A 44,830-nucleotide genomic window follows, 5' to 3' on the forward strand; every position below is an offset into this window, starting at 1 on the left:
GGTCGCGCCATCGGCCATCAAGGCCGAGACCAAGGTCTTCGTGAACAATGCCTTCGTCGACGTCTCCGAACCTCGCGCGCTCAAACTGGATGAGATCCAGACGATCATCGCCGATTTCCGCCGCGCGGCCGCCAACGCGATTGCCGCGGGCTTCGATGGCGTCGAAGTCCATGGCGCCAACGGTTATCTGCTGGAACAGTTTGCCAAGGACGGCTCCAACAGCCGCACCGACGCCTATGGCGGCTCGGTCGAACATCGCGCCCGGATGATATTGGAAGTCGCTGCCGCCGTGGCTGCCGAGGTCGGCGCGGAGCGCACGGGGGTGCGGATTTCGCCGGTCAACAGCATCACCTCGAGTGATCCGCAGGCGCAATTCAACTATATCGCCGAGAAGCTTGGCCAGATGGGGATTGCCTATCTCCATGTCGTCGAAGCTGGGCGCGGCGGGCCGAATGAGGCTGCTGCCTTTGACTACGCCGAGCTCAGGGCCAAGTTCGCAAACACCTACATCGCCAATAACGGCTACGACCTCGACCGCGCAACGTTGCGATTGACGGAGGGCGCGGCGGATCTCTTCTCGTTCGGCCGGCCATTCATCGCCAATCCTGATCTCGTCGAGAGACTGAAGACCGCTGCTCCGCTGGCAGAGGTGAACCCGGCGACCATCTATGGCGGCGGCGCCGAAGGTTATACCGACTATCCCTCCATCGCCGCATGACACTCGCCTGTTGCACCGGCGCCGTGCTGCTGCGCGGCGCCTTTTCACCATGCGCCGGATCATGTTCATTGGTGAGACAATCGCCCGCATGACGATCTACGGGCGACTGCACCGAATTTATGCAGGAGCGTCACAGCGGCGGCATTCCTTCGAATGTCTGCGCCGCCGGATCGACCCTGTCCCAGGCAAGGCCGCGCGCGGTGTAGGTCACCATCTGCGGCTGGTATCGGCCGGGCTCGTCGAGGCTTGCGGCGTGGATGGTGAAAAAGTCAGGCATGTAGGAGAAGGTCATGTAGACGGGTGCGCCGCAGGCGGGGCAGAAGCCGCGCGTCTTGACGTTGCCGTTGTCGGCGACCATTTGCCAATGCGTCGCCTGGCCTTCCAGCTTCACCGCCTGCCGGCTCGGGAAAGTCAGATAGGATCCGTGCCCGGTGCCGCTTGAAGCCTGACAGTCGCGGCATTGGCAGTCGTTCATCGCAATCGGCTCGGCTGAAATTTCATAGTGGATCGCACCGCAGGCGCATCCGCCGGTGTAAGGCTTGCTCATGTCTGTCTCCTGATGAAATGCTGTACTGGCGACCGCGTTCGGTCGTTTCAATTCTTTGCGTCGCTGATGGCGCCGATGTTCTTCACGACCTTCTTCCAGCCTTCGCCCATCTTCTGGAAGGCCGTTTCATTCCTGGGCAGGATGAAGCCGGAATGGATGAGGCGAAGCCGCGTGCCGGCTTCGACCTCGGACAGGATGAAGGTGACGACAGTGTCGAGCGGGGAGCCGTAGCCGGCGTTTCCCTCATGCCCGCCTTTCCAGGCATAGGAGAGACGCTTGTTCGGCTTCACCTCCAGCACCTGGCAGTGAATGGTGCCGTCCCAGGCGCCGGCGGGCGTCGTCTGGTAGGTGAAGCGTTTGCCTTCCACCGGCTCGAAGCCCGCCGGCATCATCAGCCAGCGGCCCATCAGATTGGCCGTGGTCAGCGTTTTCCAGAGCGTCTCCGGCCGATGCGGGAAAACCTCGTCGACCACGATCTCCTGCGTGTCGGGCTTCAATTCGGCGTCGTTCATGGATCGATTTCCTTCAGCAATGTTCTGAGATTGGCAAAACGTTCGCGCCAGAAGACGCCGTAATGGCTCATCCAGTCGACAAGCGGCTCCAGGCCTTCCGGCTCGGCGCGGTAATAGACCTTCCGCCCTTCGGGGCGCTCAGTGACGAGGCCCGCCTGTTTCAGGGCTTTGAGGTGCTGCGAAATGGCGCCCTGCGTGACGCTGCTTGCCCGCGTCAGTTCGACGACGGTGATTTCATCGGCGTTGACGATCTGCTCAAACACGGCCCGCCGTGTGGGATCGGCAAGCGCGCGCATGACGGCGGTGATGGAAACGGCTTCGGTCATGAAGAAACCAATAGCGTATGCTAATTGATGAGTCAACACTAATCTGTTTGATCGACGCCCGGTCGCAACGCCGCTCAGGTGGCGGCGCGTTCGGCTGTTCTTACGGAATGATCCAACGCCCTCGTGCCATGAGGAACAAAACGCGCATGCCGATGTTGCTACTCCAATGGTGATAGCACCGTGGGAGGAAGTTATGCATCAATCTCTTCAGTTTGTCCTGGTCGGCCTGGCCGCGATAAGCGGGCTGACAATCGCGCCGACGATCGCCGCGGCGCAGGACTTGGAGTTGCGTGTCGGCCCCGGCGGACTGGGCGTCTACGATCGTGATCGCGACCCTGACCGATATGACCGATATGACCGATATGATCGATATGACCGGCGCGGACGGCGAGGCTGCGATCCGGACGATGCTCTCGACATCGCACGCAGCGAAGGACTTCGCAGGGCGCAGATCATACGCATGTCTCCCCGCAGCATCGTTGTCCAGGGGATGACGCGCCGGGGACCGGAGCGAATGACCTTCGCCAACCAGCGAGGCTGCCCGGAAATCTGAGCCGCGGCGTGAGCAATAAGTCGGCCGGCCTTCGCGATCGTCGACCGAATGCAGCCGGCGCGGAACCTTTGAGCAATCCGAACATTGCTGCCCATGCAGCGCGCTGCTTTGGGCCGCCTGCATCGTTGAAGCACCATTGGAGGATTCATCATGATGAGCGGTCAATTGAAGGCGCTTCTCGCCGTCCTTGCCGTTGCCGGCTACCAGAACAGGGACAAGATCGGGGAGCTGCTGCGGGGCATCCAGAACCCTCAGCAGTCTGGCGCGGGAAACCAGCAGCCGGGTGGGCTTGGGGGCATCCTTGGCGGACTGGGTGGTTCGGGCGGTCTCGGCGGCCTGCTCGGCGGGCTGACCTCCGGCGGCATCGTCAGCGGCGGTCTGGGCGATCTGCTGAAGACGTTTCAGCAGAACGGACACGGTGACAAGATCGACTCATGGGTACAACCGGGCCAGAATGCCGACATCAATGACGGCCAACTCGCCGAAGCACTGGGCCCGGACGTTCTGAACGAGATTGCTTCGAATACCGGCCTTTCACATCAGCAGATTCTGGATCGGCTGAGCCGCGATCTTCCCAAGGCCGTCGACGACCTGACCCCACAGGGAAAACTGCCGACCGCCGAAGAGTTTATGTCTTCCGCCAGCCAATCCACCACCTCCGCGCGGCCGAGCACCATCTGATATCGGGACGAACGGGCGCACAACCAGCAGGCCGCCGCCGCGCGTGATGACATCTTCGCGGACGACACGGGCGGCGGGCCGGCATCAGACAGACGGCACGCATCGAGTTCGCGCGTTAGTTCGAGAGGTACTTCTGAAGGAATGCGTGAACGCTGCGGATGGACTTTTCGGCGGCGTCTGTATTGTATTTTTCGATATGGCCAAACACCCTCCGTCCCACCTTAAACTCCGGGGCATCAAAATCGTGGTAGGTCCCCTTGTAGATATTGAGCTCGATGGGCGGGCTATCGTCGCTCAGACCGGCAAGCCTCTTCCGGCATCGGTCAGCCGGGCTCCAATTGTCTCGTTCGCCGGTCAAGATCAGAATCGGCACCGTGGCATCGCCCTGAGTTGCCGCGCAGAGGGGATAATAGGCAACCGCTGCCCGGAATTTTTGGTCCATCAGCTGTTCGTTGCCTTCGATTTTTGTTCCCTCCAGCGTCGCAGTGCCGCCCGCTGAAAAGCCCATCAGGGCCACGCGCCTGATATCGACAAAGCTTTGTTTCGATAAAAAATTCAAAGCGCCATAGGCGTCGAAGACGCGATCGGGCAGAGTGCTTTGGCACGTGTCCTTGATATTGCGGGTGGTGAAGCTATCGACGACGAGCACGACGTAACCCCATGAGACCAGCCGCTTCGGCCAAAGGTCTTTGACGCTCAAACGCATACCCTCGCACCCATGCAGCATGACGACCGCCGGGAAGGGACCGTCACCTTGGGGGTGGGACAGATATCCCAGCAGGGGGGTGCCTTGCGGCTGAGGGAGGCTCTCTCCCTGTTCATTGGCCTTGCGGATTCGAAACGGGCTGAGCTTGACGGGCGCGCTTTCGAACCGCACCAATTCGTCGGCATCAGCTGGGTTTCCAGCGAGCGTGGCGCTGAGAAAAGCGACGAGGCAAAGAAAAAGTCTCGTGGTTCTCACTGAACTTCTCCACCGTTTGTTCAACAGCCTGCTCATTGTACGCCGGAGCTGTAGGCTCGAAAAGCGGTCAGGGGTCTGCCGATCGGGCGATTTCAAACCGACGAATAACCTCAATCAAAACCACTTGATCACCCCCTGGCGGATCATTTATGACTACCGTAAATCCAAGCTGCGAGATTTGAATTCAGAGGTGATGTCGACCCAAGTCGGGCCGCCCAATGCCATGAAGACCAAGCCAACAGTGTCACTGAGCCACCACCATGGATTTGCCACTGAGCTCACCCCTTGCTCCGTCATCCTCGGGCTTGTCCCGAGGATCCACCTTGGCCTCCAACAGCAGCGGGCATAGATCCTCGGCTCAAGGCCGAGGATGACGGAGGGTGGGGAGCGCTTTTTGCCAAACTTGCCGGAGAGCGGATGGTATTTCTGGCGCCCGCTTGGTCGGGCAGTTTTGATTCGAAACTGACGCGCGACCCACGATTAGCCGTTGATCACCCCCCGGCAAATCAGTTAAGACTACCGTAAATCCAAGCTGCGAAATTTGAATCCAGAAGGTGATGTCGACCAAGTCGGCGCCGCGCTCTGATCGGTGTGTCTGTCACCGTCCGGCCAGCTTCCAGATCATCATTGATCCCCCATCCCTTTCCGCCTGACCTCTCATCTTCGATCACATCGGGATCGAGCCGGGCAGCGCTCGCCTCTCACAAGGAGAACTGCAATGGACCCTTCGATTGCTCCGGCCTCCAGGGCCGCAGTGGTGACGCCGAACGATAGTGCCATTGTCGGTGCGCGCGCGCTTTATATCGGCACGACGGGCGATGTTGCCATTGCGCCGCGTCGGGACGTGGATCCGGTCATCTTCAGAAACGTGCCGGCCGGGACGATCCTGCCGGTTCACGCCGCCATCGTGGCGCTGACCGGGACCACGGCATCCAACATCGTCGCGCTGTTCTAGAAGCCTTCAGAAGCGGGCCTCATGGGCAGACCCATCAAGTTCACCCAGGCGGTTGCCGACAGGATTTGCGAGCGCATTGCCGACAGGGAAAGCCTGCGGTCGATCTGCCGGGATGAAGGGATGCCGGCGATGTCGAGTGTGCTCTCCTGGCTCGCTGATGAGAACAAGGCCGCGTTTCGAGCCAAATACGCCCTGGCGCGCGAGATCCAGGCGGATGGCTTCGTCGACGAGATGGTCGAGATTGCCGATGACCGCGCCGACGACTGGATCGAAAAGAAGAACGCCGCCGGCGAGACCACCGGCTGGCAGGAGAATGGCGAGGCCATAAGGCGTTCGCAGCTTCGCATCGCCACCCGTCAGTGGGTCGCCGAGAAGCTGAAGCCGAAGAAATACGGTTCCAAGGTCGAGCCTGACCGTGGCGTCGTCGCGAGCGAGGTTTCGCAGTTGCTGGAAGATATCAATGGCAAGACGCGCGGACTTCCAAACGGCGGTTGACCAGTTTTCCGACTGGTGCTGGCGTCTGAACAACCTCTATTGGATCACCGACAAATCGGGCAAACGCGTCAGGTTCGAGATGAACTGGACGCAGATGACCTTTTTCGAAGAGATGCATTATCTCAACGTGCTGCTGAAGGCCCGCCAGCTGGGTCTCACGACCTTCATTCAGATCTTCATGCTCGATGCCTGCGTCTTCAACCGGGATATCCGCGCCGGCACGATCGCCCATACGCTGGGCGACGTGCAGACGATCTTTAGGGACAAGATCAAATACCCCTATGACAATCTGCCCGATCGTATCCGCAACGCCGTGCCTGTTGTCAGGGCCAACCAGACCGAGCTGCTGCTCGGCAATAATTCGAGCATTCGTGTCGGCACCTCGCTGCGCTCGGGAACGCTGCAATATCTGCATATTTCCGAATATGGAAAGCTCTGCGCGAAATATCCCGACAAGGCGAGGGAGGTCCGCACCGGTGCTTTGAATACGGTGCAGGCCGGCCAGCTGGTCTTCGTCGAAAGCACGGCGGAGGGCCAGGAAGGGCATTTCTACACGCTTTGCGAAGATGGCCAGGTCAAGCAGCGCCAGGCACTGGAGCTGACCGAACTGGACTTCAAGTTCCATTTCTTCCCCTGGTGGAAGGAACCGCAATATGCGATCGCGCCTCAAGGCGTCATCATCACCGATGCTTTCGCAAAATATTTCGGCAACCTGGCCGACCAGGGCATCACGCTGACTGACGGGCAGAAGGCCTGGTACGTCAAGAAGGCCGAAACCCAGCTCGGCGACATGAAGCGCGAATATCCCTCGACGCCGGCCGAAGCGTTCGAGGCGAGCGTCGAGGGCGCCTATTACGCCGACCAGATGGCGGTGGCCGACGCCGAAGAGCGGATCGGGGTCTTCCCGCATGTCGACGGTTATCCCGTCCACACCATCTCCGACATCGGCATGGACGATACCAACAGCGTCTGGCTGTTTCAGGTGCTGCCCGGCCGTGTCCGGATGATCGGCTATTTCGAGCATACCGGCACCGGGATGGACGGCATGCTCGACGAGCTGGAGCGGCGCGGCGCCGAGCACGGCTATGTCTATGGCGTCCACAACATGCCGCATGACATCAAGGTCAGGGAATGGACGCGCGGCGGCATGACCCGCATCGAAGTCATGCTGCGAGAGGTCAAGGCCCGCGATCTCGGCACGGTCCGCAAGATCGAGCGCGCCTATGTCCATGACCGGATCAACGGCACCAGGCGCATTCTGGCGAAGATCGAGTTCGATCAGGCCGGCTGCATCCAGGGCATCAAATGCCTGCGGAACTACCGCAAGGACTGGGACGAGGATCTGAGCGTCTTCCGCGACGAGCCACTGCACAACTGGGCCTCGCACGGTGCCGACGCTTTCGGCGGTCTGGCGATCATCTTCACCGGTCTCGCTCCAGAGCCGCTGAAGCCGGAACCCAGGCGACTGCCGACGTTACAGACGACGACGTTCAACGACTTCGTCGCAGCAACCCCTGCATATAGCGAGCGTGTTTGATGGAAGACGAAACAACGGCTTTGGCGGGCGGGCAGCAATGGGACCTGGCAAAGGTCGGCGCCCGCTGGCAGCAGGAGCTCGAGCGCGCCCAGCGTTATTTCAGGTCCTGGCATGACCGCTGCGTCAAGATCGAGAAGATTTATCTCGACCAGCAGTCCGACCAACCGAATGCGGCCAAGCGAAGGTTTCCGCTGCTTTGGGCCAACACCTCGGTGCTGCAGCCGGCGGTCTACGCCCGGGTGCCGCAGCCCGTCGTCGAGCGTCGCTTCAAGGATGCTCAGCCGGTGGCGCGCATGGCCTCGGAGCTGGTCGAACGCAACCTCGCCTATATGGGCGACGAAGCCGATATCGATTCGATCATGCGGGCGGTGCGCGACGATTTCCTGCTCTGCGCCCGCGGCACGGTATGGCTGCGTTATGAAGCCGATTTCGAGCCGCTCGACATGGGCGTCCAGCCTTCCGACCCGCCGGCGATTGGTGGCTTTTCCGAGGGTCTGCCCAGCGGCTTTCCCGCCAGTTTGCTCGGCGGCGGCATGGGCGATGACGGCGCAGCCCCGCCCGAGGTGATCAGCGACGAGCGTGTCTGCATCGATTATGTGCACTGGTCCGATTTCCTGCATTCGCCGGCCCGCCGCTGGAAGGATGTGACATGGGTTGCGCGCCGCGTGCCGATGACCGACGAGGAGATGGAGAAGCGCTTCGGCCCTGACGCCATGACATCGCTCCAGGCGCAAGCTGCCGGCAGCAACAAGGGCAGCAACCAGACGGAGCGCGCCGAGAACGAGGGCAAGACCCATGTCTGGGAGATCTGGTGCAAGAGCGAAAACTATACCGTCTGGATCGCCGATGGCGCGCCGGTGGCGCTCGAAGTGTCGGAGCCGCCGCTTGATCTGACGCATTTCTGGCCTTGCCCGCGCCCAGCCTACGGCACGATGTCGACCAGCTCGCTGATCCCGGTTCCCGACTATGTCTATTATCAGCAGCAATGCGACGAGATCGATCTGCTGACGAAGCGTGTCAACAAGCTGACCGATCAGCTGCGGCTGAAAGTGTTCTATCCCTCCGGCGACGGCGCGATCTCGCCGGCGATCGAGAAGGCGATGCGGCCGGAAAACGATACCGTCATGGTGCCGATCCCGGAATGGGCTGCCTTCACCTACAAGGGCGGCTCGAAAGCCATCGTGACTTTGCCGATCGACGAGGTGCAGAAGGTCATCATCGCCTGCATCCAGGCCCGCAAGCAGCTGATCGAGGACGTCTACCAGATCACCGGCATCTCCGACATCGTCCGCGGTGACACCCAGGCGTCGGAGACGGCGACGGCGCAGCGGATCAAGAGCCAGTGGGGCTCGATCCGCATCCGCGACCGCCAGGCCGAGCTTGCCCGCTTCGCCCGCGACATCATCCGCCTTGCCGGCGAAATCATCTGCGACCAGTTCCAGCCGGAAACGCTGATGCTGGTCAGCGGCATCAAGCTGCCGAGCATGGCCGAGAAGCAGCAGGTCCAAATGCAGATGCAGCAGATGCAGATCGCCGCCCAGCAGGCAGCGGCGCGCGCCGAGCAGATGGGGCAACCCGCACCGCCGCCGCCGCAGATGCCGCCGCAGCTTGAGCAGATGATGCAGCAGCCGACGATCGACGAGGTCGTGCAGCTCCTGCGTAATGACAGCATTCGCGGCTTCCAGATCGATATCGAAACGGATTCGACCATCGAGCCCGACGAGGACGCCGAAAAGCAGCGCCGCATGGAATTCGTGCAGATGATCGGCGGTTTCCTGCAGCAGGCGGGCGCCATGGCGCAGCAGAACCCGATGCTGGTGCCTGTCATGGTCGAGACGCTGCTCTTTGCCGCCCGCGGCTTCAGGGCCGGGCGCCAGCTCGAAAGCGCGCTGGAGCAGGTCGGCGCCCAGCTCTCCGAGGCCGCAACCGCGCCGAAGCAACCGCCGGAGCCACCGGCCGAACAGATGATCAAGCTGAAAACGGCTGAAGTGAAGGCGGGTGCGGAACAGCGGAAAGCCGAGCTCGGGGTGGCGCAGGCCGAGATCGAGCATCGCGCCGTGGTGGAGCAGGCGCGCGGTGAGGCGGCGGCGCAGGCCCTGCAGCAGTTGCAGGCGCAGCAGCCCGCCTATCAGTGAACGGAGTGAAAGATGAGAGAACGCTATTGCCGCGTCTGCGGCGGCTGGCACCAACTCGACGAGTGGCCGCGCAACTGCATGCCGGTAAAGAGCGAGGCGCAGTCCGATCTGCCGGCGCCGCATTTCGTCAGCGACAGCATCGATATCCAGTCGATGCATGACGGCAGGCACTACACCTCGAAAGCAAAGCTGCGCTCCGCCTACCGGGCGGCCGGCGTGGTCGAGATCGGCAACGAAAAGCCGCAGCCGATCGAGACGCCGAAGACGGATCGAAAGGCGATCCGAAACGAATTGCGGCGAGTTCACGCCGAATATAACGCCTAGAACAAAACGCTCTAACCTTTTGTTTTACGGGCATCAATCCCCGACAAAGGAAGTTTCCGACATGGATATGGAAGACTTGAACGAGGCTGGCAACGGCAGCGAAGATTTTGGCGCGTTCGACGACAAGCCCCTGAATGACAGGCCGGTGAGCATCCGCGACAGCCTGAAGGCGGCGATCGACACCGCCGAGGGCAATGGACCGGGCGATATCGCCGGCCAGCCGCGCGACGGGGAAAACGGCCGCTTCCTGGCCAAGGGACAGGAGCAAGCCGCAGCGGCGAGGGCAGGGCAGGCGCCCGCGGCAAACGCCGCTCAGCAGACACCCCAGGCACAGGCCCAGATGCAGACCCGGGAACAGCCGGCAGGCATCGGCAGCCGGGTTCCGCCCGGCTGGTCGGCGGAAGCCAAGACGCAATTCGCGACCCTTCCCGGAGAAGTGCAGGCGGCCATTACCAAGCGGGAACAGGAGGTCGATAACGGCTTCCGCGTCCTCCAGGATTACAAGGGGCTCGAGGAGTTCACGCCGCTCATCCGCCAGGCCGGCATGACCCATGCCGATGTCATGCGCCGGGCGATCGACTGGGAAAAGGCGCTCATCCACGATCCCGTCAACACCGTCGTTCATGTCGCCAGGATGGCCGGGGTCAATCTTCACGCCCTGGTCAATGGCCAGATGGAACAGGTCCTGCAGCGCAACGCGCAGCAGGTCGGACCACAGCCCGGACTACAGCAAGGAGGACCGCAGCCGCGACACGTCAATGTCGAGGCGACGGTCGAACACGTTCTGCGGAAAAGGGACACCGAAACTCAAGTCGATGCCTTCCTTTCCGACCCGGCAAACGCGCACGCCGATGACGTGCTTGACGACATGATCGCCCTTATCAATGCAGGGCGGGCATCATCGCTTCAGGACGCCTACGACGCCGCATGCTGGATGCGCCCGGACATTCGCCGGCAGTTGATCAGTCAGACTGCGCAGGCACCCGTCCGAGAACAGCAAGCCCAGAGGGCAGCAGCGGCAGATCAAGCCCGCCGCGCCTCGCGATCCATCTCTGGTTCTTCCGCGCCGGGCCCGACCCGCGATGCGGCAAGAGGCCAGCCCACCTCAATCCGAGACTCGCTGCGCGACGCCATGCGTTTTTCGCGCGGTCAAGTCTGATCAAAGGAATGATCAATGCCCATCTCGCCCAATCTCTCTGAAATCGTGACCACGACGCTGCGCAACCGCAGCGGCACGGTCGCCGACGACGTGACGAAGAACAACGGTCTTCTCACCCGTCTGAACAGCCGCGGCCGCAAGAAGCCCATCTCCGGCGGCCGCACCATCGTTCAGGAACTGCAGTACCAGGAAAACAGCACCTTCAAGCGGTTAACTTTTGCAGCCGCCGCCTGAGGTTTGCTTGCGTGCCAAAAGCCTGTCCGTCGTGGCAGCTTTGATATTGTTGCAGCGGCCGCATAGTTCATCGAAAAGAACTCGACCAATGTCTGGTATCTCGCCACCGACGCCGTCAGCGGCACGGCGACGGTGCTGCCGGTCGGCGGCAACATGAAATATGGCGGCACGCTGATTGCGATCAATGTCTGGACCATCCCGGTTTCGACGGGCCTGCAGCAATGCCTGGTGCTGATCTCCTCGGAAGGCGAAGTGATCGTCTTTCAAGGGTCCGATCCTTCGAGTGCTGCCAATTGGGGCCTGATCGGCACCTTCAAGCTCGGCCGGCCGCTCGGCACCGATCGATGCCTGCTGTCGGTCGGCGCCGATCTCGCCATCATGACGACGGATGGGATCGTGCCGATCACCAAGGCCGTGCAGCTCGACCGGGGCGCCACCAGCCTCGGGGCGATCACCGCCAAGATCGGCCCGACCTGGCGCGAGACCGTTGCGGCGACCGGCACGACCTCTGAGGAGTGGCAGCTTTCAAGTTTTCCGGCACGGCAGATGGCGATCGTCAACCTGCCGTCCTCCTTCGGCCCCTATCAATATGTGATGAACACCGAAACCGGGGCCTGGTGCCGCTTCGTCGGCATGCCGGCCTCCTGCTGGGCGACATGGCAGGACCGGCTGTTCTTCGGGGCTGGCGACGGCACGGTTTATGAGGCCGAAGTCGGGGCCAATGACAACGGCGTGGCGATCGACGCGCTGATGGTCGGCGCCTGGAGCCGCTATGGCGACGGCCTCTCGACCAAGCTCTCGAAGCTGATCGGGGTGACGGCGCAGATCGGGGTGTCGACGCTGATGTATGCCGGGATCTCGGTGGACTATCAGACCAAGATTCCGACAGTCCTTCTCTCCTCGATCGAGAACAATGCGGCGGCGAAGTGGGGAACGGCGGTCTGGGGTGTCGCGAAATTCCCCGGCATTTCGCTCGTCCGCAAATTCGCCTCCGCCGGCGGCGCCGGGTCGGCCCTGGCGCCGACGATCCGGGCGCTGATCTCGGGCTCATCAGGCTCCGTCTCCGAAGCGGCCGTCGTCGGCGGCTCGGTGCTTTACGAAAAGGGCGCGCCGATTTGATCGTCTCCGAACCGCGCGAGGAGATCGCGACCTGGGTCGGCAACAGGATCGGCGTGAGCTTTCATCCGCCTTACACCACGCTTGCCCATATCGACCGCGGCCGGATCATCGCCGGCTTCGTCTTCAACGTCTGGACCGAGCACGATGTCGAGGTCTCGCTTGCCGCCGACCGGCTGACGCTGACGCTGATGCGATCGGTCTTTCGCTATGTCGTGCATCAGCTCGGCTGCGGCCGCGCAACCGCAAGGACCCGCGCCGACAATGCCGGAGCCCAGCACGTTCTGGCAAGGCTCGGCGCACGCCTGGAAGGCCGCCAGCAGGCCTATTTCGGCGACTGCGACGCGCTGCTTTACGCAATCATGAAAGAGGATTTTCCCTATGGTCTCCACGCCGAAGGCCCCAAAGGCGCCTGATCCGACACAGACCGCAGCGGCGCAGACGGCCACCAACGTCGACACCGCGATCGCCAATGCGGGGCTCAGCCACACCAACCAGTACACGCCGGATGGCGCGCTGGAATACAAGGTCAGCGGCTACCAGACGATGACCGACCAGAACGGCAAGACCTACCGGCTGCCGACCTATTCGGCCTATCAGACCTATTCGCCTGAGAACCAGGCGATCTACGACCAGACGCAGCAGACGCAGCTCGGCCTTGCCAGGCTCGCCAACGACCAGACCGGCAAGATTTCGGGTGTGCTCGGCACCAATGTCGATCTCAGCGCCGGCAATGTCGACAAATATGTCAACGATCACTGGCAGTCCGGCTTCAACAACCAGTGGGACCGCGATCAGGCGAGCCTCGACCAGAGCCTCGCCGACAAGGGCATCTCGATGGGTTCGGCCGCCTACGACAATGCGCTGCGCGATTTTTCGACGCACAAGCAGGCCGCATCCGACCAGTATCTCGGCGACATGTATTCGAATGCCCAGAATTCGATCCTGACCGAGCGAAACCAGCCGCTGAACGAGATTTCGGCGCTGATGTCGGGCTCGCAGGTCCACCAGCCGAGCTATGTCAACACACCGACGACGCAACTGCCCACTGTGGATCAGGCTGGGCTGATCAACGAGAACTACAATCAGAAGATGGGCCAGTACAATCAGCAGCTAGCCAAGTCGAATGCGGCGATGGGCGGTCTGTTCGGCCTTGGCTCGTCGCTGCTTGGCGGCTGGGCGATGGGGTCCGACCGGCGGTTGAAGGAGAACATCAGGTGTGTCGGCACGCTTGATAACGGCCTGCCGGTCTATTCCTTCCGGTACAAGAAGGGCGGCCCGGTGCAGATCGGCCTCATGTCGGATGAAGTGCGCGAGGTTCACCCGGAATCCGTGTTCGAAGATGCCGATGGGTTCGATCGCGTCGATTATGAAAAAGCGGTGGTGTAATGGGCTTCCTCTTCGGCGGCAATACCGGCAAGACGCAGGGCGACCTGAGCGACCAGCGCAAGCGGCTGGCTTACGCCATGCTGCAGCAGGGCACGGCTACGAGCCCGATCCAGTCTCCGTGGGAAGGGGTCGCGCGGCTTGCCGAGGGCGGGCTCGGCGGTTTGGCGATCCGCCAGCAGCGGCAGGAGCAGCAGGCGGTTGGCGCAGCAGGGACCGCCGCTCCGGCGGCTGCGCTTTCGACCCCGGCGGCGACCTCTCCCGGCTTCCTGTCGTTGCTCTTCGGCAGCGGACCAGTGCGCCGGACCGGCAGCTGAAGCAATAGGCGCGTTGGCACGCTGGATAACGGCCTGCCAGTCTATCCTTCCGATACAAGGACGGCGGCCCGACCAGATTGGCCGATATCCGACGATGTGCGCAAGATTCATCCCGACGCAGTGTTCGAACATGCAGACGGTTTCGACCGCGTCGATTACGAAAGGGCAGTGGGCTCATGTCATTAAAGTCATTCATATCAGGCGGCGATACCGGCCAGACACAGGACGACATCAGCGACCAGCGCAAGCGGCTGGCCTACGCCATGCTGCAGCAGGGCATGGAGTCGGGTCCCGTACAATCCCCCTGGCAAGGGGCTGCGCGTCTTGTCCAGGCACTCATGGGCGGACTGGCGATCCGCCGGCAGGAGCAGCAGGCAAGCGGCGACGGTAGCGCGGCGCCGGCTGGCGATCCAGGTTATTATCCCTTCGCGCCGCTGCCCGACAACGGGCCTGTTCCGACACAAAGACCCTATCTCGATCCGTTGGCAGCGGCAGACGATCGCCGCGGACAGCCGATGGCGCCAGCCGCTCAGCCTGGCGACGATGTCTTCGGTCCGCTGCCTGACAACGTGCCCATCCCGACGCAGAAACCCTATCGTGACCCGATGATCACGACCGATGATCGCGCTGAACAGCCGATGGCACCGGCCGCTCAGCCTGGTGACAATCCGTTCGCTCCGCTGCCTGATAACGGGCCCGCTCCGACGCCGAGACCGGCGTACCGCGCCCCCGCGGCATCGGCCCCCCAACCCGTCGACGGCAATGTCTATGACGGCTTCATGCGCACGGTGAAGACCAAGGTCTCGAACCCCTATGCCCTGGCCGCTATCGCCTCGACCGGCCAGTCCGAAAGCAGCTTCTCGGCCAAGAGAGCCAACAGCTCCTGGTCCGACCCGAGTGAGAGCGGGAAGCAAGGCACCTCCGGCGGCATCATGTCGTGGCGCGATACCCGCCTGCAAAAGCTCTACAACTTTGCTGCCACCAAAGGCGAAAAGCCAGGAGCAATCAGCCCGCAGACGCAGGCCGAGTTCTTCCTGCAGGAGGACCCTCGGCTGATCACCAGGCTGAACAGCGCAAGATCGGTCGAGGAGGCGCAGAGCCTGATGAACAGAGCCTGGCAATTTAAAGGCTACGATCAGCCGGTGGGCGAGGCTGCCAAGCGGCGCGCGCGAGCAGAGGCCTTTCTGCCGCAGTTCATGACCGCAGGCGCCGATCCGTCGTTCATCGCCACGCCTGACGCCGATCCTTTCGCTCCGCCGGCCAACATACCCGTTCCGACGCCCAGACCCTATCGCGACCCGATGGTGACGACGGATTATCGTCAAGACCAGCCAATGGCGCCCGAACAGCCTGGTGGCGATACGTTCGCTCCGCTGCCTGATAACGGTCCCATTCCGACACTGAGACCGGGATATCGCGATCCACAGGTGACGACGGAAGATCGTCGGGGGCAGCCCGCTGCGCCGGTCGCCGGTGGTGGTGCTGCCGTGTCCGCAAATGATGGGGCAGAGCTTAAGACCATTCTGGCCGATCCCCCTCGTCGCGCCGAGTTGCCGGCAGGCATGCGCAACAACAATCCCACCAATCTCAAATACGCCGGCCAGCATAGACCAGGGATCATCGGCCCTTCCGAGAACACCGACCAGGGCGATCGACAAGTCGTCTATGCCACGCCGGAAGCTGGCATGGAGCACAATTTCTGGCAGGTCATGAGGAAGTATCGAAAAGGCATGCTGACGCCGAATCAGATCATCGCTGGAGACGGCGGCTGGACACCCGGCGCTTTCGAAGCGGCCGCTAACATCGCGCGATCGATGGGCATCGACCCTGACGACGATCTTCGCTTGACTGACCCGGTCATGGCAAAGAAGTTTCTTCGCGCCCTCATCACTCAAGAGCAGGGAACATCGGGCGATCTTTATCCGGATAGCATGATTGAAGCGGCGATCGCGGCACAGCCCAAAGCGACCGCGCATGCCGTCCCTTCGCCGCCGGCCATGCCCATTCCCACGCCGAGGCCGGATCTTGACCCGCGGGGCGCGAAGGACGATCGCCGCGGACAGAACGGGCCGCCGGCCGACTTTGGCAAATCGGCCGCGCTCGTACGCGCGCTACTTGCTCGGCAGCAAAGTGGCCTCTGGTAGGAACGCATCTAAACAATCCTAAGATTTTGCAGCACACATCAATGGCCTCGCGATGCGCGGGGGCTTTTCTTCGGAGAAGGTGAATGCCCAGAAACCCATCAACCGGCGTCTATTCTAAACCCGCCGGCACGACACCCTTCGTCGGCCAGGTCATCGACCCGGCGCCGTGGAACGCGCTGACCACCGACCTCGGCAACGAAATCACCAATTCGCTGCCGCGCGACGGCTCGGCGCCGATGGTCGCACCCCTGAAGGCCGCAGGCGGAACTGTGTCCGCCCCGGGCCTCGGCTTCGCCTCGATCCCGCAGACTGGCCTCTATCTGAAGGGTGGCGGCGTGCTCGGCTTCACGCAGAATGGCGTCGACGTCTCGTTCGATAAAGCCTTGCTCTATGCGGCCAAGTCGGGCGATTACACTGCGCTTGCGTCCGACGACAACGCTGTCCATCGCTTCACAGCAGTCGCCACCGTCACCTTGACAGCCGCGGCGACCTTGGGCGCGAACTGGCACTATACCGTCATTGCCGATGGCGCAAACGTGACCATCGATCCCAACGGGTCGGAGACGATCGACGGGGCGGCATCGCTCGTCATTCCGAACGGCTATTCGGCATTCATCATCTGCAGCGGATCGGCGTTCTCCACCGACAAGATGGCGTCAACGCTCAAGACAGTAGCGGCGTCCGCACCCGCTGGGCACATCTACGGGCTGACTCTTTCGAACAATGCCGGCGATCCAACAAACTCGATCGATATCGCAGCCGGCGCGGCAGCAAGCGATGGTGCAACCCCAGTTCTCATGAGCCTTGCAAGTACGTTGATCAAAGTCGGAAACGTCGCATGGGCCGTGGGCTCCGGCAATGGCTGGCTTGATACCGGGGCAATCGCGGATGGATGGTACTACCCCTATATCATCGCTCGGTCGGACACAGGTGTTGTCGACTCGCTTCTTTCCGCAAGCGCAACGTCCCCCACTATGCCTGGAAGTTATGACAGAAAGCGCCGTATTGGAGCTCTCCTGCGGGTATCCGGGGCATGGGTGAGTTTCGTCCAAGATGGGGATTTCTTCGCATACAAGGTGCCGACGACTGACGTAAGTACGATTGCCACATCCGCCGCCTTGAGAACGTTGAAAGTGCCCCCAGCATTCCCGGTAATGGCTCGCATCGTGGCTCAAATAGCCAACACTGGCGGAGCGATCGCGAATATCAACCATTGGGATCCAGCATTGGGGACGAGCTTACCGTCCGCGGCAACCGGGTTTAGCCAGAACTTCGTCAACAACCCTGTGTCGCAGGCATTCTCACGAGAAATGGATATTCGGACCAATTCTGCCGGTCAAATCTACAATGTCGCCTCTTCCACCTCATTCAACTTCTACACCATTTCGACCCAGGCGTATTTCGACACGCGCGGTCGCTTTAATTGAGGTCTGTGTCGGGTGGGTCCACAGGTAGCCTCTGGATATGGACTGGTGCTTCCACTTCCCATGCGGAAGGATTTCGTAGTAGAGCTGCCGCATGAAGATCGACAAGGCATCATATCGAAACAGAGGCGGACTAATCCAGCGGATCACTACCGCCTATAAGCGCTTTCGCTACTTCACAGCGGCCGGTAACGATCTCGTGGTAAAGCGCAGCGCAGAGTTCCGCATGGTGAAGCACGCTGTCCTCGAAGTCGGCTCTGGCGTCACAATACAGGACGAAGCGTTCTTTCAACTGACAATGCCGGAGCCGAAGGTCTTCATCGGCAACAATACGGTAATTGGCCGACGCAATGTCATCACCGCGAAAAACCGTATCTCCATAGGTAATGATGTACTGATCGGCTCGGATGTCCAGATCATCGATCACGGCCACGGTATGAGAAGAGACGTACCGATCAGACTTCAGAAGGCCGAAATCGGCTTTATTGAAATTGGTGATGACGTCTGGATTGGCGCGGGTGCCAAAATACTGATGAACGTCACAATAGGGACAGGCGCCGTAATCGGAGCAAATTCCGTCGTCACTGCTGATATTCCTGACTATGCAATCGCGGTTGGCTCGCCAGCGAAAGTCGTCAAATACCGCACTTAAATCGCATCCGGGGCGTAAGTTGATGTCGAATTTTTGACGCGCCAGTTCTGTCGCTGTTTCGAGCGCATCATGCGTGCCTGGGCTTTATCGATACAGTCGTCCCACGTGGTTTCAGGTTTGGCTCCGTCTTGAGCCCGACCTCATGGATAACGCTTGCCATTCGTTCAAGAGTCGCAGTCAGCGGTAACTAGCTGATTTACGAAGAGCACGTCACATTCACCGAGGCGATTGGCAGTAGGGGCCATCAAGACTCAAGAGATGCCTTGCCGTATAGTGTTCAGGATCTCTTATCTTGACGATAAAAGCACTCACCGCATAGGCCCACTTGCTTTGCACGTCGCGTTCGCGATTAACGATGTAGAGGCATCCTGGAACGTCCAGCGCCGCGTCTTCGACTTTCGACCATGGTCCCAAGAACCGCTTGAAATTGTCAACAAATCCCGACCAGCCGCCATACGAAGTCATGGAGTCATAATCCAGGATCAATGCATCGTGTTTCCCGGTCGCGGCCTCATGCAACCCGGCATATTCTCCCAAACCGGGCATTGTATCGAATGCGTTCAGGCCAGATCTATCAAGGATCACGTAATTGCGGCTTTGCAGGGAAGGGGTGTTCCTGATGGTATCGGCAAAAGCCTCCTGACGCAGGTGGTCGACATAAAAAGTGGCATAAACAAACCACCAATTCACAATGAACACCGCCATCAAGCCGGCAAATGAGGCCACGTTCAACCGATGACGCATATCGGGGTTCTTCGCCGGAAAAACGGCAAATATGATCTTTAAAAGACCCAGGGTAGAAAGGGCGGCGCCAAACGGAAGCAGCACTTGAAAGCGGGTCGTCATCCAGGGCTCATAGGCGGGTTCCTTCCCAACCAATACATAGGCCGAGGCTCCCAGACCTAGCAGCACGACACCGATGCCTATCAATCCTTTTCCATTGCATTCGGCCTCCGTGCCGCTCCCCGCGGGATTGGATCTGCTCAAGTAAACAATCAACAAGGCAGCCAAAAATATCGTCAGGGCGACTGGCTTACCAATATATATTCCATCATATGGAAATAAATATAAAATTACGACTTTGATTTCCGATAGTATTGCGTCAAAATTGATGTCAATGACATTGTAGCTGGCGGCAAACATGCCGCTTTTTTTGAATAAAAAATGTTGTACTATGGCGTAAAGGAAAGGCAAAAGCACAATTGCAGCCGTTCTCTTTATGATATATTTGAATTTGTTCAAATAGTTTCCATATTGAATTGAGCCTTTCGAAGCATCGGCCTTCTTATAAAACAGGAAGGAAGCAATAAAAAACACCAGAAGAAACGACGGTATAAGAGCGTTGAACTGAAAAGAAAACATAAATAAAGCGTAAGAGAGATACTCTATATATAGATTTTTGTTAATAACTGAAACTATAAAAAGATATAAAGCAAAAACAAATGCCAACAGAAAAAATAGTCCTGGATTGTTTATGGCCGCAATTCTTGCAAAGTAAACAGGTGAAGCTGCCGCGAGAAACGATAGCGCTGTTGCGTCAGATTTTGAGAAATCGAAAGACTTCAGGATAAGATAGAATACGTGAATGATGAGGTAGCCGAGCGCGAAGGTTGAGAAAGCGTAAAACCACCAGCCGATCAATTGAACGGCGTAATGGTAATATCCGAGAAGGGGAAATCCGGCCTGCGTAAAAACAGAAACAAGCATTTCTTTGCTGGCGCCAGAAAGGCTCCAGTCATCCCAATATCGTGCTTCCGATAAAAGAAAGATGGGAAGATGGGCGCCCATATAAACGAGAAATATTTGCAATTCAGCTCTTTTGAAAAGTCCTTTAATGTCGGGCATCTCACGGCCTTCCTTGTGCAAACGGGACATCCATTTTTGTAGAAAGTTTCGATATTGCGTTTGTCGGCTCTGTCATTGTTTGTGTTTCTAGCCAATGTCAAAGTCGAACGAGCCATCGAAAATGACGGTTAATCCAATGAATGGAATCGGCAGACAGGTGCAATAGCAACGAGTGTGATTCGGTGCCGGATGTGCACAGTTAGTAAGTGGCCTTGGTTAAGCCACCATTTGCAAACCAAGCGGTTCTTTTAATAGAAGAATCTATCGCCGCGAGCGTTATGGCCCATGATCGCCGTCCTGGCGGAATATCGCTTGTCTTATGTGGATTATAATTTAAGTAGGGGCGCAAAGCGGGGGCTTTTTTGCTATCGAGCCTTTGACACTATGCTGTTTCGGATGTTCGTGAATGAATCGTATCTCCTTTGCATTGCCCCACCTGATCGGGAAGGAGGCGCTCTATCTCAACGAATGCCTTCTCTCGGGCCAGTGGGGAGGCGATGCAAGCTTCACCAAGCGATGTCATGCACATTTAGAATCGCAGTACGGTGCCAGCACGCTTTTGTGCCACTCGTGTACCGCCGCCTTGGAAATGGCCGCAATGCTTCTCCGCCTCGGGCCGGGGGATGAGGTTATTATGCCGTCGTTCACCTTCGTGTCGACGGCCAATGCGGTGGTGCTGCGCGGGGCTGTGCCGGTATTCGTCGATATTCGCAGCGATACGCTCAATATCGACGAAACGCTGATTGAGGCTGCCATCACGCCGAGAACCAAAGCAATCTTCGTCGTTCACTACGCCGGAGTGGGATGCGAGATGGAGCCTATTCTGGCTATCGCCACGCGCCATGGACTGGCTGTGGTGGAGGATGCGGCCCAGGCTTACGGGGCACTCTGGAAAGGTCGTGCTCTCGGAACATTCGGCCAGTTGGCCACTTTAAGCTTTCATCAGACCAAGAATATTGTCGCCGGTGAAGGTGGAGCCTTGATCATCAATGATCCCGCCCTGGTCGAGCGAGCGCAAATCATCCGGGAGAAGGGCACCAATCGCTCTCAGTTCATTCGCGGCGAAGTGGCCAAATACGACTGGCAGGATATGGGGTCCTCTTTCCTGCCGTCCGATTTGGTGGCTGCCGTGCTTCTGGCTCAGCTTGAGTACGCCGAGGAGCTGACGCGGCATCGGCTTTCGCTGTGGCATGCCTATGATGAAATATTCAAAGCGGCCGGCCATAACGGGTTGCGCCTTCCTGAAATTCCCGCCGACGCTGCACATAATGGACATATCTATCATGTGCGCTTCACTAATCTTGAACGTCGCGAAGAGACACGCCGCAAATTGGTGGCGGAAGGCATAGGGGGCGTTACTCATTATGTTCCTCTGCATTCTTCGCCAGCCGGTGAACGATATGGACTAACAGCGTCGTCGATGGCGGTTACCAACGAGGCGGCCGATACCCTGCTCCGGCTGCCTCTACATGGCGGGCTCACCGAGGCAGATATTGCCCATGTCGCGAGCCGGGTTCTGGAACTTGCGCAATGAAACGTTGTTTGGTGTGCGATGCCGCGTATGAGGCGGAGATCTGGCAATGCCCCAAATGTGACACGCTCGTGCCTCTGGAAGATGGTTTTCTGTCTTTTGCGCCCGCACTTGCCCGTGACAACGACGGTTTTGCGAGCAGTTCACATGAACAGCTTCAGGCCTTGCAGCATGGCAGCTTCTGGTTTCGAGCCAGAAACCGACTGATCACAGATCTTATACGACGGTATTTTGTCAACAGCCAACGGGTGCTGGAAGTGGGATGCGGCACAGGCTTCGTCCTCACTGCTTTGCGCGAGGCTCTTCCGCATGCGGTCCTGTGCGGCAGCGAGATCTATCTGAACGGCCTGCCTCACGCACGCGCGCGATTGAAAGGGGCGGGGCAACTCTACCAGATGGATGCGCGCGACATCCCTTTCCGTGATGAGTTCGATTTGCTTTGTGCATTCGATGTGCTTGAGCATATCGAAGAGGACGAGCTCGTCTTGCGGCAAATGGCCCAAGCCCTGCGGGCGGGCGGCGGGGTGTTGCTGGCTGTTCCGCAACACCCCGGCCTTTGGAGCCGCAACGATGATCTGGCGTTCCACAAACGCCGTTATCGGCGCGGCGAACTGGAGCAAAAGTGTGCTGCCGCCGGTCTCGACGTGATTTTCTCGACATCATTTGTGACGAGCCTGTTGCCGGTTTTCGCGCTCCAACGCTCCACGCGCAGCCGCTCCAAGGTTCATGATCCGGCGCGGGAGCTGCAACTGCCGTGGTTCGTGGACAGGCCGTTCGAGATGTTGCTGGATGGCGAACGACAGCTTATCCGCCTCGGAGTGCGCCTGCCGGCCGGCGGATCGCGTTTCGTGGTGGCACGAAAGACGGCAGGTGCGCAGGCATGAAACGCGTGGCGATCATACAGTCATCTTATCTTCCTTGGCGTGGCTTCTTCGACCTGATCAGCCGCTGCGATGAATATGTCATTTATGATCAGGTCGCCTACAGCAAGGGCCACTGGCACAATCGGAACAAGATCAAGACCGCGACAGGCACGCGCTGGATCACCATTCCTGTGATGACCAGCGGCAGGTTGGGGCAGCCCATCCAGGACGTTGAAATTAAGGGCGATTGGGCCGAGGCGCATTTAGACCAGATCCGTCAGGCCTATAAAGCTGCACCGGCCGCCAACGACTTTCTTCCTGTTATCGAAGCGCTCTACAGTCAGGCCGAGAAGTTGCAATTTCTGACTGAGGTCAATGAGTTGTTCCTCAGACGTTTCGTCGAAATGTTGAAGCTGAATGTTCCGATCACGCGCGACAGGATCTACTCTCCGCGCGGGGCGCGAAGCGAGCGCGTCCTTGCGACTTGCCTCGCGGCTGGAGCAACGCATTATTTGTCGGGTCCGTCCGCGAAGGTGTATTTGGACGAAACGATGTTTCGGGATGCAGGGGTCACGGTGGAATGGATGAGTTATGGCCCGTATCCGGAATACACTCAGCTTCATGGTGTTTTTGAGGGGCAGGTCAGCATCATAGATCCCATTCTGAATGGGCACGGGGCTGGATTTGCGGCCATGCCCGGACAGCAACAGAGATCAGCAGGATGTTGAGCCGTTTGACTTTCCTTTGCGCGTGGCAGCCTGTCCCTCATATTATTTACGACCGGAGCGCAACGCCATGAAGTTGCTTCTGGCGGTCGTTCCGACCGTCCTTCTTACACTATACAGTCAATTCGTAATAAAATGGCGCATTGGTGTGCTGGCCGACCAGGTCGGGTCTGCCACGGCCCTGACAAGGATCGTTCGCTACCTGAGCGATCCACTTGTTCTTTCATCGTATGCGATGACATTTATTGCGTCGTTCGCGTGGTTCGCCGTGCTTGAACGCTATGAACTGTCATTGGCCTATCCGATCTTCATCGGTGTGATGTTTGCTTCTGTGACGGTTGGAGGCATGGTCTTCTTTGCCGAGCCGGTAACAGCCATGCGGCTTCTCGCTATTGTGTTGATCTTCATGGGAATTATCGCTGGCACGCGTTAGGCATGTGATCCAAGGTGACCTGCCAAAGCCTCTTGGCCTGCTGCCGGTTTCGTGGACACCGAGATAAAGTGTTTTACGAAACCGGAGAGTTGTGCGCCTTTAAAGATATGGAAATCGCTGACGTGTTTTCGGGTTGCGTTCAGCAGACTTGACAGCGACCGCATCTGTTTGAAATCTCGTATCATCGCGGGTGTAGCTCAATGGTAGAGCAGTAGCTTTCCAAGCGGATGACGGGTTTTCGATTACCCTCACCCGCTTATGTAGCGCGCTTCACCAAATGACCGAGACCGGCAAGGCTTTTCACCCAACTTACCCGCTGAGCAAACTCGGGATAATATTGCTCAAAAAGTGGCCTTCGAGCATTGTGCATTGCTCCTTCACGCTGGACGATTAGAGCGCTGCGATAGCCCGCCCGTAAGGCTCCTAACGCGTCCCGCCAGGGGCTGTCGCCAATAAAGATCAGATCATCGACCGGAACTTCTAGCTTCTCTGCTGCAAGGAGGAAGCCTGCTGGGTCAGGCTTCACTGCTTTGAGTTCATCCGTGAGAATGGCGGTTGCGGAACTCCATGGCGCGGGTAATCGACGAAGCTTCTGCTGCTGCGAGGAGGCGGGGTTGTCGCTGACGATTGCAAAAGGGATTCCCTTTTGAACAAAATCCTCTGCAAGGCCTTGTGCATCGGAATGCACGGATATGCTCTCAGGCCAAGCAAGCCGCCAGGCACCGATCAAATCGGGCGCGACACTTCCCGAGACATCCGCGCGGGCCATCGCTACATCGATAAGTCGATCCCAAGGTCCCTCATCAATGATCTGAACCGCAGCGCTTCGAAATGACGAAACCTTGTCACCAAGCAGATGGGTCGTGCTCTCGATCATCATCTCGAGCTTCCGCAGCATCCAGCACTTCTGATCAATGATAGTCTCGTCGAGATCGAAAATCACACCTTTCGCGCCGCAAATGCTCTTTCCGATGAAAGTATCGTTGAGAGTGCGAACTAAAATGCCCTCGCCAATGGAGAATTGCGGTCCTGTCCCAGAGAGGAGGTAGGAAACCAAGTTGGCTCCAGCCGCTAAGGCAGAGACGGAGGAAGTTCCGGGCCGTGGATTAATATCCGTCAGCCAAAAATGGTCTCCATCCTCCAGAAACTGAATGTTGAAGAGGCCCAACCCGCCTTTACTCGCCAACCAGTTCGCGGTCGCGATGGCAGCATCTGTGGGACCGGCGCCCTTGATTATGTCAGATATGACGGCGTATCCGCCCGAGGAGCGAACTCTAAGCCGCTCGACCAATGGCGAGACGCTTCCGTCAGGTCTTATAGCAAAGTCGACCGACCATTCACGGAAGGCTACAATCCGTCTCTGCCAAACGTAATCGTCTAAACAATAGTGTGTTGTGGCATAATCAAATTCGCTTCGATCATTCAGATGCAAAATATCCCGGCCGCCCCATCCGCGCCTAGGTTTTCCTATGAGCGGGTAAGAAAAATCATGCTGTTCCGGTTGGACAGAGGGCAGCATCGGCAATGTGACGCCAGCCTCGGTCGCCGTTGAATTTTTGTCTTCCAGTATCGCCACCAGTTCGGGTGAAGACGCATAGACTTGGACCCCCAGCACCTCCAAGGCCGGTCGCAATTCGGCGAGTACCGGGAGGTCGTACATGGTGGTGGGAAAGACAGCCTGGACGTTCTCTGTGGAAATTAGGTGACGCAAAAAGGCAGTGAACTCGGGCAAGTTTGCGACCGGAGGCGCGACGAAATATTTGTCAGCCTCGTACCTGTTTATGTTGTCCGATATGGAATCTGCGACAATCGCTTTCCAACCAGCAGCTTTGGCTGCACGTAGCACAGGAAGGCCTTGCAGCCCGCCGCCGCCAATGACTAGAGCCACGCCGTTCATTTCTTGGTGGTCGCCTCGATGTACAGGCTGTAGGCGTATTGGGGAGCGATATCACCACTGAAATAAAGGGTTTCCCAAACCTCTTTGGGGAAATTGAGCGACTGGAGCTGCGCTGTTGAGAGCGGCTTCAGCATCAGACCCAGCTCTTTTTCCACGTTCAAATCTTCCCGTTCGAAGAGTTCGCGAAAGGTAGAGCTATCAAAGTAGCGCTTGTGCCCCAGCTCCAAGTCCCACTTCGAAAGTGCATACATGTCTTGAAGCAAGCCCGCGCGGTGACCAAGCTCCCGATGTAGGGAACGCGCGTTTGGGACCGCAGCGATTATCATCCCGCCGGGCTTCAGAAATGCTGCAAAGCGCCGAACGATCAATGCTGGATCATCGACATGCTCTAGCACGAACCCCATTTCGATCACATCAAAGCCTTCGGAGGGAACGTACTCCTCGAAATACGCTTCAATCATCTCGGCTTCGAAAGGAAATGACATCGAAGTTTTGAACTTGTCGATGATGGCAGGCGATCCTTCAACGATGACATACTTGTCAATTGCTTCGGAAAGCTCATTGCCGATCGTCATGCTGACAATCTCATAGCCGATGCCTAAACTGCACAATCTGATGCCACGCCGGTCTTTGCAGGCCTCGACAAATTTCTTTGCATAGGCTCGGAGTACGCCGATATTGTCGTCGTGAAAAGGAAAACTCTGTCCATAGGCAGTGATGTAATTGTCCAGGTTTTCTTTGATTTCGCCGCTCATTTATACCTCGTTACCTGTTTTATGATGTAGCGCGGCCTGTCCTGCACCTGCCGGAAAATCCGGTGAATATACAGGCCGACCACGCCAAGCGCCATCAGATTAACTCCAAACGAAACCAGCGATAGCACCGCCAGAAACGTGAAGCCTGTGACGATGGTTGCCGGGAAGAAAAGTTTCGTGGCGACAAGGACAAGTGAATAAATGCTCGCGGCGGCAAATATCCCGATGCCAAGCCAGAAAATTATCAAGAGCGGAACGCTGGAGAAGGAGCTTATCGCCTGCACCAACAAGAGAGTTCGCTTTCGAAGCGAATATGTACTCTTCGTAGTTCTCGCTTTTTTCGTTAAATGCAGAGGTACTTGCCGATACCCAGGCCAATAAAACATGCCCCCCATGAAGAGGTTCTTATCGCCAAGCTGCAGCAGCGCATCGACATATCGGCGAGTCATAAGCCGTTCGGTCATCACATTGTTGGGGACCGAAACGTCTGAGACCGCATTAAAAATCTTCCAGAATGCGCTGCCCAAATGCCTGGATGCGAAGCTACCTTTGCGAGACTCCTGAACGCCATACACGACATCAGCATCCGTTCGCGTCATAAGCTCGAAGAAATCAGACAGCCGCCCGGGGTCAACCTCAAGGTCACTATCTATCAGAAAAATCAGATCTCCCTTGGCGTATTCTATCGCACAAAGGGCTGCTGCATGATGTCCAAAGTTCCTTGATAGCTCGACCACCACCACACGCGGATTGGCCTCCGCGATAACCCGCGCCCTCGCCGCCGATGTGTCGGGGGAGCCGTCATCGACTAAGACGATTTCAAAATCGTCACCCAACTTTTCTGCGGCTTCAACCGACTCAAAGACGAAACGGTCCAGAAAAATCTCTGAGCGATACAGTGTGGTGACGATCGAAAGTTTCATTTTTGGCGAACTGAGGAAGCGAGTTGTGGCCCGTAGGCTTCAGCGTTCTCGACTTCGACTAAATTTTGAAGTGAACGCATGCGGCCAAGTAACCACGGCGCGAAAACTTATCAAGAGACAACTAATAGTGTACTTGCTGGTACTTTATTAAAGTGCCGATCTGGAGACAAAAAATCCAATGAAGTTGATCCGCAATAAGCGCCGCGTGCTCACGTGGTCGCTCTCGATGTGGTGCGTCTATTTGGCCGGCTTGTTTGAGCTACTGCCGAATGTCGTGCCGTACCTCGATGACCTCATCCCGAAATGGCCATCCATCGGTATCCTTCTGATGTCCCCGATCGCGCGCATCATCCACCAGGAGAATCTTAAAGATGAATAGGCTCAAGAGGGGCAGCGCCGTAGCTGCGATGGCCGTTGCATTCGTCGGAAGCTTCGAGGGGCTCCGGCAGCGCGCCTATCCCGATCCGGCAACCGGAGGGCAGCCGTGGACGATCTGCTATGGCAGCACCAATGGTGTGAAGCCCGGGGACCATAAGACGGTGGAGCAGTGCAAGACGCTGCTGGCGCTGGAGCTTAAGACTTATGCAAGCGGCATCGAAAGCTGCGTGCGCGTGGCCCTGCCGGATGCCCGTTTCGTAGCGCTGACCTCCTTTGCCTATAATGTCGGCGTCAAGGCGGCCTGCGGCTCGAGCGCGGTCAAGCTCATCAATGCGGGCAGGGCGGCCGAGGGCTGCGAGGCGCTTTTGAAGTGGAATCGCGCCGCCGGCATCGTCTTTCCGGGCCTGACGCGGCGCCGGCAGAAAGAGCGCCAGTTCTGCCTTGAGGGCATCTGATGTTCTCTATCCTCGACACGCTCAAGATGGGCGCCGGCATCGCCGCCGGCCTGATGCTCTATCACCTCTACGCCGTCTCGATCGGCTATCCCTCGGCGGCAAGGCAGGCGCGCGCCGGCTATGTCCTTGTTGCCGAAAAGAGCGCAGCCGAGGCCCAGGCTGCCGAGATGGAGCGCCAGCGCAATGCGGCGGCTAAGGCCGGCGAAGAGCACCGCAAGCGCCTTGCGGCCGCAGAAGCCGCCGAGCAAGCCGCCAGAGACACACTCGAAATCGAGATCCAATCCTATGAGCTTCAGCTTTCGGAAAAGAACCGCGCTTGCGCTGTCACTGCTGCTGATCGTCAGTGGCTGCTCCGCCACTGAGCGATTGAACAAGGCGGCGGTGACGAAGGGGCAGGCGGCGGGCGTCACGACCAGGGATGCACCGGCCCAAACACCGATCCATCCTCCGAATGCGGCCCAGCCAGTTATGAACAGTACAAAAACAAGAACACTTCCGGCGAATAGGTTGCAGAGAAACATAGAGACGCAAGCTGATAACCCTCGGAACGGTGTGCAGATAGCCAGCATACGTTTTGAAGAGGACTGAAATTCCGCCGTGCTAAGCCTGCGACAAAAATGCAAGCAAATCCTCAACCCAAAACCGTATCGGCCAAATGTCCGGCGCGCGCAGGTAGAGAATTGCAAGCGTGATGATGACTGATGCGATCCAACCCTAAGCTAGCTCTTACCAATACCCGCAGAGAGGATAAAGACCCATGACGATTTACAACCAGATGATTATGGAGCGACCGGGGATGGTGTGACCGATGACGCCCCGGCCTTTGCCGCCATGACGGCTGATCATCTCCATTCTGGCGTTGTCGCCTCTCGGCCGGAACCTGGCGAGGAAATCAAACAGTGGCCGTGGCGCGTTTGCCGCGCATGGGCAAAAACGGAATCACCTTTGGGACGCGCTCGGCATATGACCGGTAGTCTGGAAATGCCGCCCGGAGCACCGTCTCTTCGTTACTCATCCGGCGAAGTTGCAGGCACCAATGCACGATTCCAAGAAGTACCGTCCACTGAGAAAAGCTGAATAGGATCATTCCGATAATGAATATCTCCTCGGTCAGATAGAGCGGGTGCCGGACGATGGAATACGGCCCCGTTGTGACCAGAGCTCTTGCACCCGGTGCTATGCTGAAACTGCGGCCGAGGATCGCAAGCATATATGCCGATGAAAAGAAGCCAATGATCATCAAAACCATTGCGGCAAGGCGCGCAGTATCTGGCAACACCATTGGCGGAGGCAGGAAGGCGATCAGCAGGAAGAGGAAGGTGCCTGCGATCGCCGTCAGGTATGGTTCAACGCCGCGCGCAGATCGTACTTGGGGCATTCTCGTTAAGGTCACGACACACATCATGCCGATAAATAAGACCGCAGCGATCTCAGCTACCAGGAATACGACGCCCCGGGACGGATAGTCGCCGGTCGTCATCGTCCGCGCAATCTTGGTCCACACAACTAGTATTGAATAGGAACAAATGCCAATCCGGCCGATGACATCTGCAATAATCAAGTGTCGATTGCTCATTGGTGCCCCCGCGTTATTTGAACGCATCTTCGCACGGTTGCGGAAAATGGCAATCGCAACCGGCAAATTTGGTGAATACCAACTATTGGGGATGTAACTTACACCGACGCGCCGCCGTCGGCGTCTGTCAATGCAACGACACGCGATGCGCCAGCCGATCAATTCTGGCCCGGATGCGGATGCGGCGGATGATCTCGGCGTGAGTGAAAAGGCAGGCGAGGGCGGCCACGACGATCAACGCGGTTCCGAGCAGCGCTGTAGGCAACGGCAGCGACCAGTCGATATAACCGGCGGGGAGTGACGCCCCACTGCGACCTGCTTCGGCTGTGCTTGCAGCGGCATTGGCAAGCACCAGCCCAAGCAGCGCAACATGGGCATGAACGAAGCGTGTCCTAAGAAACCGTTTCGGATGAAAAGCAAGATAGACGCCGAAAATCGCCATTGACGCAAACGCAATGAGAAGTTCCCACGCCCCCATCCCCGCCGCGCTAAGTAACATAAGGGGTAAGCGCAACACCGGCAGCATCGTCAGGTACAGCGCCCAAGCAAACGGGCGTGATGGATACATGGCCAGCAGTAGCATGCTGGCGGCAAATAGCGCACCGATGGCATAGACCAAAGCAGGTCCGAGACGAACAAAAGTCAGAACGAAGACACGCATTCGCTTTCCTCCTTCGGAAGGCCTCGTGGTTCTGGGCAGAATATTCGCAAATGCTTTAGCGGGGCTTGCCGCTCGACCAGCGCCGCATGAATGACTCCGGCTGCGGAGATTTGCAACCTTCCACAAAACTTATCCACCTTAACGAGGCGATTTCATGAACATCGACGGCACGCCGCTGCGGCTGTTGCTCTTCGTCGCCTTCGGAACCTGATCACGGCTTAACCCCTTCAAACATCGGAGACGTTCCATGCTCGTCCATAACTGGCGCGGGGTGCTGAAGCATGCCTGGTCGGTGCGCCTCATGGCGCTGGCGCTGCTCTTCATCATCATCGAGCCCGTCTACACCTTCGTCGCCGCCACCTGGGTGTCGCGCAACATCTACATCCAGCTCGCCATGTCGGTGGCGACAGGGCTTCTTGCCGTTGCGGCGATCATCGCCCGCATTTTCGTCCAGCAAAAAATCTCAGGAGACTTGAATGGCAAACCGCCTGCAGAAGGGTAGTGCCGCCGCGGCCATGGCTGTGGCGCTCGTTGGAAGTTTTGAGGGGCTGCGCCAGAATGCCTATCCCGATCCCGCGACCCAAGGGCAGCCTTGGACGATCTGCTACGGCAGCACCAACGGTGTGAAGCCGGGGGATCACAAGACGGTGGAGCAGTGCAGGGCGCTCCTGGCGCTGGAGCTCAGGACCTATGCCGGGGGCATCGAAAGCTGCGTGCGCGTGGCCCTGCCGGATGCCCGCTTCGTGGCGCTGACCTCCTTTGCCTATAATGTCGGGGTCAAGGCGGCCTGCCGTTCGAGCGCCATCAAGCTCATCAATGCGGGCAGGGCGGCCGAGGGCTGCGAGGCGCTTTTGAAGTGGAACCGCGCCGCCGGCATCGTCTTCCCGGGCCTGACGCGGCGCCGGCAGAAAGAGCGCCAGTTCTGCCTCGAGGGCATCTGATGTTCTCTATCCTCGACACGCTCAAGATGGGCGCCGGCATCGCCGCCGGCCTGATGCTCTATCACCTCTACGCCGTCTCGATCGGCTATCCCTCGGCGGCAAGGCAGGCGCGCGCCGGCTATGTCCTTGTTGCCGAAAAGAGCGCAGCCGAGGCCCAGGCTGCCGAGATGGAGCGCCAGCGCAATGCGGCGGCTAAGGCCGGCGAAGAGCACCGCAAGCGCCTTGCGGCCGCAGAAGCCGCCGAGCAAGCCGCCAGAGACACACTCGAAATCGAGATCCAATCCTATGAGCTTCAGCTTTCGGAAAAGAACCGCGCTTGCGCTGTCACTGCTGCTGATCGTCAGTGGCTGCTCCGCCACTGAGCGATTGAACAAGGCGGCGGTGACGAAGGGGCAGGCGGCGGCCGGCATTACTCTGCCGCCGCTGCCGGACGATCTGCGTCGGCAGGAAGCGCATGCGCCTGTTGTCGAAGGCGAGCCTGTCATCGCGATCCTCGCCCGCGAGCGCCAGGCGCTCGACCGCGCCAATGCCCGCCAGGGGCGCATCGTGCAATTCTACGACGACCTTACCAACAGATATGGAACACACCGATGATGAACGCCATTTCGCTTGCCCTTGCGAATCCGATGCTGAGCGGTGGGGGCGGGGCGGGCGGCGACCCCGATCGCTACATGTTCTTCGCGACCCGCAACCGCATGCCGTCCGGAAACATCGTCACCGCCGCATCCGGCACGAATTATGTCTGCAGCAAGATCGTCGTCAACACGCCGCAGTATAAGACCAGGACCTTCCGCTTTCACCTCTCGGGCTTCGCCTCGACGGAAGGCGGAAATTCGCCGCAGGAAACGGTCGTCACCGGCACGATCGGCACGCCGGGCAATGCCGTGGTCGCCGACGCAATGTTCATCCGGGCAGCCGACGTCTTCTACCAATGCACCTTCGCCGGCCTGAACACGGTGACCGTCGCTGACCAGACGAACGGCGCCTGGACGGACGAGCTGACCATTCCCGATGTCGCACCGGAAAGCGAGATCGAAATCTGGCTGTTTTATCATACCGCCGTCGGCGAGAAGATCTGGCCGGTCTACCGCATCCAGAAGCACCGCGGCGAGCGCGTCTGGGGTGCGGGCGATCTCGCCACGCTGCTCGCCTTCAAGGACACCCCGCTTGCTGACAGCACGGTCGCCCTCGATAGCAATTACGCGACCGTTACCCAGCCGCAATATTACGGGCCCGACTTCATGGTCGCCAAGGGCGACTGGGATGGAAGGCCGGTCGCCCTTGCTGTTGTCGACAGCCTGGGGGAAGCGCGCCAGCAGTTTTCCGCCGCCGCCGATGCGCGCGGCAATCTCGGCTGGTTTCGCCGCTGGCTCGATAGGGATGGCGGCATCGGCCGCATTCCGCATCTGCTGATCGGCATGCCGGGAAACGGCTCCGTGCGCGAGCTCACCGGCACCGGTGCTGCGATTGCGACCCGGCGCTGGGCCATTCTCGACGAGATCACCGCCTTCAACAACAATCAGAGTCCGTTCACCGTCATCGCCAACCAGATGGGACAGAACGATACGGCCGCCACCTACACGCAGTTTTTCAACACCAATTACAGAAGCCTGATCACCAGGCTTCGGGCGCGCTACCCCGGCGTCAAGATCGTCGCCTTGCCGCCGCTCGGCCGCACGGTGTCCACGCGCACGGTTACCCTGACATCGGTCGGCACCACCGTCACGGCAACGATCGCCTCGGGCATCAACGGGCTTGCGACCGGCCAGACGGTGTCGATCTCCGGCGCTGCGCAGACGGAGTATAACGGCAATGTGGTGATCACGGTCACCGGGCCGAACAGCTTCACCTATAATTTTGCCGGATCGGCGACATCGCCCGCGACCGGCACGATCACCGCCAACGACCTCTATCTCAGGGCGTCCTACCAGAGCTTCTCGGCCAACAACACCTGGCCGGCGGACGGCACGGATGCCTCGGGCAAATGGCGGCTGCGCGCCGATATCCTGGCGAAGACCTCGGCCTGCTGCGACGATGCGATCGATACCTATGCGGCCTGGGTCTCCGCTGAAAGGGACGGCGTCTGGCCCGGCATGCTCGAGCTGCCGAGCACAGCGGTGACCGTGCAGTCGGGAACGGACGGGGTTGCTACCTACACGACGATCGAGGTGGCGGATGCCGGCATCTTCGCGCCGGAGCAGGAGATCAACACCTATGCCGGGCCGGATGGTATCACCCGCCTGTCGACCACGTCGATCGGCAGCATCTCCGGCAACACCCTGACCATCTCGATTCCGCGCTCCACGGTCCTGCCGGTCGGCTCCATCGTCCGCCCGAGTGTCACGCCGGATGGCGTCCATCCCTACGGCGCGGTGATCGACCGTGTCGTCAACGGCATTCCCCAATCCGAAAAGCTGAAACTCAATCCTTGAGCGGGCAAGCGAAAGATGCTTTTCGCCTCGTCACTTCGGCTCCGGCTGCTGGATGACCGGCGGCGGTGTCTCGCTCTTGCCGCTGCCTTGAATGAACGGCTTGATCACCGGAATGCTCAGGATCGACGCGACCATTACCCCGATGATGATCATCAATAACATTCTCATGGCCTTGCCTCGCGCCATACCGATCGACGCTGTCTTGCGGCATGTAAACTTCTACGCAAAATCCTAGGATTCAACATTCTCCGGTTGAAAACGTTCCATCCCCAGAGGGGAGATAGATGACATCCAATGACGATATTCTCCGCGCCCTCGGGCGTGTCGAGGGAAGGCTGACCGGCATCGAGGACAACGTCGCGCTTCTGCGCAAGGAGGTCAGCGACGAAAAGGTGAGTGCCCACGACAGCCGCGCCGTGCTCCACAAGCGGCTCGACGAGCAGGCCAGGCAGATCGCCCAGCTCGATACAAGGGTGGCGATCAGCGGCGGTGCGGACGCGCAGATCCGTGAGGAAATCAAAAGCCTGAAGGAGACTGTTGAGAAAAACCAGGAGGCGGTCGCGCCGGCGCTTGACGAGTGGAAGCGGATGAAGACGATCGGCTACGGCATTTCGGGGCTGATCGCCTTTGCTGGCCTGACCGTTGGCGGCGTGATCGCCTATGCGAGCGACGGCGCGGTAGCGGCGCTCAGGCACTGGTTGAAGATCAATTGAACCGCGGCCGTCGGTTTTGCGACAACGACAGCTGTAAAAACAAAGACTGAAGCGAGAGGAGCAATCTAAAGATTGCGAGGCGGTTCAAAGCCGCGCCAGCAGCCACCTCATCAATCAGCGGGCGAAGCCTGCTCAGCGGAGTTTGCTAGATGCGATCCCCGATTCTGTCCCCCCCCCTTCAAATTCAGCTCGAGGGAATGAACCAGCTGCTTGCCGTGGCCTTCGATCAGCCGCTCGTATTCCTGCTCCGGCACGCCGTAGCAGCCGCCTGCGATCTCGATCAGCTTGCTGCGGTCCGTGATGCGGACGTTGCCGCGTGTCGATCTGATCGCGTGCATGCCTTCAAGAATGTGCAGCTCATCGGTGACGCTCGCCCGCCTGACGCCGAGCATCAGCGCCAGGAATTCGTGCGTCAGCGGCAGATCATTGCCGTCAATGCGGTCGTGGCACATCAGCAGCCAGCGGGCCAGCCGCTGATGCATGTTGAATTTCGCCGCTGCCAGCGCGCTGTGGGCAAGCTGCAGCTCGCAGGTATGCACATAGCGCAGCAGCAGTTGCCGCACGTCGGGATGGTCAAGGACCGGAAGAAAATTCTCCGTCGCCACCTGAAGCCCGTGACCGGCCACCTGCATGAAGGTCTTGTTCGGCGTTCGCTCGACGCCGAGGACGACGGGGTAGCCGGCGATGCCCTCGCGTCCGATGTGGCGGATTTCAACGCTTTTGCCGTCGGCGCTTTCCACAACCATCGAGGCGAGGCCGCTTTCAAGAAAACAGACATGCTCGATCGGCTGGCGCGGCCGCACGAGCGAATGGTTGACGGGAAGGTCGATGGGCTCGAGAAGCGGCGCGAGACGCTCGAATGCATCCCTCGGAAAGGAGCGCAACAGCCTGTTCTTCACTCCGCTCTGCATCATCATCGTCATGATTCCACACCGCCTGCTGAATGACAAACGCGAGGTTAATCCCTTGGTTCAGGGATTTCACATTCTGTGCGGTTTTGACAATTGCAACGACCGACGATGTCTTGGAGAGCCGCAGCGCGACACCGAGCCAATCTCCTGCAGCGCGATGCCCGCTGCCGCGCGTTTGTGTGATTTAGTCCAGGCGGATGGCGGATCGGAAGGGGACTGTCGCGACCAGCGAGCCGTCCTCAGTCATGATCTCGAACGCACCTCCGTCTGCCGGATCGCCGGTACGGATCCTCTCCGCAATGATCTCGCGGGCGGAAAGGGTTGCTTCCTCGCAAGCAAGTTCAGGTGAAGCGAGGTCAATGCCTTCCGAATCTTCCTCGAAGACATCATTCCTGCGGACGTGGAAAAAATATCTTGGCAACTTGTGTTCCTCCATCAATTGAGATGGCCCGCCTAACTCCGCTTGCGACAAATTGTTCCTCCCGATCTTCAGACGAGCGCCACCCCAGGGGACCGAGCGTTGTTACAAAAAACGCCCCACCAAAGCGGGGCGAGTTGGGTTTTCTTGGGAGTTGGCGGGCCGCACGGAGAAATCGAAGTGCATGGTCGTTAAACCTTCCTCCGCACGACCCGGCGCCCTTACGCCGGCGAAAGGCTCTTGTTCCCGGCCGACCGCATTTTTCCATTCATCGCAGCAATCGTTCTGCTGCCGCCGGCAAATGCACCGGGGATAGCCTCAACGATTTGCAGGCTGCCGATCTCCGGCGCACCGACGTCAGCAATTGTCGCCTGGCGTCGCGCCGGCGCAAAAAAAGCCCCGCGTGAGCGGGGCAAGGATGGAAAGGCGGATTGGGGCGTGCATTCCCATCATCCTCGCGCGTAACTCGGCGGCGGCGGAAAAGTTCCAGCTACCGATACAATCTCTGAAATTTTCCAGAAAGCGGCGAAGCCCACGAGCTTTCACGAGACGGAGCAAACGGAACCTGGCCGCACGAAACTCTTGCCACCTTCTGTAAAGATCAAATTTAGCATCTGCTAACGAACAAAATGGCGGCGTGTCGGTTTTCCTCTCAAGGAGGAAACAGTCATGAAGACCATGAACAATCGCCAAGTTCGCATTCCCGGACCGCGAGAGCATGATGTTGCCGAACATTGCCGCAAGTTCGGGATCGGCCCGGCGGAGGAGAAGAAGCTGAAGAAGCTTCTCGGTCCCCGGGCGCCGCTCCATGAAATCCACGCGAACGCTCCGCCGCGCCAACCCAAGTGGCGTTAGGCCAGGAGACGTGCGACGCGGTTCTCCAGGAATGCATCAAACAAAAGGTGAGAGCGGTTCGGTCCATGAAAGCTGAACCGCTCTCGTTTGTGGGGGGGGTGCGACAGGCGGAGCATATGAGTGCTTCACGCCGCATTACGGCAATGACTCAAAGATTGAGCGAAACGGAAGGTGCCGCGAAGGCGGGTGAAAGAGCTTCTGTTGCCCGGATTTTCAACAATCGATTTTGTTTGAGACCTGGACATAACTGCTCGGCTTGCTCCATCTGGATTCGCTGAAGGCCCCGCTCCAGCGGGGGTTTTCGTTGGCGTTGCGATGCGCCTGTCGGTTTTCGCCCCGCGGGAGTTTATCGGTGTGACGGTCGCAACGTGCCCGGGCAGGTTGTTGATGGATCGTGGCGTCGCATTTTTGCCGGGGAACTTCCGACAAGATCAGGGGTTTTGGCGGCGGATCGCGCGGCAGGTCTCGTCTCCTGTACCACTGCTACCCCTGCAGTTGCTGCGCGATCCACTGATGCAAGCGCGATGATAGGCGCTTTGCTCCCGGCTGTTGCCGGTGGGCTATGCAGCAGTCACTCGTCACCTTGATGTTGAAAGTTCCCACCGTCGAAGACGCCCCGACCTCAGCACCTGCGCTGGCACACGAAGGCACAGGTGCGGGCCAGGAATCAATGCCGTGGGCGCCGCGACAGCATGAGGATGTAGTCGTCGGCGATATCGGCAATCACCATGGCGGCTTCAGCGGCCGTATATCCTTTGCCGATGGCGTCGCTGACGATTTTCATGACGGCCGGCTCAAGCGCTTCCCGACAGTCGCACAGACTTTCGACATGCGGGCATTTTGCACGAAATTCCAAGACATTGTTCATGACATACCCTCCATTTTGATTGAGCTCGGCCCCTATGCATGGAAGCCGGCCTTTCCACGAAAAGGCAGGCAACAATTCCGGCGAGCTGCTTCAGGAACCAGAAGTGTTTTCCTGAAGCTACGATGGCATAGGCCCCGATGTATTCAAGCGCATGCTGATATTAAGGTAAGCCAGTAGGGTTAATTCGTCCGCTGATGTTGCATCGTGGCATCGAAAGCAGATGCAGGCCAGCCGCGGCTAATGCATCGGCCCGCAAATCGGAATCGATCTTCGGAAGCACGATGCGTCGATCCAAAGTGTTACAGCGCCGCGCGGCTGAAAAGACGCGCGGCGCTGTCATGCATGTCCCTCAAAACTGTGTCTTAGGACGAAGGTATGCATGAACGCCTGTATGGCTTCAGACGCTGATGCGCCGGCCGGCTTTATCAGCCTCTTTGCGATTGGCGCCGTGCTTTTCGATGATGCCTTTGGCATCCTCGTTGGAAATGCGGTGTTTCTTCGCGAAGTAGATGACGTCGTAGGGCCCGTCAGTCGCGGCCGCTTTGGCCGGCTGGGCCTTTTTCGTTGTGTCATTGGTCATGATTTTTCCTTTCAAGGCAATGTGGCGCCGGACATCAGGTCATGTCAGCGCCTATTCTCTCCGGAACGAGGATCGGAGAACCGTCACCCTCAATCCGGCATTGGTCGAATGCCGTTTTATCGATGCGCCCGGGCGGTCTTGTGTTTTTCCCAGATCTGCGTCGCCTGCGCTGCGATCCCGGTCTTGTGGAAGCGCAGCAGGTGAAGTCCTTCATTGCGTCGTTTTTCGTCGAAGGCGCTGTTTTCATAGTCGGAGCCTTCGACAATGCTCTCGCTTTGAAGAACGGCCTTCAATTCCTGCACATAGTGTCCGGTGATGTTGAAAAGGGCTTCATTCTCGGGTGTGTCTGTCATCGTTTTCCCTGTGGGTGGTCGTGTGGCATTGAACGCGATGCTGGTTCAGCAAGCCGCGTTGGTAAGATGCATCAAGCAATCCGCGCCCCTATGGGAAGGCTGGTATCGGACAGCGCTTAGCCGTGTCTGTCTGGAGTTCCATATATCGTGCAGCAAAGCCGCGCTAAGAATCGATGGTAGAGGCGCGGCAGGTCTGAAGACGGCACCTTAAACCACTTGGCGTCCCGATACCACGTCAATCGAAATGCCGAAGAATATGGAGGGAGCAGGCTTGTCTTCGCTCTCCGAGTTTAGAGCAAGCGATCCGGGTTCCCACCAAAACGGTTGCTTCTGCAGCAGAGACCAGGCGTGGAGGCGTTCGTCATGCCGGGCCGGCGTATCGGTCAGCTCATCATAGGTGCCCTGAACAAGCACGCTCTTCCACGTTCGGTTTTCGCCGAATTCTTCAACCTGAACACAGGCGGGTGAATGGGCCCGCAATAGATCAATCTTCAGGCCCGGCATGGAAAATATGAAAAGCCGGTCTTTTTCATAGGCATACTGAATGGGAACGATATAGGGATATTTTTCGCCGAGACATGCCAAGTGGCCACGGGTGTGGCCTGCCAGAAAGGCGAGGCAATCTTGTTCACCCATTTCTCGCAGTTGCATCGCACTATCCAATTCCGTCAGCGTTTCAGTCCTTCATTTGATCGGCAGCAGAGCGTCTTGGCTCGCCGCAACAGTCTTGCAGCGCCTACCAGAAGACATCCTTGAAGATGATATAGACGATAAAGGCGAGACAGATTGCCGGTGTCGATTTCACCAGAAAGTCGATGTACCGGAACTTGCCGATATGCTGAGCGAGGCGTTTCCACGAATGGATGTTTACCGTGGAAGACATCATGCCCTCCTTTGGTTGGGGCCGGGGAACTCTGATCACCCCGGGAAGCAGTACCCGTTCACAAGCTGCCACTACACCAGATATGGGCGCCAAACATCTGCGCTACAAGGCGTGGCGGGTTGCCGGTCCGGCAGAGAGATCCCGCTGCTGTGCACGATCGCAAAGGGTGGCGCGGAGGGGCCAGGATTGCTGGGCACGTCCACACACAATTGCCCTTCTACCTCAACCATCGCTTCGATCAGTTTCAGCCGATCGAGCTTCCGCCGTTGATCGTCGTAGAGCCTGCTGAGCAGCGCATAGGCCGATCCGGATGGTCTGCCTTTGCGCAATAATTTCTTGATCACCATTTCCTGATCGGCAACGCGATGCGCCGCCTTCGCGATATGGCGACGTGCCAGCTTCAGGTCTTTCGGGCGGTATCGTGTCGAAACCATATGCTTTTCTCCCCCTGTCTCATCCGGCAGTAGCAAGATGATCGCCGGTTCAGTTCGCCGACCGCACGCCTGCCAGCGGTCAGCGAAAATCTGCGGCCGTGAGCGTGAAGTTGTTTCCGCGCCGATGTTGATAGGCCCGCGATGCGGCTTCCTGAATCGAAGAACGCGCTGCATCAAAGGCATTGAGATAGGCGGCTTCGGAAGAATTGTGGGTAATCGCGTTGCCGAGGGCTGCTTCTTCGACCAGAAACCTGACTTCGAACATGCCGTCATAGCCGGTGAAGCGGACACCTTTTCGCGCTTCGTCGAAGCTGCGGCTTCTGTTGGGGAAAATAAGTGTCATTGCGGTTATCCTTGGAAGTGGGCGCGGCCGACCTGCGGAACTCGGGCACCGGTGATGATGATGGATGCACGAGGGAGCGAGCAGCTTGATGCCAAATGGTTGGCGATCAGCCTGCCTGCATGTCCGAGCGTCGCCAGATATCAGTGGATGGTCTGCACGATGACCCGGTTTTCAAGCAAAGCTTCCGATGTCTTGATCAAGCGCATCGTACCCGTGATAACCTCATCGGAATAGAGCGAATCCGCACGGGAAATTTCGTCCGTCATATCGCGGAGAACTTTGTTGATCTCCAGCAGTGGCGGCACGAATTCCACCAATCCGGCGGCTGCCAGCCCGTGCGTCAAACGCGCGATCGCCTCTCTCAGGTGTTCGACCAGTGCACGCCTTTCCATCGGCAGTGCCGACGGCTTCGCGAGGGTCGCTTCATCGTTGAACTGCATGATGCGAATCCTCCTGTCACTAAAATGGGTTCCGCCACGCCATTATCAATGGCTGCCGCCGAATGAGGTTGCGGTCAGCTGGCAATAAGCGCAAGCTGATTCATCGGCGGGCACAATACGGGCACCGCTGCTTGGGGCGCGCCAGTGACGCTAGCGCCAGTGAACCCTAGCCCCAACGAAGGAGGACGCCATGTCTTCCACATCAGATCAGTTTTTCGGTGTCGACAATTTGAGGATGCTGGACCGCATCCTCCGAAAGGCCGGCTTTCGCGGCGGCGAAACCCATGCGGCCGATGAGGGTGAGATCACCGCCACAAGTTTCCTCATTGATTGTTTCCAGATGGGCATCGTCGATGAGGCCGCGTTGAGGTCGTCGCTGAAAATGTATCTCGCGACACAGTTGAGTTCCGGCCCGCTTCCGCAGGCAACGGAAGACGCCTCCTTTGCCCGATGGCAGGATGACGGCGGCGCCCCGGTGAAAGCCTACCGGATCGCGCGGTATACGGCGTCCGGGCGTGCGGACGCATCGCTGCGGTCGTCAGGCTATCGTTTTCCCAAAACCAGACTGCCTGAACGAATGTCCGAGATCCCGTGAACGGGCCTGCGGCGATGTCGCCGATACTCCTCGATCAATCGTCGCGATGACATGACGGACAAGGAAGAAGACATGTCTGGGATTCCCGCCGATCAAAAGGAGAGGGCCAGGAAAAGCAAAATCATCGCCTTCTTGCGGAAAATCGCAACCTTAAGCCCGACTGCAGACGATCTCATAGCGCAGGCGCGTCAAGCGCGGTCATCGTCGGCGGAGCAGGGGATCGATAGTGCCGACAAGCAAGCCTATGGCCTGGCGCGTCCACACAAAGGTCCGTTCGATAACGCGACGGCATTCAGCGCTTCCACCTACGACCATGATCTCCCGACGCGGCAGCAATTGGAGGCTGCGCAACGCAGCCAATCCGATGCGGTAAAACAGCAGGAAGCAAACCGCCAAAGCGGCAGATTCCGCATGCGCGCAAAGAGCACGAAGCTGAAATCTCCCTGAGCAGCAAAGAGAGGAGCGGATGGCGTCCTAAAGTTTTCTTGCCGACCGAGCGATGCCTGGCTCCAAGGCCTTTCCGCTCCGGTCCGTCGAAAAGCCCGCCTTAGGCAGGCTTTTCCTGTTTGCGGCAAAAGCTCGGGCGACCGTCAGGCTGCCCCAAACGGCACGGCGACGAAGGTCTTGTTGCCGTCGCGTTCGACGAGCAGCAGCACCGACTTGCGGCCGGCCTTGCCGGCATCGGCGATTGCGGCCTTGACGTCACGGGCGTTATGGACCGGTCTGTCATTCACCGAGACGATGACATCGCCGGACTGGATGCCGGCGGCAGCCGCCGACTTGTCCGGGGCGACCTTGGCGACCACCGCGCCACTGATCGAGCGCGGCAGGTTGAGCTGCTGGCGCACGTCGGGTGTCAGGTCGGCAAGGCCGATGCCGAGGCTCGGCTGGCCGGTGCTTTGGCCTTGGGTGTCCGGACTTTCGGCCGCGGCCTGTTTCTGGCCGTCCTGATTGGTGCCGACGGTGACGTTGAGATCGATGCTCTTGCCGTCGCGCCAGACGCCGAGAGCTTCCTTGGCACCCGGCGAAAGGTCCGCCACCAGGCGCGACAGGTCCTTCGGTGTCTTGACGCTCTCGCCGCCGACTGAGGTGACGATATCGCCGGGCTTCAGGCCGGCATGGGCGGCTGGCGTATCGGCAGTGATGGCGGCGACCAGCGCGCCGCCGGTCTTGTCGAGGCCGACGGCATCGGCGACATCTTTGGTGACCGGCTGGATCTGCACGCCGAGATAGCCGTGACTGATCGAGCCATCCTTCTGCAGCCTGGCGACGATCGCCTTCGCCTCATCGGAGGGAATGGCGAAGCCGACGCCGACGCTGCCGCCGTTCGGCGAATAGATGGCGGTGTTGATGCCGACGACATTGCCGCTGCGGTCGACCAGCGGGCCACCGGAATTGCCATGGTTGATCGGCGCGTCGATCTGGATGAAATCGTCATAGGGTCCGCTGTGCAGGTCGCGGCCGCGCGCCGAGACGATGCCGGCCGTTACTGTGGTGCCGATGCCGAAGGGGTTGCCGATCGCCAGGATCTGGTCGCCGAGCTTCAGCCTGTCGGAATCGCCCCAGCCAATGGTCTGCAGCGGCTTGCCCGCCTCTATCTTCAGCACGGCGACATCGGATTTCGGGTCGGTGCCGATCAGCTTGGCCGGCAATTCGGTGCCGTCATCCAGCGTCACCTTGATGTCGACGGCATTGTCGATGACATGGTTGTTGGTGACGATCACCCCGTCGGGGCTGATGATGAAGCCGGAGCCGAGCGCCATTGCCTGCTGCGACGGCCGGTTTTTCGGCGCCTGGCGCGGCAGCGGGATGCCCTGGTCCTCGAAGAACTGGCGGAACTGCTCGTCCATCGGCGACTCCTGCTGGTCTACGCTGACATCGGTCGTCTTGACAGTCGTGGTGATGGTGACGACGGCAGGTTTGTCGGCATCGACGATGGAGGCGAAGGAGCCGCTGGGGGCGAGAACGCCGCCGGTATCCGAAGGCGCGGCAACGGCATTGGAGGCGTTGATCGCAACGGGCAGGCATGCCGCGCCGGCGATGATGGCGGCCCCGACAAGGGCTGCGGTGCGATGGTTGCGGAGGATGTGTGACATGGTGGTGATCCTTGGGCGGTGGTCCCTGGCGAGAGCGTTGGCTTTGGATGGCGTCGTGGTTCCATGTCCTGGGACCTGGCGTCGGACGGCGTTCGGCGCCAATTCCTTCTGGAAACGCGCAGTCGTCGAGGGGCGGCGACCGGGGGGAGAGAAGAAATGGCGCCCGGGATTCATATGATCCCACCAAGCAGATTTACAAATTAAAGTTTGATCATGTTTATATTGCCGATTTGTAAGATATGATCGGAATTTAATCTTCGCTCATGCAGCGTTTGAGCTTCTCGAAAATTCCGGCTTGATTTTGCCTCGCTTGGCGGCCGCCGCGATGTTTTTATTCGACAATAAATGGACTTATTCCTGGAGGCGGTGATCCGATCGCCGCATGCGTCCGTAATTTGCCGGCAGACGATCCTGTGCTCTTTCTGGAATTGTATTCCAGATTCCATTGCGAATATAAAATGTTAGTAGACTCTAAATTATTTCTTCTTCAAGAAGTAAAGGCCGCGATTCGAGGGCAGGCGAGTCTCGCGGGCGACGTATAAGGGGGGATGAGGGCAGCAGTGGAGCGGGGGCGGAAAGCCAGGCGCGGCGCGCATGTGAAGTTGAGCGATGTGGCGAAGAAGGTGGGGGTCAGCCCGATCACGATTTCGCGCGCGCTTCGCAATCCCGAAATTGTCTCTGAGGATTTGCGCCAGACCATCCTGCGCACGGTGGACGAGATGGGGTACATCCCCAATCTCGCCGCCCGGGCTCTGGCCGGCCGCCATAACGGCATCATCGGCGTCATCACGCCCGCTTTGCACCAGCATGGCTTTGCCGGCTTGATGATCGGCATCGAGGATTGCCTGCGCGCCACCGAATTCCGCGTGCAATATTCCAGTACGCTCCACAATGCCGACGGCGAGGCCGGCGAGCTCAGATCCTTCCTGACGCAGAAGCCGGCCGGCGTCATCATCGCCGGCGCCGAAGCCTATGGTGATCTCCTGCCGCTGATCGAGAATGCCACCTGTCCGATCGCCCATATCACCGATCTCAACCAGGAGCCTGCAAGGCTGGTCGTCGGCCTTGATCATCATGCGGCAGGCGCCGAACCCACCCGCTTCCTGCTGTCGAGAGGCTATGAGAGGATCGGCTTCATCGGCCGCGGCACGGATATTCGCTCGCGCCGGCGGAAGGAAGGCTATCAGGCCGCGATGCGGGAAGCCGGCCGTTTCGATCCCGATCTCGCCATTGGCGGAGATGAGGGAAGCAGCAGCACCGGCCTTGGCCGGGAGTTGTTTGCCCGCCTGTTGCAGCGCGTGCCGGATATCGATGCTGTCTTTGCCCAAAGCGACGATCTGGCGCTCGGCGTGCTCATCGAATGCGCCGTGCGTGGCATCCGCGTGCCGGAGGATGTCGGCATCTGCGGCTTCAACGATCTGGAATTTTCAGCCTTCACCCAGCCGACGCTGACGACGGTGCAGATTCCACGCTACGATATCGGCTACCGCGTCGCCGACATGCTGCTGCGCGCCATCCGCGGCGAACCGCCCGGCGAAGACAAGGTCGATTGCGGCTTCTCGATCATCCCACGCGGCTCGACGCGATAAGCTGTCCCGTTCGCGCGAATGGCTGCCCCTCACCCTAGGGCCGATCGACATTCATGGTATCCAGATCATGATCGCAGCGAGATGGATGAATCCTGTGAAGTGAATAGTTCGACGTTCGTAGCGTGTGGCAAAGCGTCGGAAGTGTTTCAGGCGATTGAAGC

Annotated in this window: 54 protein-coding genes, 1 tRNA gene and 3 pseudogenes (1 of these 58 only partly in view); 36 read left to right on the forward strand and 22 right to left on the reverse strand. The window is 59.0% G+C overall.

What is annotated here, in order from left to right; genetic code table 11:
• On the forward strand, nucleotides 1-718 hold the 3' portion of the coding sequence (locus tag ACIPSK_RS19450; protein WP_162119067.1) for an alkene reductase. 356 nt of this gene lie to the left of the window's left edge; only the last 718 of its 1,074 coding nucleotides appear in the window; its start codon lies off the left edge, out of view; its stop codon occupies nucleotides 716-718.
• 130 nt (nucleotides 719-848) lie between these two features.
• Here ACIPSK_RS19450 and ACIPSK_RS19455 read toward each other — a convergent pair whose 3' ends face one another.
• From ACIPSK_RS19455 to ACIPSK_RS19465, 3 genes are read right to left on the reverse strand one after another with little or no spacing between them, the layout of a single operon-like run.
• The gene (locus tag ACIPSK_RS19455; RefSeq protein WP_162119068.1) at nucleotides 849-1,265 is read right to left on the reverse strand and encodes a GFA family protein; all 417 of its coding nucleotides are present in this window, start codon (nucleotides 1,263-1,265) and stop codon (nucleotides 849-851) included.
• A 47-nt stretch (nucleotides 1,266-1,312) separates the two neighbouring features.
• Nucleotides 1,313-1,777, reverse strand: a complete 465-nt coding sequence (locus ACIPSK_RS19460; RefSeq protein WP_017963368.1) for an SRPBCC family protein — start codon at nucleotides 1,775-1,777, stop codon at nucleotides 1,313-1,315.
• Nucleotides 1,774-2,103 (reverse strand): ArsR/SmtB family transcription factor, encoded by a 330-nt coding sequence (locus tag ACIPSK_RS19465; RefSeq protein WP_162119069.1) that lies wholly within the window; start codon nucleotides 2,101-2,103, stop codon nucleotides 1,774-1,776. The genes ACIPSK_RS19460 and ACIPSK_RS19465 overlap by 4 nt, the downstream gene beginning before the upstream one ends.
• Before the next feature lie 193 nt (nucleotides 2,104-2,296).
• Between ACIPSK_RS19465 and ACIPSK_RS19470 the strand changes: the two genes are divergently transcribed.
• Nucleotides 2,297-2,656, forward strand: coding sequence for a hypothetical protein (locus tag ACIPSK_RS19470; protein ID WP_162119070.1), 360 nt, complete (start codon nucleotides 2,297-2,299; stop codon nucleotides 2,654-2,656).
• Between the two features lie 150 nt (nucleotides 2,657-2,806).
• On the forward strand, nucleotides 2,807-3,337 hold the full coding sequence (locus tag ACIPSK_RS19475; RefSeq protein WP_130699779.1) for a YidB family protein: 531 nt from the start codon (nucleotides 2,807-2,809) through the stop codon (nucleotides 3,335-3,337).
• Nucleotides 3,338-3,452: 115 nt separating this feature from the next.
• On the opposite strand, the gene ACIPSK_RS19480 is transcribed toward ACIPSK_RS19475, so the two are convergent.
• The gene (locus ACIPSK_RS19480; protein WP_162119071.1) at nucleotides 3,453-4,334 is read right to left on the reverse strand and encodes a dienelactone hydrolase family protein; all 882 of its coding nucleotides are present in this window, start codon (nucleotides 4,332-4,334) and stop codon (nucleotides 3,453-3,455) included.
• Between the two features lie 682 nt (nucleotides 4,335-5,016).
• Between ACIPSK_RS19480 and ACIPSK_RS19485 the strand changes: the two genes are divergently transcribed.
• From ACIPSK_RS19485 to ACIPSK_RS19555, 15 genes and pseudogenes are all read left to right on the forward strand, one after another.
• The gene (locus ACIPSK_RS19485) at nucleotides 5,017-5,253 is read left to right on the forward strand and encodes a spike base protein, RCAP_Rcc01079 family (RefSeq protein WP_162119072.1); all 237 of its coding nucleotides are present in this window, start codon (nucleotides 5,017-5,019) and stop codon (nucleotides 5,251-5,253) included.
• A 21-nt stretch (nucleotides 5,254-5,274) separates the two neighbouring features.
• Complete coding sequence (locus tag ACIPSK_RS19490) at nucleotides 5,275-5,748, forward strand: terminase small subunit-like protein (RefSeq protein WP_162119073.1); 474 nt, start codon at nucleotides 5,275-5,277, stop codon at nucleotides 5,746-5,748.
• Nucleotides 5,714-7,285: a terminase gene (locus ACIPSK_RS19495; RefSeq protein WP_162119074.1), complete on the forward strand. Its 1,572-nt coding sequence runs from the start codon at nucleotides 5,714-5,716 to the stop codon at nucleotides 7,283-7,285. The genes ACIPSK_RS19490 and ACIPSK_RS19495 overlap by 35 nt, the downstream gene beginning before the upstream one ends.
• On the forward strand, nucleotides 7,285-9,420 hold the full coding sequence (locus ACIPSK_RS19500) for a hypothetical protein (RefSeq protein ID WP_162119075.1): 2,136 nt from the start codon (nucleotides 7,285-7,287) through the stop codon (nucleotides 9,418-9,420). Before ACIPSK_RS19495 ends, ACIPSK_RS19500 begins: the two co-directional genes overlap by 1 nt.
• A 12-nt stretch (nucleotides 9,421-9,432) precedes the next feature.
• The gene (locus tag ACIPSK_RS19505) at nucleotides 9,433-9,744 is read left to right on the forward strand and encodes a hypothetical protein (RefSeq protein WP_162119076.1); all 312 of its coding nucleotides are present in this window, start codon (nucleotides 9,433-9,435) and stop codon (nucleotides 9,742-9,744) included.
• Nucleotides 9,745-9,805: 61 nt separating this feature from the next.
• Nucleotides 9,806-10,903, forward strand: a complete 1,098-nt coding sequence (locus tag ACIPSK_RS19510) for a hypothetical protein (RefSeq protein WP_162119077.1) — start codon at nucleotides 9,806-9,808, stop codon at nucleotides 10,901-10,903.
• A gap of 15 nt (nucleotides 10,904-10,918) precedes the next feature.
• Nucleotides 10,919-11,113: pseudogene (locus ACIPSK_RS19515) on the forward strand (phage major capsid protein); the annotation flags it as partial.
• A 90-nt stretch (nucleotides 11,114-11,203) separates the two neighbouring features.
• Nucleotides 11,204-12,256 (forward strand): annotated as a pseudogene (locus ACIPSK_RS19520) (hypothetical protein); the annotation flags it as partial.
• Nucleotides 12,253-12,669, forward strand: coding sequence for a GNAT family N-acetyltransferase (locus ACIPSK_RS19525; protein ID WP_162119078.1), 417 nt, complete (start codon nucleotides 12,253-12,255; stop codon nucleotides 12,667-12,669). The pseudogene ACIPSK_RS19520 and the gene ACIPSK_RS19525, both read left to right, overlap by 4 nt.
• Complete coding sequence (locus ACIPSK_RS19530) at nucleotides 12,635-13,642, forward strand: tail fiber domain-containing protein (RefSeq protein ID WP_446532959.1); 1,008 nt, start codon at nucleotides 12,635-12,637, stop codon at nucleotides 13,640-13,642. Before ACIPSK_RS19525 ends, ACIPSK_RS19530 begins: the two co-directional genes overlap by 35 nt.
• On the forward strand, nucleotides 13,642-13,956 hold the full coding sequence (locus tag ACIPSK_RS19535) for a hypothetical protein (RefSeq protein WP_162119080.1): 315 nt from the start codon (nucleotides 13,642-13,644) through the stop codon (nucleotides 13,954-13,956). The genes ACIPSK_RS19530 and ACIPSK_RS19535 overlap by 1 nt, the downstream gene beginning before the upstream one ends.
• A gap of 6 nt (nucleotides 13,957-13,962) precedes the next feature.
• Nucleotides 13,963-14,142 (forward strand): annotated as a pseudogene (locus ACIPSK_RS19540) (tail fiber domain-containing protein); the annotation flags it as partial.
• Nucleotides 14,133-16,100, forward strand: a complete 1,968-nt coding sequence (locus ACIPSK_RS19545; protein WP_162119081.1) for a phage tail tip lysozyme — start codon at nucleotides 14,133-14,135, stop codon at nucleotides 16,098-16,100. The pseudogene ACIPSK_RS19540 and the gene ACIPSK_RS19545, both read left to right, overlap by 10 nt.
• 83 nt (nucleotides 16,101-16,183) lie before the next feature.
• On the forward strand, nucleotides 16,184-17,527 hold the full coding sequence (locus ACIPSK_RS19550) for a hypothetical protein (RefSeq protein WP_246709919.1): 1,344 nt from the start codon (nucleotides 16,184-16,186) through the stop codon (nucleotides 17,525-17,527).
• A gap of 91 nt (nucleotides 17,528-17,618) precedes the next feature.
• A complete protein-coding gene (locus ACIPSK_RS19555; protein ID WP_162119082.1) occupies nucleotides 17,619-18,176 on the forward strand; it encodes an acyltransferase in 558 nt (185 codons plus the stop codon).
• Between the two features lie 216 nt (nucleotides 18,177-18,392).
• Here the strand turns inward: ACIPSK_RS19555 and ACIPSK_RS19560 are convergent, their stop codons facing one another.
• Nucleotides 18,393-20,021, reverse strand: coding sequence for a hypothetical protein (locus ACIPSK_RS19560; protein ID WP_162119099.1), 1,629 nt, complete (start codon nucleotides 20,019-20,021; stop codon nucleotides 18,393-18,395).
• Between the two features lie 406 nt (nucleotides 20,022-20,427).
• Between ACIPSK_RS19560 and rffA the strand changes: the two genes are divergently transcribed.
• The 5 genes from rffA to ACIPSK_RS19585 all read left to right on the forward strand — a co-directional run bounded on the left by rffA (nucleotide 20,428) and on the right by ACIPSK_RS19585 (nucleotide 23,830).
• Nucleotides 20,428-21,555, forward strand: coding sequence for a dTDP-4-amino-4,6-dideoxygalactose transaminase (rffA, locus tag ACIPSK_RS19565; RefSeq protein WP_162119083.1), 1,128 nt, complete (start codon nucleotides 20,428-20,430; stop codon nucleotides 21,553-21,555).
• Nucleotides 21,552-22,436 (forward strand): class I SAM-dependent methyltransferase, encoded by an 885-nt coding sequence (locus tag ACIPSK_RS19570; protein ID WP_162119084.1) that lies wholly within the window; start codon nucleotides 21,552-21,554, stop codon nucleotides 22,434-22,436. Before rffA ends, ACIPSK_RS19570 begins: the two co-directional genes overlap by 4 nt.
• Nucleotides 22,433-23,143: a WbqC family protein gene (locus ACIPSK_RS19575; RefSeq protein ID WP_162119085.1), complete on the forward strand. Its 711-nt coding sequence runs from the start codon at nucleotides 22,433-22,435 to the stop codon at nucleotides 23,141-23,143. The genes ACIPSK_RS19570 and ACIPSK_RS19575 overlap by 4 nt, the downstream gene beginning before the upstream one ends.
• 67 nt (nucleotides 23,144-23,210) lie before the next feature.
• Nucleotides 23,211-23,573 carry a hypothetical protein gene (locus ACIPSK_RS19580; protein ID WP_162119086.1) on the forward strand — a complete coding sequence of 121 codons (363 nt, stop codon included), beginning with the start codon at nucleotides 23,211-23,213 and terminating at the stop codon, nucleotides 23,571-23,573.
• A gap of 186 nt (nucleotides 23,574-23,759) precedes the next feature.
• Nucleotides 23,760-23,830, forward strand: a tRNA-Gly gene (locus tag ACIPSK_RS19585).
• On the opposite strand, the gene ACIPSK_RS19590 is transcribed toward ACIPSK_RS19585, so the two are convergent.
• From ACIPSK_RS19590 to ACIPSK_RS19600, 3 genes are read right to left on the reverse strand one after another with little or no spacing between them, the layout of a single operon-like run.
• Entirely contained in the window at nucleotides 23,830-25,470 is a 1,641-nt protein-coding gene (locus ACIPSK_RS19590) for an HAD-IA family hydrolase (protein WP_162119087.1), read from the reverse strand. The genes ACIPSK_RS19585 and ACIPSK_RS19590 overlap by 1 nt on opposite strands.
• Entirely contained in the window at nucleotides 25,467-26,225 is a 759-nt protein-coding gene (locus ACIPSK_RS19595) for a class I SAM-dependent methyltransferase (RefSeq protein WP_162119088.1), read from the reverse strand. The genes ACIPSK_RS19590 and ACIPSK_RS19595 overlap by 4 nt, the downstream gene beginning before the upstream one ends.
• Nucleotides 26,222-27,148 carry a glycosyltransferase family 2 protein gene (locus ACIPSK_RS19600; RefSeq protein ID WP_162119089.1) on the reverse strand — a complete coding sequence of 309 codons (927 nt, stop codon included), beginning with the start codon at nucleotides 27,146-27,148 and terminating at the stop codon, nucleotides 26,222-26,224. The genes ACIPSK_RS19595 and ACIPSK_RS19600 overlap by 4 nt, the downstream gene beginning before the upstream one ends.
• A 178-nt stretch (nucleotides 27,149-27,326) precedes the next feature.
• Between ACIPSK_RS19600 and ACIPSK_RS19605 the strand changes: the two genes are divergently transcribed.
• Genes ACIPSK_RS19605 through ACIPSK_RS19615 form a run of 3 tightly spaced genes read left to right on the forward strand, consistent with a single transcriptional unit; the run spans nucleotide 27,327 to nucleotide 28,343 of the window.
• Complete coding sequence (locus tag ACIPSK_RS19605) at nucleotides 27,327-27,527, forward strand: DUF7940 domain-containing protein (protein WP_162119090.1); 201 nt, start codon at nucleotides 27,327-27,329, stop codon at nucleotides 27,525-27,527.
• Nucleotides 27,520-27,981 carry a lysozyme gene (locus tag ACIPSK_RS19610; RefSeq protein ID WP_162119091.1) on the forward strand — a complete coding sequence of 154 codons (462 nt, stop codon included), beginning with the start codon at nucleotides 27,520-27,522 and terminating at the stop codon, nucleotides 27,979-27,981. The genes ACIPSK_RS19605 and ACIPSK_RS19610 overlap by 8 nt, the downstream gene beginning before the upstream one ends.
• Nucleotides 27,981-28,343, forward strand: coding sequence for a hypothetical protein (locus ACIPSK_RS19615; protein ID WP_162119096.1), 363 nt, complete (start codon nucleotides 27,981-27,983; stop codon nucleotides 28,341-28,343). Before ACIPSK_RS19610 ends, ACIPSK_RS19615 begins: the two co-directional genes overlap by 1 nt.
• 530 nt (nucleotides 28,344-28,873) lie before the next feature.
• Here ACIPSK_RS19615 and ACIPSK_RS19620 read toward each other — a convergent pair.
• The gene (locus tag ACIPSK_RS19620) at nucleotides 28,874-29,557 is read right to left on the reverse strand and encodes a methyltransferase family protein (RefSeq protein WP_210254226.1); all 684 of its coding nucleotides are present in this window, start codon (nucleotides 29,555-29,557) and stop codon (nucleotides 28,874-28,876) included.
• A gap of 127 nt (nucleotides 29,558-29,684) precedes the next feature.
• A complete protein-coding gene (locus ACIPSK_RS19625) occupies nucleotides 29,685-30,218 on the reverse strand; it encodes a hypothetical protein (RefSeq protein WP_162119093.1) in 534 nt (177 codons plus the stop codon).
• A 247-nt stretch (nucleotides 30,219-30,465) separates the two neighbouring features.
• Between ACIPSK_RS19625 and ACIPSK_RS19630 the strand changes: the two genes are divergently transcribed.
• Genes ACIPSK_RS19630 through ACIPSK_RS19650 form a run of 5 tightly spaced genes read left to right on the forward strand, consistent with a single transcriptional unit; the run spans nucleotide 30,466 to nucleotide 33,591 of the window.
• Nucleotides 30,466-30,720 carry a DUF7940 domain-containing protein gene (locus tag ACIPSK_RS19630; RefSeq protein ID WP_162119094.1) on the forward strand — a complete coding sequence of 85 codons (255 nt, stop codon included), beginning with the start codon at nucleotides 30,466-30,468 and terminating at the stop codon, nucleotides 30,718-30,720.
• Nucleotides 30,695-31,159 (forward strand): lysozyme, encoded by a 465-nt coding sequence (locus ACIPSK_RS19635; protein WP_162119095.1) that lies wholly within the window; start codon nucleotides 30,695-30,697, stop codon nucleotides 31,157-31,159. Before ACIPSK_RS19630 ends, ACIPSK_RS19635 begins: the two co-directional genes overlap by 26 nt.
• Nucleotides 31,159-31,521: a hypothetical protein gene (locus tag ACIPSK_RS19640; protein WP_162119096.1), complete on the forward strand. Its 363-nt coding sequence runs from the start codon at nucleotides 31,159-31,161 to the stop codon at nucleotides 31,519-31,521. Before ACIPSK_RS19635 ends, ACIPSK_RS19640 begins: the two co-directional genes overlap by 1 nt.
• Before the next feature lie 19 nt (nucleotides 31,522-31,540).
• Complete coding sequence (locus ACIPSK_RS19645) at nucleotides 31,541-31,753, forward strand: hypothetical protein (RefSeq protein WP_162119616.1); 213 nt, start codon at nucleotides 31,541-31,543, stop codon at nucleotides 31,751-31,753.
• On the forward strand, nucleotides 31,750-33,591 hold the full coding sequence (locus ACIPSK_RS19650; protein ID WP_162119614.1) for an SGNH/GDSL hydrolase family protein: 1,842 nt from the start codon (nucleotides 31,750-31,752) through the stop codon (nucleotides 33,589-33,591). The genes ACIPSK_RS19645 and ACIPSK_RS19650 overlap by 4 nt, the downstream gene beginning before the upstream one ends.
• 30 nt (nucleotides 33,592-33,621) lie before the next feature.
• On the opposite strand, the gene ACIPSK_RS19655 is transcribed toward ACIPSK_RS19650, so the two are convergent.
• Nucleotides 33,622-33,747: a hypothetical protein gene (locus tag ACIPSK_RS19655; protein WP_257785316.1), complete on the reverse strand. Its 126-nt coding sequence runs from the start codon at nucleotides 33,745-33,747 to the stop codon at nucleotides 33,622-33,624.
• Nucleotides 33,748-33,875: 128 nt separating this feature from the next.
• On the opposite strand from ACIPSK_RS19655, the gene ACIPSK_RS19660 reads away from it, so the two are divergent.
• Nucleotides 33,876-34,304 (forward strand): DUF1515 domain-containing protein, encoded by a 429-nt coding sequence (locus ACIPSK_RS19660; protein ID WP_162119613.1) that lies wholly within the window; start codon nucleotides 33,876-33,878, stop codon nucleotides 34,302-34,304.
• Between the two features lie 110 nt (nucleotides 34,305-34,414).
• On the opposite strand, the gene ACIPSK_RS19665 is transcribed toward ACIPSK_RS19660, so the two are convergent.
• Entirely contained in the window at nucleotides 34,415-35,227 is an 813-nt protein-coding gene (locus tag ACIPSK_RS19665; protein WP_446532960.1) for a Crp/Fnr family transcriptional regulator, read from the reverse strand.
• A 172-nt stretch (nucleotides 35,228-35,399) separates the two neighbouring features.
• Complete coding sequence (locus ACIPSK_RS19670; RefSeq protein ID WP_026154058.1) at nucleotides 35,400-35,636, reverse strand: DUF6894 family protein; 237 nt, start codon at nucleotides 35,634-35,636, stop codon at nucleotides 35,400-35,402.
• A gap of 666 nt (nucleotides 35,637-36,302) precedes the next feature.
• Here ACIPSK_RS19670 and ACIPSK_RS19675 point away from each other — a divergent pair.
• Nucleotides 36,303-36,488, forward strand: a complete 186-nt coding sequence (locus tag ACIPSK_RS19675) for a hypothetical protein (RefSeq protein WP_017963404.1) — start codon at nucleotides 36,303-36,305, stop codon at nucleotides 36,486-36,488.
• Between the two features lie 667 nt (nucleotides 36,489-37,155).
• Here the strand turns inward: ACIPSK_RS19675 and ACIPSK_RS19680 are convergent.
• The 8 genes from ACIPSK_RS19680 to ACIPSK_RS19715 form a co-directional block, all read right to left on the reverse strand.
• The gene (locus ACIPSK_RS19680) at nucleotides 37,156-37,356 is read right to left on the reverse strand and encodes a hypothetical protein (RefSeq protein WP_162119611.1); all 201 of its coding nucleotides are present in this window, start codon (nucleotides 37,354-37,356) and stop codon (nucleotides 37,156-37,158) included.
• A 397-nt stretch (nucleotides 37,357-37,753) separates the two neighbouring features.
• Nucleotides 37,754-37,936, reverse strand: coding sequence for a hypothetical protein (locus ACIPSK_RS19685; RefSeq protein WP_017963406.1), 183 nt, complete (start codon nucleotides 37,934-37,936; stop codon nucleotides 37,754-37,756).
• Between the two features lie 116 nt (nucleotides 37,937-38,052).
• Entirely contained in the window at nucleotides 38,053-38,289 is a 237-nt protein-coding gene (locus tag ACIPSK_RS19690; RefSeq protein WP_162119610.1) for a hypothetical protein, read from the reverse strand.
• Between the two features lie 207 nt (nucleotides 38,290-38,496).
• Nucleotides 38,497-38,940 (reverse strand): pyridoxamine 5'-phosphate oxidase family protein, encoded by a 444-nt coding sequence (locus ACIPSK_RS19695; RefSeq protein ID WP_162119609.1) that lies wholly within the window; start codon nucleotides 38,938-38,940, stop codon nucleotides 38,497-38,499.
• A gap of 85 nt (nucleotides 38,941-39,025) precedes the next feature.
• Nucleotides 39,026-39,172 (reverse strand): hypothetical protein, encoded by a 147-nt coding sequence (locus ACIPSK_RS19700; protein ID WP_168724993.1) that lies wholly within the window; start codon nucleotides 39,170-39,172, stop codon nucleotides 39,026-39,028.
• 71 nt (nucleotides 39,173-39,243) lie between these two features.
• The gene (locus ACIPSK_RS19705; RefSeq protein WP_162119608.1) at nucleotides 39,244-39,606 is read right to left on the reverse strand and encodes a hypothetical protein; all 363 of its coding nucleotides are present in this window, start codon (nucleotides 39,604-39,606) and stop codon (nucleotides 39,244-39,246) included.
• A gap of 79 nt (nucleotides 39,607-39,685) precedes the next feature.
• A complete protein-coding gene (locus tag ACIPSK_RS19710) occupies nucleotides 39,686-39,949 on the reverse strand; it encodes a DUF1488 domain-containing protein (RefSeq protein ID WP_064248393.1) in 264 nt (87 codons plus the stop codon).
• Nucleotides 39,950-40,089: 140 nt separating this feature from the next.
• The gene (locus ACIPSK_RS19715; protein ID WP_162119607.1) at nucleotides 40,090-40,389 is read right to left on the reverse strand and encodes a hypothetical protein; all 300 of its coding nucleotides are present in this window, start codon (nucleotides 40,387-40,389) and stop codon (nucleotides 40,090-40,092) included.
• A 190-nt stretch (nucleotides 40,390-40,579) separates the two neighbouring features.
• On the opposite strand from ACIPSK_RS19715, the gene ACIPSK_RS19720 reads away from it, so the two are divergent.
• Both ACIPSK_RS19720 and ACIPSK_RS19725 read left to right on the forward strand, forming a co-directional pair.
• Nucleotides 40,580-40,984 carry a hypothetical protein gene (locus tag ACIPSK_RS19720; RefSeq protein WP_162119606.1) on the forward strand — a complete coding sequence of 135 codons (405 nt, stop codon included), beginning with the start codon at nucleotides 40,580-40,582 and terminating at the stop codon, nucleotides 40,982-40,984.
• Between the two features lie 72 nt (nucleotides 40,985-41,056).
• Nucleotides 41,057-41,431, forward strand: coding sequence for a hypothetical protein (locus ACIPSK_RS19725; protein ID WP_162119615.1), 375 nt, complete (start codon nucleotides 41,057-41,059; stop codon nucleotides 41,429-41,431).
• A gap of 143 nt (nucleotides 41,432-41,574) precedes the next feature.
• Here ACIPSK_RS19725 and ACIPSK_RS19730 read toward each other — a convergent pair whose 3' ends face one another.
• Complete coding sequence (locus tag ACIPSK_RS19730; protein ID WP_162119605.1) at nucleotides 41,575-43,080, reverse strand: DegQ family serine endoprotease; 1,506 nt, start codon at nucleotides 43,078-43,080, stop codon at nucleotides 41,575-41,577.
• 548 nt (nucleotides 43,081-43,628) lie between these two features.
• On the opposite strand from ACIPSK_RS19730, the gene ACIPSK_RS19735 reads away from it, so the two are divergent.
• Nucleotides 43,629-44,669: a LacI family DNA-binding transcriptional regulator gene (locus tag ACIPSK_RS19735; RefSeq protein ID WP_162119604.1), complete on the forward strand. Its 1,041-nt coding sequence runs from the start codon at nucleotides 43,629-43,631 to the stop codon at nucleotides 44,667-44,669.
• The last annotated feature ends 161 nt before the right edge of the window (nucleotides 44,670-44,830 follow it).

Source organism: Rhizobium sp. LARHSG275 (genome assembly GCF_052871115.1).

Excerpts from the sequence above, each read along its gene's own strand:
- ACIPSK_RS19455 (WP_162119068.1), bottom strand. The coding sequence starts at position 1,265 with ATGAGCAAGCCTTACACCGGCGGATGCGCCTGCGGTGCGATCCACTAT.
- ACIPSK_RS19460 (WP_017963368.1), bottom strand. The coding sequence starts at position 1,777 with ATGAACGACGCCGAATTGAAGCCCGACACGCAGGAGATCGTGGTCGAC.
- ACIPSK_RS19465 (WP_162119069.1), bottom strand. The coding sequence starts at position 2,103 with ATGACCGAAGCCGTTTCCATCACCGCCGTCATGCGCGCGCTTGCCGAT.
- ACIPSK_RS19470 (WP_162119070.1), top strand. The coding sequence starts at position 2,297 with ATGCATCAATCTCTTCAGTTTGTCCTGGTCGGCCTGGCCGCGATAAGC.
- ACIPSK_RS19475 (WP_130699779.1), top strand. The coding sequence starts at position 2,807 with ATGATGAGCGGTCAATTGAAGGCGCTTCTCGCCGTCCTTGCCGTTGCC.
- ACIPSK_RS19480 (WP_162119071.1), bottom strand. The coding sequence starts at position 4,334 with ATGAGCAGGCTGTTGAACAAACGGTGGAGAAGTTCAGTGAGAACCACG.
- ACIPSK_RS19485 (WP_162119072.1), top strand. The coding sequence starts at position 5,017 with ATGGACCCTTCGATTGCTCCGGCCTCCAGGGCCGCAGTGGTGACGCCG.
- ACIPSK_RS19490 (WP_162119073.1), top strand. The coding sequence starts at position 5,275 with ATGGGCAGACCCATCAAGTTCACCCAGGCGGTTGCCGACAGGATTTGC.
- ACIPSK_RS19495 (WP_162119074.1), top strand. The coding sequence starts at position 5,714 with ATGGCAAGACGCGCGGACTTCCAAACGGCGGTTGACCAGTTTTCCGAC.
- ACIPSK_RS19500 (WP_162119075.1), top strand. The coding sequence starts at position 7,285 with ATGGAAGACGAAACAACGGCTTTGGCGGGCGGGCAGCAATGGGACCTG.
- ACIPSK_RS19505 (WP_162119076.1), top strand. The coding sequence starts at position 9,433 with ATGAGAGAACGCTATTGCCGCGTCTGCGGCGGCTGGCACCAACTCGAC.
- ACIPSK_RS19510 (WP_162119077.1), top strand. The coding sequence starts at position 9,806 with ATGGATATGGAAGACTTGAACGAGGCTGGCAACGGCAGCGAAGATTTT.
- ACIPSK_RS19530 (WP_446532959.1), top strand. The coding sequence starts at position 12,635 with ATGGTCTCCACGCCGAAGGCCCCAAAGGCGCCTGATCCGACACAGACC.
- ACIPSK_RS19535 (WP_162119080.1), top strand. The coding sequence starts at position 13,642 with ATGGGCTTCCTCTTCGGCGGCAATACCGGCAAGACGCAGGGCGACCTG.
- ACIPSK_RS19545 (WP_162119081.1), top strand. The coding sequence starts at position 14,133 with ATGTCATTAAAGTCATTCATATCAGGCGGCGATACCGGCCAGACACAG.
- ACIPSK_RS19550 (WP_246709919.1), top strand. The coding sequence starts at position 16,184 with ATGCCCAGAAACCCATCAACCGGCGTCTATTCTAAACCCGCCGGCACG.
- ACIPSK_RS19555 (WP_162119082.1), top strand. The coding sequence starts at position 17,619 with ATGAAGATCGACAAGGCATCATATCGAAACAGAGGCGGACTAATCCAG.
- ACIPSK_RS19560 (WP_162119099.1), bottom strand. The coding sequence starts at position 20,021 with ATGCCCGACATTAAAGGACTTTTCAAAAGAGCTGAATTGCAAATATTT.
- rffA (WP_162119083.1), top strand. The coding sequence starts at position 20,428 with ATGAATCGTATCTCCTTTGCATTGCCCCACCTGATCGGGAAGGAGGCG.
- ACIPSK_RS19570 (WP_162119084.1), top strand. The coding sequence starts at position 21,552 with ATGAAACGTTGTTTGGTGTGCGATGCCGCGTATGAGGCGGAGATCTGG.
- ACIPSK_RS19575 (WP_162119085.1), top strand. The coding sequence starts at position 22,433 with ATGAAACGCGTGGCGATCATACAGTCATCTTATCTTCCTTGGCGTGGC.
- ACIPSK_RS19580 (WP_162119086.1), top strand. The coding sequence starts at position 23,211 with ATGAAGTTGCTTCTGGCGGTCGTTCCGACCGTCCTTCTTACACTATAC.
- ACIPSK_RS19590 (WP_162119087.1), bottom strand. The coding sequence starts at position 25,470 with ATGAACGGCGTGGCTCTAGTCATTGGCGGCGGCGGGCTGCAAGGCCTT.
- ACIPSK_RS19595 (WP_162119088.1), bottom strand. The coding sequence starts at position 26,225 with ATGAGCGGCGAAATCAAAGAAAACCTGGACAATTACATCACTGCCTAT.
- ACIPSK_RS19600 (WP_162119089.1), bottom strand. The coding sequence starts at position 27,148 with ATGAAACTTTCGATCGTCACCACACTGTATCGCTCAGAGATTTTTCTG.
- ACIPSK_RS19605 (WP_162119090.1), top strand. The coding sequence starts at position 27,327 with ATGAAGTTGATCCGCAATAAGCGCCGCGTGCTCACGTGGTCGCTCTCG.
- ACIPSK_RS19610 (WP_162119091.1), top strand. The coding sequence starts at position 27,520 with ATGAATAGGCTCAAGAGGGGCAGCGCCGTAGCTGCGATGGCCGTTGCA.
- ACIPSK_RS19615 (WP_162119096.1), top strand. The coding sequence starts at position 27,981 with ATGTTCTCTATCCTCGACACGCTCAAGATGGGCGCCGGCATCGCCGCC.
- ACIPSK_RS19620 (WP_210254226.1), bottom strand. The coding sequence starts at position 29,557 with ATGAGCAATCGACACTTGATTATTGCAGATGTCATCGGCCGGATTGGC.
- ACIPSK_RS19625 (WP_162119093.1), bottom strand. The coding sequence starts at position 30,218 with ATGCGTGTCTTCGTTCTGACTTTTGTTCGTCTCGGACCTGCTTTGGTC.
- ACIPSK_RS19630 (WP_162119094.1), top strand. The coding sequence starts at position 30,466 with ATGCTCGTCCATAACTGGCGCGGGGTGCTGAAGCATGCCTGGTCGGTG.
- ACIPSK_RS19635 (WP_162119095.1), top strand. The coding sequence starts at position 30,695 with ATGGCAAACCGCCTGCAGAAGGGTAGTGCCGCCGCGGCCATGGCTGTG.
- ACIPSK_RS19640 (WP_162119096.1), top strand. The coding sequence starts at position 31,159 with ATGTTCTCTATCCTCGACACGCTCAAGATGGGCGCCGGCATCGCCGCC.
- ACIPSK_RS19650 (WP_162119614.1), top strand. The coding sequence starts at position 31,750 with ATGATGAACGCCATTTCGCTTGCCCTTGCGAATCCGATGCTGAGCGGT.
- ACIPSK_RS19660 (WP_162119613.1), top strand. The coding sequence starts at position 33,876 with ATGACATCCAATGACGATATTCTCCGCGCCCTCGGGCGTGTCGAGGGA.
- ACIPSK_RS19665 (WP_446532960.1), bottom strand. The coding sequence starts at position 35,227 with ATGACGATGATGATGCAGAGCGGAGTGAAGAACAGGCTGTTGCGCTCC.
- ACIPSK_RS19675 (WP_017963404.1), top strand. The coding sequence starts at position 36,303 with ATGAAGACCATGAACAATCGCCAAGTTCGCATTCCCGGACCGCGAGAG.
- ACIPSK_RS19680 (WP_162119611.1), bottom strand. The coding sequence starts at position 37,356 with ATGAACAATGTCTTGGAATTTCGTGCAAAATGCCCGCATGTCGAAAGT.
- ACIPSK_RS19685 (WP_017963406.1), bottom strand. The coding sequence starts at position 37,936 with ATGACCAATGACACAACGAAAAAGGCCCAGCCGGCCAAAGCGGCCGCG.
- ACIPSK_RS19690 (WP_162119610.1), bottom strand. The coding sequence starts at position 38,289 with ATGACAGACACACCCGAGAATGAAGCCCTTTTCAACATCACCGGACAC.
- ACIPSK_RS19695 (WP_162119609.1), bottom strand. The coding sequence starts at position 38,940 with ATGCAACTGCGAGAAATGGGTGAACAAGATTGCCTCGCCTTTCTGGCA.
- ACIPSK_RS19700 (WP_168724993.1), bottom strand. The coding sequence starts at position 39,172 with ATGTCTTCCACGGTAAACATCCATTCGTGGAAACGCCTCGCTCAGCAT.
- ACIPSK_RS19705 (WP_162119608.1), bottom strand. The coding sequence starts at position 39,606 with ATGGTTTCGACACGATACCGCCCGAAAGACCTGAAGCTGGCACGTCGC.
- ACIPSK_RS19710 (WP_064248393.1), bottom strand. The coding sequence starts at position 39,949 with ATGACACTTATTTTCCCCAACAGAAGCCGCAGCTTCGACGAAGCGCGA.
- ACIPSK_RS19715 (WP_162119607.1), bottom strand. The coding sequence starts at position 40,389 with ATGCAGTTCAACGATGAAGCGACCCTCGCGAAGCCGTCGGCACTGCCG.
- ACIPSK_RS19720 (WP_162119606.1), top strand. The coding sequence starts at position 40,580 with ATGTCTTCCACATCAGATCAGTTTTTCGGTGTCGACAATTTGAGGATG.
- ACIPSK_RS19725 (WP_162119615.1), top strand. The coding sequence starts at position 41,057 with ATGTCTGGGATTCCCGCCGATCAAAAGGAGAGGGCCAGGAAAAGCAAA.
- ACIPSK_RS19730 (WP_162119605.1), bottom strand. The coding sequence starts at position 43,080 with ATGTCACACATCCTCCGCAACCATCGCACCGCAGCCCTTGTCGGGGCC.
- ACIPSK_RS19735 (WP_162119604.1), top strand. The coding sequence starts at position 43,629 with ATGAGGGCAGCAGTGGAGCGGGGGCGGAAAGCCAGGCGCGGCGCGCAT.